Genomic DNA, 56,396 nt, shown 5'->3' on the forward strand with positions numbered 1-56,396 from the left:
GTGTCACCGTTCCCAACTCCATGATCACCGCGCAGCGGGTCCGGCGGGAGGGCCGGCGGGCGGGCGGGCGGGAGGGCGGGGTCAGGGCAGGGTGCGGAGCCAGTCGGCGATCGCGCGGCCCATGTCGTCCGGGGAGTCCTCCGGGACGAAGTGGCTGCCGGGGACCGTGACCTCGGTCAGCGCCGGCCACCGGCGGACGGTCTCGCGCTGGCGGCCGACCAGGATCGAACCGGGGTCGGCGTTGACGAACAGCTTGGGGACGTCGGAGTGCGCCAGCCACTGGCCGTAGTGGTCCACGACGTCGTGCACGTCCGGCGGCACGTGCTCGATCGGGATCTGCCGCGGCCACTCCAGGGTGGGCCAGCGGTCCTCGCGCTCGCGGAAGGGCGCCCGGTAGCGCTCGTGCGCCTCCGGGGACAGCCCGCGCAGCACCGAGCCCGGCAGGATGCGCTCGACGAAGGTGTTGCGGTCCAGCACCAGGTCCTCGCCCCTGTCCGAGCGCATGCCCTGGAAGACGCCCTTGGCGTCCCGCGGCCAGTCCGCCCACAGCAGCGGCGTCACGATGGCCTCGGTGAAGGCGATCGCACGGACCCGGTCGGCGTGCCGGGCCGCCCAGTGGAAGCCCAGCGCCGAGCCCCAGTCGTGCAGCACGAGGGTGACCCGGTCGCCGATCTGGACCTCCTCGAGGAGGTCGTCCAGGTACCCGGCGTGGGTCTGGAAGGAGTAGGTGCCGCGCTCGGGGTCGGGCAGCTTGGCCGACTCGCCCATGCCGATCAGGTCCGGGGCGACGCAGCGGCCCAGCCCGGACAGGTGCGGGATGACGTTGCGCCACAGGTAGGACGACGTGGGGTTGCCGTGCAGGAAGAGGACCGTGTCCCCCTCGCCGGTGTCGACGTAGGCCATCTCCTGCTCCCGGACGCGCACGCGCGAGCGGGGGAACGGGTCGTCCGCAGAGGGGAACACGTCCCCGATCCTCACCCCGGTGGACGGGATCCGCGAGAGGGCTTGACCCTGACGCGGCGTCAGGCGGTTGCATCGTCGTCGTCGGAGGAGGAGAGGCATGAGCCACACGGTGGGAGAGCTGGCCCGGCTGGCCGGCGTCACGGTGCGCACGCTGCACCACTACGACCGGATCGGACTGCTCACGCCGTCCGGACGGACGGCGGCGGGCTACCGGGTCTACGACGTCACCGACGTCGACCGGCTCCAGCAGAAAGAGGACCCGCCTGCCCCCCACGACTCGCAAGCTCGCCGCGGGACCCTGCAGGCGGGCCGGCACGGCCTCGTCCCGGGGCCCGCCGCGAGCTTGCTCGTGGTGGGGAGGACGAGGTCCTCTTACAGGTGGTGGCGGCCGTCGAGAAGGAGATGGAGGCACGGCAGATGGGGATCCCGCTGACCCCGCAGGAGCGCTTCGAGGTGTTCGGGGACTGGTTGCCCGAGCAGTACGAGGCCGAGGCGCAGGAGCGCTGGGGCGACACCGACGCCTGGGCGCAGTCGAAGACCCGGCAGCAGTCGATGACCAAGCAGGACTGGCTCGACGTCAAGGCCGAGACCGACGACCTGGAGTCCCGGTTCGCCGCGGCCCTGGCCGACGGCGCCCCGGCCGACGGCGGGCGGGCGATGGACCTGGCCGAGGAGCACCGCGACCAGATCACCCGGCGCTGGTACGACTGCCCGCCCGAGCTGCACGCCGGCCTGGGCGCGATGTACGTCGAGGACGAGCGGTTCACCGCGTACTACGAGCGGATCGCGCCGGGCCTGGCCCAGTACGTGAGCGCGGCCGTCGTCGCCAACGCCGACCGGCAGGGCTGAGCACCAGGGCTGAGCGGGCAGGGCTGAGCCTCACCGCCCGACCCGGGTGAGAGGGTCGGGCGGTGAGCCGTCTCGGGGAGGTGCTGGTCCCGCGGCGGCTGGGCACCCGGTTCCGCTGGCTGCTGGCGTCGTCCTGGTCGTCCAACCTGGGCGACGGGATCGCGCTGGCCGCCGGGCCGTTGCTGGTGGCCTCGCTGACCGAGGACGCGTTGCTGGTCGCGCTGGCGGCGACCGTGCAGTGGCTGCCGCCGCTGCTGTTCGGGCTGCTGGCCGGGGCGGTCACCGACCGGCTGGACCGGCGGCTGATCGTGGTGACCGTCGACCTGGCCCGGGCCGTGGTGCTCACCGTGCTGACCCTGGCGCTGACCACCGACGCCGTCCCGATCGCCGCCGTCCTGGGCGTGCTCCTCCTGCTGGGGACGGCGGAGGTCTTCGCCGACAACAGCTCGTCCACGCTGCTGCCGATGCTGGTGGACCGGGACGACCTGGCGGTGGCCAACGCACGGCTGCAGACCGGGTTCATCACGGTCAACCAGCTGGCCGGGCCGCCGTTGGGCGCCGCGCTGTTCGCCGTGGGCGCCGCCTGGGCGTTCGGCGTGCAGGCCGTCGTGGTGGCGCTCGGCGCGGTGCTGGTGTCCCGGGTGGTGGTGCCCCGGACGCCGCGGGAGGGGCCGCCGTCCCGGCTGCGGGCCGACATCGCCGAGGGTGCCCGCTGGGTCCGGCACCACGCCGCCGTCCGCACGCTGGTGCTGACCATCACCGTGTTCAACCTGACCTTCGGCGCGGCCTGGTCGGTGCTGGTCCTCTACGCCACCGAGCAGTTGCGGTTGGGTCCGATCGGCTTCGGGCTGGTCACCGCGGTCAGCGCAGCGGGCGGCCTGGTCGGCGTGCTGGCCTACGGGTGGATCACCCGTCGGGTCCGGCTGGGCGACCTGCTGCGGGTCGGCCTGGTGGTCGAGACCCTCACCCACCTGGCGCTCGCGCTGACCCGCAGCCCCGCCGTCGCGCTGCCGGTGTTCTTCGTCTTCGGCGTGCACGCCTTCGTCTGGGGGACGACGTCGGTGACCGTGCGGCAGCGCGCCGTCCCCCAGCCGCTGCAGGGCCGGGTGGGCAGCGTGAACCTGGTCGGCACGTTCGGCGGGCTGGTGGTCGGCTCGGGCATCGGCGGCCTGCTGGCCCGGGAGTGGGGCGTCACCGCACCGTTCTGGTTCGCCTTCGCCGGGTCCGCGGTGTTCGTGGTGCTGATCTGGTCCCAGCTGCGGCACGTCGCGCACGCCGACGAACAGCCGGCTTGACCGGGCCGGGCGGTCAGACGCGCAGGGGGCCGGCCACGGTGAGCCGGTCGTGCTCGACCAGCCAGCGCACCGACTCCAGCACCGCCCCTGCCGGGCCGTGGGCCGGCGCGTAGCCCAGCCGGGCCCGGGACTTCTCGATGCTCAGCACGTGGCTGCGGTGCAGGTGGCCCCAGCTGGCCTCCGCCGCCTCGGGGGTGGTCCCGGCGCGGAACTCCTCCCAGGTGACCTGCTCCAGGACGGCCTGCCGGCCGAACCACCCGGCGGCCAGCTCGGCGTAGCCCCGCACGGTGAGGGCGGTGGCGGCCACCGCGTGGAAGTCCTCACCGGCGGCGGCGTCACGCTGGGCCAGGGCGAGCTCGAAGAGCTGGGCGACGTCGTCGGCGTGCACGTGGTGCATCGCCTCCGCACCGCTGCCGGGCACCCGCAGCGGGCGCCCCTGGGACAGCGCCAGCCAGACGTCGGGGTCCAGGTTGCCCAGCGGCCCGATCGGCGCCCAGCCCGGGCCCACGATGTGCCCGGGGTGGATCGAGGTGGTCGGCAGCCCACCGGCGGCCGTCTCCGCCCGCAGCAGCTGGGCGATCGCCTCCTTGGCGATGCCGTACTCGTCGCTGGGCACCGTGCCCGCGCCCTCCACTATCGGCAGCTCGAGGCTGGGCCCGTAGCGCCACAGCGACCCGCAGTGCAGCAGGTGCGCCACCCGGCCGCGCAGGGCATCGACCAGCGCGTGCGCGGACTCGACGGTGAAGCACACCAGGTCGACCACCGCGTCGGGGCGCTGCGCGAGCACGGTGGCCCCGAACACCCCGGCGGCGTCCTGCTGCTCACGGTCGGCGACGACCCGCTCGACCGAGGCCCACTCGGGAGCGTCCTGGTAGGTGCTGCCGGTGCCCCGGCTGATGCTCACCACCTCGTGCCCGGCCCGGACCAGCCGGGGCACCAGGTGGGTGCCGATGTGACCGGTCCCGCCGACGACGACGACGCGCACAGGGTGCCTGCTCTCCGGAGACGGGGGACGACGGGGCCACGGTAGGCGTGACCCCCGGCGGCTGCGCCCCCCGCCGGGGGAACGCCGCTGGCGGCGCTGCATCCTGGGCCGGTGAGGCGGGTGGTGGGCCTGCTGCGCCGGCCGTGGGTGCAGCGTGGCGTCCGGGCAGCGGTGGCAGCGGGGCTGGCCTGGCAGATCGCGGTGCTGCTGCCCCCGACGCTGTCGGACTACGCCTACTACGCCCCGCTCGGCGCCGTCATCGCCGTGCACCCCACGGTCGCGGACTCCGCGTCCGCGGCCTGGCGCACGGTCGCCGCGATGTTCCTGGGCTTCGGGCTGGCCGTCGGCGTCTACGAGGTCACCCGGGGCGTGCCGAACGCCCTGACCATCGCGCTGATCGTCGCGATCGCGATCGCCGTCGAGCAGTGGCGGCTGCTGCGCGAGCAGGCCAGCTGGGTCAGCTTCGCCGCCGTCCTGATGATCACCGTGGGCACCGACGACCCGGCGTCCTACGTGCTGCGCTACGGCGGGCTGACCCTGCTGGGCGCCGCGGTCGGGGTCGCCGTCACCACGGTGCTCTTCCCGCCGATGCTGCTCACCCGGGCCGTCGAGCAGCTGGTCGTCACCCGGGCGCTGGTCGCCGCGCACCTGGAGGACGTCGCCGCGGCCCTGCGGCTGGGCGGCACCCCCGAACCGGCCGAGTGGGAGCGACGCGGGGAGGCCCTCGACGTCGCACTGGACCGGCTGCGCCGGGAGGAGCAGCAGGTCGAGCGGGCCCGCAAGGCCAACCCGCGGGCGCGCCGCTGGCAGGGCCGGGCGACCAGCATCCGGGAGCAGTCCCGTGCACTGGACCGGGTCGCCGTCCTCATCGACGACCTGACCACGCTGGTGGTGGAGTTCCAACCGCACCGCCGCGGCCTGGACCGGGTCGACGACGGCACCGGATGGGTGCTGGCCGACGCCCTCGAGGGCCTGGCCGGCGTCGTCCGGACGCCCTACCACCGGGGCGCGGAGCACGACGCCCGGGACGACGCCATCGCCGCCGCCCTCGGCGCGCTGGACCGGCTCACCCACCTGCTGCGCGCCTCCGCCGTGCCCGACGACGAGGGCTTCTTCGCCCTCGGCGCGGTGACCGTCGGGGTGCGGCGCTCGCTGCAGGCCCTCGAGGCCCGGGTGCGGCACCCCCCGGCGGGGGCATCATCGGTGGGGTGACCACCGTGCAGAGCCCCGGCATGACCATCGGCGAGGCCGCCGCCCGGCTGGGGCTGACCACGCACACGCTGCGCTACTACGAGTCCGAGCAGCTGCTGCTGGGCTCACCGGGACGCACCGCGGCCGGCCGGCGGCGCTACGACGAGGACGACGTGCGCTGGATCGAGATGGTGCAGCGGCTGCGGGCCACCGGGATGCCGGTCCGGGCGATCCGGGCCTACGCCGAGCTGTGCCGGGCCGGAGCCGGCAACGAGGACCAGCGGCTGGCCGTCCTGGAGGCCCACCGGGACGAGGTCCGGCGGCACCTGGCCGAGGTCACCGACCACCTGGACGCCATCAACCACAAGATCGCCGGGTACCGCACCGTCTGGGGCTGACCGCCCCGGCTTGACGTCGAGTGCACTCGAAGTCCGACGCTGGACCCATGACCGACTTCCCCACCCGCACCCTCGGCACCGCCGACGCCGCCCTGACCGTGTCCGCCCTGGGCCTGGGCTGCATGGGCATGAGCGAGTTCTACGGCGCCGGCGACGAGCAGGAGTCCCTGGCCACCATCGCGGCCGCCCTGGACTCCGGCGTCACCTTCCTGGACACCGCTGACATGTACGGCCCCTTCACCAACGAGCAGCTCGTCGGGCGGGCGATCGCCGGCCGTCGCGACGAGGTGCAGCTGGCGACCAAGTTCGGCAACGAGCGCCGTCCCGACGGCACCCGCGGCATCAACGGGCGCCCCGACTACGTGCGCTCCGCCTGCGACGCCAGCCTCGCCCGGCTGGGCGTGGACCACATCGACCTCTACTACCAGCACCGGGTCGACACCACGGTCCCCGTCGAGGACACCTGGGGCGCCATGGCCGAGCTGGTGGCCGCCGGCAAGGTGCGCCACCTGGGCATCAGCGAGGCCGCCCCGGACACCATCCGCACGGCGCACGCCGTGCACCCGGTCACCGCCCTGCAGACCGAGTGGTCGTTGTGGACCCGCGACGTCGAGGAGGACGGCGTGCTGGCCACCGTCCGCGAGCTGGGCATCGGCTTCGTGCCCTACTCCCCGCTGGGCCGCGGCTTCCTCTCCGGGGCGATCCGCAGCGTCGACGACCTGGCGCCCGACGACTTCCGCCGGGCCAACCCGCGCTTCCAGGGCGAGGCGTTCACCGCGAACCTCGAGCTCGTCGACCGGGTCCGCGAGCTGGCGGAGGTCAAGCAGGTCACCGCCGGTCAGGTGGCGCTGGCCTGGCTGCTGGCCCAGGGCGAGGACGTCGTCCCGATCCCGGGCACCAAGCGGCGCTCCTACCTGGCCGAGAACTCCGCCGCGGTGCAGGTCGAGCTCACGCCCGAGGAGCTGACCACCCTGGAGCAGGTGCTCCCGGTCGGCGCCTCGGTCGGCGACCGCTACCCCGACATGTCCTCGGTCCGCCGCTGACCCACGGGTCCCGGGGCCGCGTGGCCCCGGGACCCCGGTCACACCCGGACCAGCAGCTCCCCGTGCAGCATGCCCAGCCAGCCGTCGTCGGCCGCGGCCCAGCGCAGCCACGCCGCCGCGACGTCGTCCAGCTCGGCCGGGGTGGCCAGGCCGTAGGCCACCGCCTGCTCCGCGAACGCGGACGCGGTCGCCCGGCCGGCCCACGAGGTGCCCCACCACTCCCGCTCGGCGTCCGAGGCGTAGCAGTAGGTGGACGCCGAGGCGGCGACGTCGCGCAGCCCGGCCGCGTGCGCCCAGGCGCGCAGCCGCCGGCCGGCGTCGGGCTCGGCGCCGTTGCGGCGGGCCACCCGGCGGTAGAGGTCCAGCCAGCGGTCCAGGCCCTCGTCGGCCGGGAACCAGGTGGTCGCGGCGTAGTCGACCTCCCGGACGGCGACCAGCCCGCCGGGCCGGGCCACCCGGGCCATCTCGCGCAGCGCGGCGACCGGGTCGGTGAGGTGCTGCAGCACCTGGTGGGCGTGCACCACGTCGACGGAGTCGTCGGGCAGGTCCAGGGCGTAGACGTCGCCGACGGCGAAGGTGACGTCCTCGCCGTCGACCAGCGCCCGGGCCTCGTCCAGCGGCGCCTCGGCGACGTCGAGGCCCAGCACGCGACCGGGGGCGACCCGGCGGGCCAGGTCGACGGTGATCGTGCCCGGCCCGCAGCCGACGTCGAGGACGCCGAGCCCGGGCCGCAGGTGCGGCAGCAGGTACCCGGCGGAGTTCTCCACGGTGCGCCAGCGGTGGGACTGCAGGACGGCGTCGGCATGGCCGTGGGTGTAGGTGTCCACGCCGACAGCCTGCACCGCCGTCCCATTCTGTGAAACACCTGTCTCACTGTGCGGGAAGCAGCACCGTCCGCAGCTCGTGTGCGCCGTCGGCCCGGGTGGCCTCGTAGAACCAGCGCTGGGTCCCGTCGGCCAGCACCACGACGTCGGCGTAGCGCAGCCCGTGCGGGGCGTGCGGGCTCTGCAGCAACGGCTCGGCGCCGACCGCGGTCCACCCGGCCCCGCCCACCTGCGCCAGACCGGTGCGCTCCTCCCAGTTCTCCGCGGCACTCGCCCGGCCGTCGTACAGCGCCCAGGTCCGGCCACCCTCGACCCACACCGTCGCCGGGCGCACCCCGCGGGCGTCCCAGAGACCGGGACGCCCGGCCAGCGCCGTGCCCTGCCAGGTCCAGTCGACGCCATCGGGGCTGGTGGCGTGCTCGACGGTCATCCGGTCGGTGGCGTCGGGGTCGTCGAGCGGGTGCACCGAGGCCCACAGGTGCCAGCGGACCCCGTCGTGCCGCACGACGGGGTCCTTGACGGCCGAGCCGGCGTCGCCGGGCAGCACGGTCCGGGACGGCGCGGTGGCCAGGCCCACCACCGTGTCGGCCTCCACCAGGTCGACCCGCCAGTGCTTCGTGCCCGGGGTCGCGCAGCTGACGTAGGCCCGCCACCGGCCCTCCGGGGTGTGCACCAGGCAGGGCCGCTCCAGCGACTCCGCGCCGAAGGCGTCCTTGCCCAGCGCGGCGACCGGCTCGAAGCGCACGCCGTCCGCCGACCGGGACAGGACGTTGGCGAACCCGCGCCCCTCCCCCACCGGGCGACGGAGCCGGGAGGCCAGCCACCACACGCCGTCCACGTGCTGGACCGAGGGGCCGCCGGCCCACGACCCCGGCCGCGGGTCCTCGGGCACGGCCACCACCTGCGCCTCGCCCCAGAAGCGGTCCAGCCGGTCAGGGGTCCAGCTCGTCATGCCCGCGAGCCTGTCAGCCGGGCTCACGGGGTCGCCGTGCGGGACCGGAAGTCCCCGCGTCCGGTGTCACCCCGCCAGTCCTCGAAGGACTCCCCCAGCAGCTCCTCCAGCAGCGCGATGTCGGGCAGCAGCGGCGCCAGCACCGCCCGCCGGACGTCGACCGGCAGCGGCGGTCGCGGGGTGCGGCCGGCGTGCAGCGCGGCCAGCAGCGGCCGGGAGGCCTGCCGCCAGACCTGCGGCGGGAGGCCGGCGCCCAGTGCGGCCCCGGTCCGGGCGACCCGGGACAGCGCCCGGTGGCGCCGGGAGTCGGCGACGTGCGGCTTGACGTTCTCCGCCGGCACCGCGTGGGCCAGCCCCGGCGCCACCCCGAGGAAGTCGGCCACCAGGTCCAGGGTGTCGGCCGGGGCCGACACGACCTGGCGGTACCGCAGCACCAGCACCTGCTCCCGCGGCAGCAGGGTGAGCAGGTCGCGCAGCTGCTCCCCGTAGCGACCGAGCCCGCGGTAGTGCCAGAAGGGGGCCCAGCCGGCCGCGACCCGCTGCTGCTCCAGCTCGACCGCCCGCCCGAAGTCCGGCTCAGGCTCCAGGCCGTCCGCGCGCAGGTGCACCCAGTTGGAGTACGCCCGGTCGACCGGGTCCCGGACGACCGCGACCACCCGCACCCCGGGGACGTCGGCCACCAGGCGCCGCTGTGCCGCCCGGTCGTGGAGGTAGAACGGGGTGCTCTCGCCCCGGACCGCGCCGGCGGGTGCACCGTCGAAGAGCGCGAGGTACCGGTCGCGGCGCCAGACCCACTCCTGCGCGCTGTGCGCGTCGCCGGGGCCGCGCTGCCCGGACCGCGGCGGCGGGCGCCCGTCGGTCAGGTAGAACTTCGGCTCCTTGACCGGGGACAGGAACAGCCCCGGGTGGGTGGCCAGCGCGGCGTGCAGGGCCGTCGTCCCGGCCTTCGGGGCGCCGGCGATGACGAAGTCGGGCAGCCGGTCGGCGTCGGGGCGTCGGGGGGCACGTGCCGGGTCGTCCACGCCGGTGTTCCTACCAGCCGCCGGATCTCGCCTCCGCACCAACCCGATCAGAGTGGTGAGGATTGCCCCACGACGGGATCCGCGGCCGGCTCCACGACCGGGGCACCCGAGCGGCGGTCGCCGTCGACCCGCACCGAGGCACGGTCCCGTCCGGCCCGCTTGGCGTCGTACAGCGCCGCGTCCGCCGCGGCGTACAGCTCGACGCGGCCACCCCGGTCGGTCGCCGCCGCACCGATGCTCAGGGTCAGCCCGACCAGCAGGCCCTCGCCGGTCCGCAGCGGGGACGCGCGCAGCTGACGGACCAGCGCGTCGGCCCGTTCCGCCGCCACCTCGGCGGTGCAGTCGACGAGCAGCACCCCGAGCTCGTCACCACCCAGCCTGCCCACGACCCCACCGGACCGCCGGACGCCGGCCGACACCAGCTCGGCGACGTGCCGGAGCGCGGCATCCCCGACGGGGTGGCCGTGGGTGTCGTTGACGGCCTTGAAGTGGTCCACGTCCACCAGCAGCAGTCCGGTCGGCCCGGCCGTCCCGAGCAGCGCACGGTCCACGCCGTCCTCGAAGGCCTGCCGGGCCAGCACCCCGGTGAGCCCGTCGTACCGGGCCTCGCGCTCCAGCCGGGACACCAGCAGCTCCTGGGCGTCGGCCCCCCGGACCAGGAGGCCGTGGACCAGGACCAGCACGCCACCGACGAACAGCACGTCGACCACGCTCAGCGCGACATCGCCGTGCAGCTGCCAGGCGACCCACACGGCGACCAGGACGGCCTGCGCGGTCACCAACCGGGCGACGCCCGCCCCCAGCGCGTGGGAGGAGAACACCACGAGCAGGAACAGCAACGGGACGGCCAGCAGGACGACCTGCGGGTAGAAGGGCGGGAGCAGCCCGATCACCGGGGTGACGACGAGGACCAGCCCGGCCCACGTGCCCGACGGCAGGCGCACCGACCAGCGGGCGACCGCGGCGCAGGTGGCCACCTGCGCCGCCAGGGCCACGAGCTGGACGGTGGCGTTGGACCGCGCGGGACCCAGGGCGACCAGCAGGCCGACGTGCAGCGCGACGCCGGCCAGCAGCAACGCCAGGCCCAGCCGGGTCGCCGCCGGGGCGTCCCGGGGCGCCCAGCCGCTGCGTGCGGCCTCTCGTCGTCCCATGGCGGTTGCCTCGGCAGTCGACCCCCCGGTCCTGAGACCCGCGGACGCGGCCCTCACCCCGGCGGGTGGCACGTAGACGCAGCTCACGCGTGGGGTCGCTTCCGTTCCGGCTCTCCCATGGGACAGTGTCCGCGCACGCTTAAAGCTGTAACCCCGCAGTCGAGAAGCCGGCTGCTCGAGAGGAGAACCGTGTCCGTGTACCTGGAGGAGGACCTCGACCGCCAGCCGGTCGACGCACCGACCACCCGCCCGCGCAGCCCCGGGCGCCCGCTGGACCCGGTGCTGACCGACCGGCTCCGGGAGCGGGCGGCCACCCTGCTGATCGAGCGCGGGTCGGCGGGTCTCACCGCCAACCTGCTCGCCGCGCACACCCGCGCGGGCAAGGCCGGCATCTACCGGCGCTGGCCGGACATGCGGGCCCTGGAGGCCGAGCTCATGGAGCGGGCCGAGCTCCTCCCCCGGCCCGACACCGACACCCCGCCACCGCTCGCCGTCCGCGCCCTGGCCGAGTCCTGGACCCAGCCGCCGACCCGCTCGGCCCAGGTCGCCGCCGCACTGCTGGGCCGCGCCTCCCTGGACCCCACGCTGCGGCGGGCCCTGCACGGCCACCTGCACGACGACCTGGACGCGTGGTGGACGGGCCTGGGCGGCGTCCCGGCCGAGGACGCCACGGTGCTCCACCTGGCCCGCGCGCTGCTGGTGGCGCACTGGGTCTCCGGCCCGCTGGACCGCGAGGTCACCGCGACGTTCGTGCACCTGGCGCTGCGCGCCCTCGAGGACCGCGGACGGGTGACCGGCGTGGCCGCCGACCCGTCCCGATGACCCGACTCGTGCCGGCACCCGACGGGTTGGCGGCAGCCGGCTCCGGCGCCGACGACCTCGCCGGGGCGCTCGCGCGCCTGCAGCAGGCACGGGGCCGGGGCGAGCAGCTGGTCCACGTCACCGTCGAGGGGCGGGCCGGGGACCTCGGCCCCCGGGTCGCCCGGCTGCGTCAGGACCTGCTGCAGCTGGGCCACCGGACCGCCGACGCCGCAGTCGTCGACGACGTCGCCGTGCTCACCGTGCAGCCGGCCGACACGCGACCGGCGCGCTGGCCGCTCTAGGCGCCGCCCGCTGCGCCGGGGGTCACGTCGACCCCCGGCGCACGACCTCCAGCGTGTCGGTGCCCGGAGGGTCCAGGTGCAGCGGAGCCCCCTCGACGGCGGCGACGAGGGCGGCCGCGATGGGCTCCACCCGGGCGGCGACGTCGACGCGCACCGTGGACAGCGTCGGCCGCGACATCCTGCCCACCGCGTGGTCGTAGGCGCCGATGACGGCCAGACGCTCAGGGACGGCCACCCCCAGCCGCGCCGCGGCCGCCACCAGGGCGAAGGCGACCTCGTCGTTCCAGGCGGCGACGGCGGTCATGTCCGGCTCGTCCGCCAACCAGGCCGCGAGTGCGGCGTCGGGGTCCTCGGGGTCGAGAGACCGCAGCGAGGACCCGCCGCCGGCCGCGGTGGCCCGCGAGTGCAGCGCCTCGACCCGTCCACCGGAGACCGCCTCGACCCGCGGGTCGGCAGGCAGGGCCAGTCCCAGGCACCGGTGCCCCAGGCCCAGGAGGTGCTCGGCCTGGGCGTGTCCGATGGACTGGTCGCCGATCCCCACCTCCCAGGGGCCACGGGGGGCCACCGGGCTCAGTGCGAGAGCGACCTGGATGCCGGCGGCCCGCATCGCCGTGACGTCCTCGTCGCCGAGGGGGCCGAAGGCCAGCACGGCGTCGGGGGTCAGCGTCCGCCACACCTCGCGCAGGGGGAGCGTGCCCGGGTCCAGCGGGTGCACCACCAGCGTCCGGCCCCGCCGGCCCAGCGCGATGCCCAGTTCGGCGAAGAAGGTGGCGTACATGTGGCTGTACCGCACGGCGGGCAGGACCCCGAGGACCACGTCGGACCGCCCGGTGCGGAGCGCGCGTGCGGCCGGTGACGCCCGGTAGCTCAGCGCTGCGGCGGCCTCCATCACCCGGCGGCGGGTCACCTCCGGGATGGTCTGGTGCGGGACGTCGTTGAGCACGTAGCTCACCGTGGCCCGGGAGACCCCGGCCAGGCGGGCCACGTCGGAGCTGGTCGCCCGGCGGGGGCGCTCGGGTACTCGCGTCGTCACGACCCAAGATTTCCACATCCGGCGAGCATCGGGGCCGCAATGGGCCCGCGCCACGACACGGATCACCCGGCACCATTCTTTACGGGACCGTCCGGGGCCCCTCCTCGACCTGGGTCAACGTCGTTTGCTCACAGCATTCACTGACACGTTTCGGCTCAATCGAGCTGTCGGTCCGCCGAAGCCATCCGTGCACGGCATCGATGCCACGCCCGCACGACCTCGTCGAACCCCCGGCGATCCACCCGAGGAGCACCCGTGTCCGCCGTCCGTCCCCGTGCGCTCCCCACCACCGACGCCGGCAGCACCGTCGTCGACGGGACCCGGACCGTCACCGGTGGCGTCCGCACCGGACCGGTCGCGGTCACCCGCGCCATCCTCGCCTGACCGTGTCCACCGGAGACGTGCTCGCACGCCCCGACCCCGAGGCGTCGACGGGGGCCGGAGGCGTGCCGCCCCGGCCCGCAGGGACCGCGCGGGCGCGGTCCCTGCTGACCCTCACGGGTGGGGCGCTGGCCGGCCGGCTGCTCCTGGCCGGCACGTCCGCCCCCGACGCCGCCTGGTGGTGGGCGGTGGACTCGCTGCTCGTCGGTGCGGTCGTCGTCGGCAGCGCGCTGGCGGCGGTCTCCCCCGGGCCCGGGCACTCCCGACCCGGACCGGTCCGTACCGGCACGACCACGGCGCTGCTGCTGCTGGGGATCGCCGTCGTCCTGGGCCGCCCCGGCCCCTCGGGTGACCGGGGCGAACTGCCGGTCAGCTGCTGGCTGCACGTCGCGGGCCTGGCCGTCCTGGTCGTCGTCACCGCAGCGATCGCGCGGGCGGCCGTCGGCCACGGTGCCCGGGCGCGGGCGTCCCTCGCCGTCGACGTCCTCGGGGCCGCGGTGCTGGTCGCGGTCGCGGGGACACCCGTCGCCGCGAACGCCGCCGCGCTCGGGACGCCGGCCCTCTGGTCGGCCCGCGTCCCCGCCGTGGCCACCGCAACCCTCCTGCTGGCCCTCGTCATCGCCGCGGGCGCGGCCACGCGCGCGGACCGCCGACACCCGTTGACGGCGCTCGTGGTCGCCGCCGCGCTGACCTGGCTCGCGGGCCTGCTGCACCTGCTGCCCGACGCGGTACCCGCGGTGCTGACCTCCACCGTCCAGCTCGCGGCACTGCCGGCGCTGGCCGTCGCGGCGGCTCGGTTGCACCTCCCGGCCCCCCAGCCCGCGCGGCCGGACCGCCCCACGGGCCTGCGGTCGACCGTGCTCCCGCTGCTGGGTGCCGCGGCGGCCGTGGTGGGGGTGGTCGCCGTCGACCCGGCCCTGCTGCCGGAAGGGTCGGACGTCGTCTTCGTCGCGCTGGGCCTGACCTGTCTGCTGGCCACCGGCTGGCGCGTGCACGCCGCCCTCCACGCCCCCGACCGCCGGCCCGAGCGGGTGGACGCCACTCTGACCGACCACCTCACCGGTCTCCCGGACCGCCGCGGGCTGCGGGCCCACCTGGACGCACTCACCGGGGAGGCCACCGTCCTCGCCGTCGACCTGGACGGCTTCCGCCGGATCAACGAGGAGGCCGGTCACGAGGTCGGCGACCGGGTGCTGGTCACGGTCGCGGGGCACCTGGTCCGGCTGGCCGGGACCGACGGCACCGCCGCCCGCATCGACGGGGACGACTTCGCCCTCGTCGTCCCCGGCACCGACCTCGAGGACGCCTGGGAGCTGGCCGCCCGGGTGCGCCACACCCTCGGCCAGCCCGTCGACGTGGCCGGACACCGGTTCCACCTCAGCGCCAACGTGGGCATCCTGCTGGGCCACGACGCCCGGCCGGACCCCGGCACCGGCCTGACCGAGTCCCGGACCGACCGGCTGCTGCGGTGCTCGGACCTGGCCCTGCGCGCAGCCCAGTCCAGCGCCACGGGGTTCGCCGTCCACGACGACGAGGCCTGCCGCGCCGGCTCCGACGACCCGCTGCTCGAGGTCGTGGCCGAACTGCACGCCGCGCTGGCCTCGGACACCCAGCTCGTCGTCCACCTGCAGCCCCAGCACCGGCTCGACGGCCCGGGCCCGCTGTCGGCGGCCACGCTGCTGGGCTGCGAGGCGCTGCTGCGCTGGCAGCACCCCGAGCGCGGCCTCGTCGGCCCGGCCACCGTGCTCCGCGCCGCTCGCTCCGGGCACCTCGGGCCGGCCCTGACCGCCCGGGTGCTGGACCTGGCGCTGACGGCCGCGGCCGGCTGGTGGACGACCCGACCGGTGCCGGTCTCGGTCAACCTGACCACCGAGGACCTCGACGACGAGTCCCTCCCCCACCGCATCGCCGCCGCACTCGCCCACCACGGCCTGCCCGCCGCAGCGCTCACCGTCGAGGTCGTCGAGGACAGCCTCATGCTCGACCCCCGGCGCGCCGTCCGGACCCTCACCGCGCTGCGCGCCATCGGGCTCACCATCGCCGTCGACGACTACGGCACCGGCTACAGCTCGCTGGCCTACCTGCACCGCCTGCCCATCGACGAGGTCAAGTTCGACCGCTCCCTCACCGCCGGCATCGCCGACGACCACGCAGCCACCGCCATCGTCAAGCACAGCGTGCGACTGGCCCACGACCTCGGCCTCACCGTCGTCGCCGAGGGCGTGGAACGCCCGCAGGACCTCGAACGCCTCCGCGAGCTGGGCTGCGACGCCGTCCAGGGGTACCTCACCGGCCGGCCCGTGCCGCTGGCCGAGTGGAGGGAGCTGCTGGGCTGAGCCGCCCGGTCCACCGCGGGGCCGGGGACCCGCCGGGTCAGCTCCGCGGGGCCGGGGACCCGCCGTTCAGCCCAGCGGGGCCGGGGACCCGCCGGGTCAGCCCAGGTGCGTCCACACCTCGGCGACGCCCTGCTCGGTCCGGTGCGTCCGCAGCGGCACCGACCGGCCGTAGACCCCGAACCACCGCGGCCCGTCGTAGACCAGGAACCGGTCGCCCAGGCCCTCGGGCAGCCGGTCGACCTGGCCGGCACGCGGGCCGCCCTCGTGCGCGACCAGCGCCGCCGGCAGCGCCCGCGGCGGGACGCGGCGCGCGGTCCCGGCGGTGGAGCGGGCCGACCGGCGGGGACCGGCCGGACCGGTGCCCCGGGACGGCGTCCGGAACGGCGTCCGCACGTGACTGGCCCGCAACGCCTCCCGGACCACGGGACGATGACCACCCCGCAGGGTCAGCTCCACCCCGGCCTCGTCCGCCCGGCGGCGGGCGTCGAAGAGGACGCCGACGCCCTCGGCGTCCAGCGCGGTCACCCGCAGGACGTCGACGGCGACCTCACCCCCCGCGCCGCCCTCCCGGGCGCGGGCCAGCGCCCGTTCCAGGCAGGACTCGAGGGGCACGAGCAAGCCGCGGACGACCCGTCCGGCGACGGCCACGGTGAGGGGACGACGACCAGGGACGGCCGGGTAGAGGTCGACGGCGAGGGGGCGTTCGCTGGTCCGCGTGGCGGCAGCGCTGTGCGTGGTCATCGGACACCTCGGGACACGAGGGGCGCCGGATCCGCACACGGCAGGCCGGGCCCCGGAGGGTCGACAGCCTGGTCTGAGCTGATCCCGAACGTACGGCGCCCCGCGACGCCCCGCACCCGGAGCCTCAGGCCTCGGCGAGCACCCGCTCGGCGACGTCCCGGGCCGCCGCCCGGTCGGCCGGGACGAGCCCCACCCGGGTGCGCCGGTCCAGCAGGTCGGCCACCGAGCGCGCCCCCTCCGCCCGGACGGCGAACCGCAGCTCCCCCACCGTCTCGACCCGTCCCGGCGCCACCGGGTCGCCGCCCAGGGCGTGCACCGCGGGGGCCTCGGTGCCGTACCGCCCGACCAGCCGGGACGGCGCGTCGACCCGGTCCAGCGCCCGCCGGGGCGCCGCGCCGACCAGCGGCAGGCCGGCCGTCGGCGAGCGGCGGGCACCGCGCCCCAGCCGCTCCACCACCGCGTCCACGGTCTCCTCGGCCATCGCCCGGTACGTGGTGAGCTTCCCGCCGACGACGGTGAGCACCCCGCCCGACCGGTGCAGCAGGTGCCGGCGGGACAGGTCGGCCGTGGCGTCCCCGGGCCCGGTCCCGGCCGACGCCGGGAGCACCAGCGGGCGCAGCCCGGCGTGCGCGCCGACGACGTCCGCGGGGGTCAACGGGTCGGCGAGCACCCGGTTGACCGTGGCCAGCAGCTGGGCGACCTCGGCGGCGGAGGGGACGGGGTCCGCGTCGGGCACCGGGCCCTCCACCGGCTCGTCGGTGATCCCCAGGTGCACGTACCCGGTGGCCTGCGGCAGCGCGAAGACGTACCGGGAGCGGGACCCCGGCAGCGGCACGGTCAGCGCGGCGGTCGGCGAGCCCAGCCGGTCGGCCCGCAGCACCAGGTGCGACCCGCGCGAGGGCACCAGCCGGACGCCGTCGTCCAGGGCGGCCGACCACACCCCTGCCGCGACGACCACGACCCCGGCCTCCACCGCGACGCGCCCGCCCTCGACCTCCACGGTGACCACCGACCCGGCCCGGCCGGGGTCCACGCCCACGACCCGCGCACCGGTGAGCACCGACGCGCCGCGCCCGGCCGCCGTGCGCGCCAGGGCGACGACCAGCCGGGCGTCGTCGACGAGGCGGCCGTCCCAGAACGCCACCCCGCCCCGCCCGGGGCGCACCGCCGGGGTCCACGCGGCCACCTCGGCCCGGGAGACCCGGCGGCTGCGCGGCAGCGACCCCCGGCCGCCGGCCACCGAGGAGCGGACGGCGTCCCCGAGCACCCCGCCCAGGCCGGCGACGGCGCTGACGTCCCGGCCGGCGACGTCGGGGACCAGGAAGGCCAGCGGCGACACCAGGTGCGGCGCGGTGGTGCCCATCAGCACCGCGCGCTCGCGGGCGGACTCCCGGGCCAGACCCACCTCGCCGTGCGCCAGGTAGCGCAACCCGCCGTGCACCAGCTTGGAGGACCAGCGGCTGGTGCCCGACGCCAGGTCGTCGCGCTCGCACAGCAGCACCGACAACCCACGCGACGCCGCGTCCAACGCCACGCCCGCCCCGGTCACCCCGCCCCCGACGACCAGCACGTCGACCCGGCTGCCCAGCCGCTCCAGGTCGCGCGACCGACGGACGTCGTCGAGCAGCGTCGCGTCCACGTCCCCACCCTCCCAGGCAGGCAGACTGTCCCGGTGAGCGCACAGCCGGAACTGACCATCCAGGGCTGGGGCCCCGCCGGCTCCCGCGTCGCGCACGTGGCCGACGGCGGCGACCGGCTGGAGCTGACCGCGGACGCCTCGCTCAAGCAGGCGCTGCCCAAGGCCGCCCGCAAGCACCTGGCCCGCGAGCTGGGCTGGACGCCGCGGCACACCCCGCCGGTCCCGGTCGCCGACATCGCGCTGGCGGCGTCCCGGCTGCCGGAGGACGTGCGGGTCGCGCTGGTCGGTCTGCTGGGCGCGGAGAACGTCCGCGACGACCGGGAGTCCCGGCTGCGGCGCACCGGCGGCAAGAGCTACCTGGACCTGGTCCGTCGCCGCTCCGGCGACGCCTCCGACGCCCCCGACGCCGTCCTCACCCCGGCGGACACCGAGCAGACCGCCGCCGTGCTCGCCCTGTGCAGCGCCCACGGCGTCGTCGTGGTGCCCTTCGGCGGGGGGACCAGCGTGGTCGGTGGGCTGTCCGGCGCGGACGCCGACGACCGCCCCGTCGTCGTGGTCGACCTGGGCCGGATGTCGGCGGTCAAGGCCCTGGACGTGCCCTCCTCGCTGGTCACCGTCGGCCCGGGCATGCGGGGACCGGCCCTGGAGGAGGCGCTGAGCACCGACGGGCTGACCCTGGGCCACCTTCCGCAGAGCTGGGAGTTCGCCACCCTCGGCGGGTACGCCGCCACCCGCTCGGCCGGCCAGTCCTCGACCGGCGTGGGCCGGTTCGACGACCTGGTGGCCGGGCTCACCCTGGCCACCCCGGTGGGCGTGCTCGAGCTGGGCAGCCCGCCCGCCTCGGCCGCCGGCCCCGACCTGCTGGGCCTGGCGCTGGGCTCCGAGGGCTCCCTGGGCGTCATCACCGAGCTGCGCCTGCGGGTCCGGCCCACCCCGCGCACCACCGAGTACGAGGGCTGGTCCACCCGCAGCTGGGCCGCCGGGCTCGCCGCCCTGCAGCGGCTGGCCCGGCACGACCTGCTGCCCGACGTCGTCCGGCTCAGCGACCCCGACGAGACCCGCGCCAACCTGCTGCTGTCCTCCTCGGCCGGCGCCCGCGCGCTGCGCGGCGCGCTGCGGGCCCGCCGGCACGGCGAGGGCTGCCTGCTGGTGCTGGGCTGGGAGGGGCTGCCCACCATCGTGGCGGCCCGGAAGCGGGCGGCGTCGTCCCTGCTGCGCGAGGACGGTGCCTCGCGGCTGGGCACCCGGGTCGGCGAGGCGTGGCGGGCCGGCCGCTTCTCCGCCCCCTACCTGCGCGACCAGCTGCTCGACCACGGCCTGCTGGTCGAGACCCTGGAGACGGCGGCGACCTGGTCGGCGCTGCCCACGGTCTACGACGCGGTCCGGCGGGCACTGCGGGACTCCCTGGGCGGCCGGGAATCCCGGCCGCTGGTGATGACCCACCTCTCGCACGGCTACGCCACCGGCGCCTCGCTCTACGTGACCGTGCTCGCCGACCGGGACGACGCCCTCCCGCTGCAGCAGTGGCTGGGCGCCAAGCGGGCCGCCACCGACGCGCTGCTGGCCGCCGGCGGCACGCTGACCCACCACCACGCCGTCGGCGCCGACCACCGGCCGTGGATGGAGCAGGAGGTGGGCGCGCTGGGCGTCGACGTGCTGCGTGCGGTCAAGGACCGGTTGGACCCCCGCGGCATCTGCAACCCGGGCGTGCTGCTGCCCGGGTGACCGCCCACCACCCGCCGGTGGGGACCCACACACCCACGGTGACCTGCACCGACCCGGCGGGACCGGGGGTTTGGGCGGGGCCCGCTGGGTGTACACAGACGGGCATGACCGAGCCTGCTGAGAACGTCGAGTCCACGGCTCCCGAGCACGGTTCCATCACGCTGTCGGAGGACGGGTCGCTGATCGTCGTCACCGGCGAGATCGACAAGGACGTCGTCCGGCACTTCCGGGTGACCGTCCGCCCGTCGCAGTGGCCGGCCCGGGTCGACGCCCGCGGGGTCACCTTCATGAGCTCGGCGGGCCTGGAGCTGATGGTCCACCTGGCCCGCAAGCAGAAGCGTGCCGGCGGCGAGCTGGAGCTGATCGACCCGCCGACGTCGCTGCGCCTGCTGCTGAACCAGACCGGCCTCAACCGGGTGTTCCGCTCGGTGCCGGCCCCCGCCGCGCCGGCCTGACCCCGCACCCGGCCCCACCGGCCGGGTCAGTCCCGGCGGGACACCGGCGGGAGCAACGCCGCGACGGTGCGGGCGGCGAACCCACCGACCACGGCCGACAGCAGGGCGATCACCAGCACGAACCCGCCCCCGACCTGGTCGGCACCCAGCGCCTGCAGGGCGAAGAAGCACAGCGCGGCGACCAGCACCGCCAGCCCCAGTCCCAGCACGACGACGAACCAGGTGGGCTGCCCGGACGAGGGCTCGGCGGGGACGCGCGGGTCGGTCACCGGGACAGTCTCCCCCGGCTGGACCGCGGGGGGGTGCAGCCGCCAGGCTCTCTCCCCATGAGCGCACCCCTCCCCCAGGTCACCAGCGAGGTGGGCCGGCTGCGCACCGTCGTGCTGCACCGCCCGGGCGCCGAGCTGCGCCGGCTCACCCCGCGCAACAACGACCAGCTGCTCTTCGACGGCGTGCCCTGGGTGGCCCGCGCCCAGGAGGAGCACGACGCGTTCGCCGAGGCCCTGCGCACCCGCGACGTCGAGGTGCTGCACCTGGACCGGCTGCTGGCCGACGTCATGGCCGTGCCGACGGCCCGCGAGGAGCTCATCGCCTCCGCCGTCGACGACCCCCGGCTGGGCGCGACCCTGCGGCACGTCACCGTCGACCACCTCGCGGGCCTGGCCCCCGACGACCTGGCCGCCGTCCTCATCGCGGGCCTGGCGCACGACGAGCTGCCCGGTGGCCGCGGGCTGGCCTTCGAGCTGATGACCCGCGGGGACTTCGTCGTCCCGCCGCTGCCCAACCTGCTCTTCACCCGGGACTCCTCGGTGTGGGTCGGCGGTCAGGTCGCCGTCACCTCGCTGGCCATGCCGGCCCGGCACCGGGAGTCCACGATCACCCGGGCCGTCTACAGCCACCACCCGCGCTTCGCCGGCGCCGAGCAGCTCTACGACTCCTCGCTCGAGCACCTCGAGGGCGGTGACGTCCTCGCGCTGGCCCCGGGCGTGCTGGCCGTGGGCGTCGGTGAGCGGACCACCGCCGGCGGTGCCGAGCGGCTGGCCCGGCGCGCGTTCGCCCGCGGCCTGGCGCACACCGTGCTGGTCGTCCCGGTGCCGCAGGAGCGGGCCACCATGCACCTGGACACGATCTGCACGATGGTCGACGTCGACGCGGTGGTCATGTACCCCGCCCTCGCCGACCACCTGGTCGCCTGGACCGTCACCGCCGGCGAGCAGCTCCCCGACGACGCCGACAGCACCGAGCTGCGGGTCACCGGGCCCGAGCCGCTGCTGACCGCCGCGGCGACCTCGATGGGGATCGAGCGACTGCGGGTGATCGACACCGGCCTGGACCCGGTGACCGCCGAGCGGGAGCAGTGGGACGACGGCAACAACACCCTGGCCCTGGCACCGCGCCTGGCGGTGGCCTACGAGCGGAACACCGTCACCAACGCGGCCCTGGAGGCTGCCGGCATCGAGGTCGTCCGGATCGCCGGGTCCGAGCTGGGCAGCGGCCGTGGCGGTCCGCGCTGCATGAGCTGCCCGGTCGTCCGGGACCCGCTGCCGGCGGCCCCCTGACCCCGCACCCCCCGCCCGCCGGCCGCCACCGCCGGTCGGTATCGAGTGGCACGTGAGCGTGGACGTGACGAGCCGACGTCCACGCTGACGTGTCACTCGCGTCGGACGACGCGGCGAGTGGTACGACCGTACCGGTTTGGTACGGTCGTACCACTCGGGTGGCCGAGCGTCGGGGCACCCGACCGGCCGCCGACCGAGCACGACCCCCTGGAGGAACCCCGTGGCCTGGGCACTCGTCATCGTCGCCGGCGCGTTCGAGACGGCGTTCGCCGTCTCGCTGAAGAACTCCGAGGGGTTCAGCCGGCTCTGGTGGACCGTCTCCTTCGTCGTCTGCGCCGGGATCAGCTTCACGCTGCTGACCATCGCGCTGCGCACGCTCCCGGTCGGGAGCGCCTACGCGGTGTGGACCGGCATCGGTGCCGCCGGCACCGCGGTCGTCGGGATGGCCGTGCTCGGCGACCCGGTGGGCACGGTGCGGATCCTGTCCATCCTGCTGATCATCGCCGGCGTCGTCGGGCTGAACCTGGCGCCCTCCGCGGCGCACTGAGCCGTGCGCACCCCGAGGGCCACACCCCAGGCCACCCCCAAGGGCGGTGCGCGGCGGGCAGCCATCGTCACCGCGGCCGCCGACCTGGTCGCGGACGAGGGCCCGGACGCCGTCTCCCACCGCCGGGTCGCGGCGGCGGCCGGCGTGCCGCTGGCGGCCACCACGTACTACTCCCGCGACCTCGGGGAGCTGCTGGTGGCGGCGTTCACCGAGCTGGGCGAGCGGGAGACCCGGCGCACCACGGCCCTGGTCCAGGAGCTCACCCGCGAGCCCCGGTCGGCCACCTCGACGGCGGCCCTGGTCGGCGACGTGCTGCTGGGCCCCGACCGGCGCACCGACGCGGACGTGCTGGCTTTCTACCAGCGGTTCCTGGCCAGCGGGCGACACCCCGGGGTCCGCCCCGTGCTCGCCGCGACCCGTCGACGCCTGGACGAGCTGGTGGCCGAGGCGCTCGACCGCAGCGCGGCCCCGGCGGTGCCCCTGGCCCGCCTGGTGGCGGTGTTCGACGGCAGCGCGGTCTCCGCTCTGGTCGAAGGCGACGGCGACGGCGACGCCCGCGCGACGGCCGAGGCGGCGGTGGCCGACCTGCTGCGCGACCACGGTCACCCGGACGTGGCGCCCCCAACGGCGTAAGCGGCGGTTACCGACGGTGTGAGACGGGTAGTCGGCGCGGGACGTTCAGACCTCGAGCGCAGAAGGGCCTCGCGCCATGAGCACCAAGGACCGTTCCACCCGCACCCCCGCCCCTCCGGCGTCGGTCGACCCGCAGCGACCCGACCAGAGCGGCGCCACCCGGTACGCCGACGAGGACCGCGCCGACACCCCCACCGCCCGCAAGGTCAAGGTCGTGCACCGGGTCGGCGCCTTCGCCGTCGCCGCCGTGCTGGCGGTGTTCGGCCTGCTGGGCCTGATCGGCGGCCTGGACTACTTCTCCACCGACGGCGGCAACGTCGTCGGCCTGTCCAGCAACGGCCTGCTGTCCACCATCTCGCTGCTCACCGCCGCCGTGCTCATCGCCTCGGCTCTGCGCGGCGGGCGCCAGGCCGGAGTGGTGATGATCGGCTTCGGTGCCGCGTTCCTGCTGTCGGCGTTCTGGCACCTCTTCGTGCTGAACAGCTCGTTGAACGTGCTCGCCTTCTCGATGGCCAACGTCATCTTCTCGATCGTCGCCGGCATCGTGCTGCTCACCCTGGGCCTCTACGGACGGGTCAGCGGCAACCTCCCGGCCGACAACCCGTACCACCTGCACACCGCGGGCAGCCGGGAGGGCGACGCCGACGAGGAGCCCGAGCTCCCGCCGGCGACCCCGGCCGAGCGCCGGGCCGAGCGGGAGATGCGGGAGGCCGAGCTGGCCGTGACCGAGCACCGGGCCACCCCTGAGCAGACCCGTCGGGTCCAGGCCATGGGCCGGGTGCGCACCAAGACCGAGCGTCGTCGGGTCTGGATGGCGGACTCCGGGCGCTAGCCCCAGCACAGCGCACGGGGCGGGCCGGTCATCCGGCCCGCCCCGTGGCGTCTGTGGGTGGCGCTGCGGCCTAGATGCCGTTCGCCAGCCGGTGGTAGGCCGCCGACCAGCGCAGCTCCTGCGCCAGGCTGCGGCGGGTGGTCGCCTCGTCGATGACCACCAGCTCGGTGCTGAAGGCCTCGGCCAGCACGGTGAGCTCGTCGGTCGTCACCTGGGTGGACAGCACCGTGTGGTGCGGGGCCCCGGCGGTCAGCCAGCCCTCGGTCGACGTCGAGAAGTCCGGCTTGGGCTCCCAGACCGCGTGCGCGACCGGCAGGTTCGGCAGGGGCGCGGAGGGCGCGACGACGTCGATCTCGTTGGCCACCCAGCGGAACCGGTCGCCCAGGTCCGCCCAGCCGACGACGACACCGGGCGCGGACGCCGCGGTGAAGACCAGCCGGGCCGGGTCCTCGCGGCCGCCGATGCCCAGCGGGTGGACCTCCAGGCGGGGCTGCTCCCCCGAGATCGAGGGGCACACCTCCAGCATGTGGGCGCCCAGGATCTTCGGCGTCTCCGAGGACAGGTCGTAGGTGTAGTCCTCCATGAAGGACGTGCCACCGGGCCGGTCACCGCCGACGACCTTGAGGATGCGCAGCAGCGCGGAGGTCTTCCAGTCGCCCTCGCCGCCGAAGCCGTACCCCTCGGCCATCAGCCGCTGGACGGCCAGGCCGGGGAGCTGGCGCAGCCCGCCGAGGTCCTCGAAGTTCGACGTGAAGGCCTTGAAGCCACCGTCGACGAGGAAGGAGCGCAGACCGGCCTCGATGCGGGCGGCCTCGCGGACGCTGTCGTGCCGGTCCCCGCCGGGGCGCAGGTCCTCGGCGACGACGTAGGAGTCCAGGTACTCGGCGACCAGCGCGTCGATCTGCGCGTCGGTCACCTGCCCGACGACGTCGACCAGGTCGTTGACCCCGTAGGTGTTCACCGAGACGCCGACCCGCAGCTCGGCCTCGACCTTGTCGCCCTCGGTGACGGCGACGTTGCGCATGTTGTCCCCGAAGCGGGCCAGCCGCAGCGTCCGGGCCTCGGCGATGCCGAGCGCGGCGCGGGCCCAGCCACCGACCCGGGTCTGCACGGCCGGGTTCGAGGCGTGCCCGGACACCGTGGTGCGCGGGACCTTGAGGCGGGTGAGGGCGAACCCGAACTCCCGGTCGCCGTGGGCGGCCTGGTTGAGGTTCATGAAGTCCATGTCGATCGTGCCCCAGGGCAGGGCGGCGTCGGCCTGGGTGTGCAGGTGCAGCAGCGGCTTGCGCAGCGCGTCCAGGCCGGCGATCCACATCTTGGCCGGGGAGAACGTGTGCATCCAGGTGACGACACCGATGCAGGAGGGGTCCTCGTTGGCCGCGCCCATCGCCTGGCGGATGGCGGCCGAGTCCTTGAGGACCGGCTTCCACACGACCGGCACCGGGACGGCGGTGGCGCCGTCGAGGGTGGCGGCGACGCGCTGGGACTGCTCGGCGACCTGCTGGAGGGTCTCCTCGCCGTACAGGTCCTGACTGCCGGTGAGGAACCAGATCGAAGGGGTGCTCATCTCGCTCACTTCTGTCCGTAGACGTTCTGGTAGCGCTCGTAGAGCGCGTCGATGTCGGCCTGGGGGATCGGGACCGGCTCGCCGAGCTGCCGGGAGATGTGCACGGTGCGGGCGACGTCCTCGGCCATGACGGCGGCCTTGACCGCCGCCTTGGCGCTCTTCCCGATGGTGAACACCCCGTGGTTCTGCATGAAGACGGCCTTGGAGCGGTGGCCGGCGAGGGTGTCGACGATGCCGCGGCCGATCGAGTCGTCGCCGATCAGCGCGAAGGGCCCGATCGGGATGGGCCCGCCGAACTCGTCGGCCATCGCGGTCAGCACGCAGGGCACCGGCTCGGCGCGGGCGGCCCACGCGGCGGCGTAGGTGCTGTGGGTGTGCACCTGGCCGTTGACCTCGGGCATGGCGCGGTAGACGTAGGCGTGCGCGTCGGTGTCGCTGGAGGGGGCCCGGACGCCGTCGACGGTCTTCCCGTCCAGGTCGCAGACCGTGATGCCCTCCCAGGTCAGCTCGTCGTACTCGACGCCGCTGCCCTTGATGACGAAGAGGTCCTCACCGGGGACCCGCTCGCTGACGTTGCCGGCGGTCCAGGTGACCAGGGCGTTGGTGACCAGCAGGTCGTGCAGGGCCGCCACGTGCTCGCGCTGGGCACGGTGGGTGCCCTGCTCGGAGCGGGCCGCCGCACGGACGGTCAGCCGGGTGGGCGTCGCGCCCTCGACCGGATCGGTCGCGGGGGTGTCACACGCTGAACACATCGGGACGCTCCTCCATCGCGGGGGTCTCGGGCTCGGTGACGGCGGCGGCCGGGCGGGCGGACGCCGCCCGGCGGATGGCCCGCAGCCGGTGCAGCACGTCGTTGCCACCGCGACCGAAGTGGTCGTGCAGCAGCGTGTACTCGGCGAACAGGGCGTCGTAGGCGTCGGCCCGCTCGGGGTCGGGCGTGTAGACCCCGCGCAGCACCTTGCCCATGACGGCGGCGGCGGCCGGCACGTCGGGGTGGGCCCCGGCGGCGACGGCGGCGTGGATGGCCGAGCCCAGTGCCGGGCCCTGCTCGGAGTCGATGACCGACAGCGGGCGGCGGCAGACGTCGGCGTAGGTCTGCATGAGGAAGGCGTTCTTCAGCAGGCCGCCGGCGACCACGAGCTCGGTGACCGGCACGCCGCTGGACTCGAAGGACTCGATGATCGTGCGGGTGCCGAAGGCGGTGGCCTCCAGCAGCGCGCGGTAGGTGTCCTCGGGACGGGTGGCCAGCGTCTGGCCGACGACGACCCCGGAGAGCTCGGCGTCGACCAGGACGGAGCGGTTGCCGCCGTGCCAGTCCAGCGCGATGAGCCCGTGCTCGCCGACCTGCTGCTCCTGGGCCAGCTCGGTGAGGTGCTGGTGCACCGAGATGCCGCGCTCGGCGGCGGCCTGCACGTAGGCCGGCGGGACGGCGGTGTCGACGAACCAGCCGAAGATGTCCCCGACGCCGCTCTGGCCGGCCTCGTAGCCGTAGAGCCCGGCGATGATGCCGCCGTCGACGACGCCGCACATGCCCGGCACGTCGGCCAGGGTGTCCCCGTTCATGACGTGGCAGGTCGAGGTGCCCATGACCGCGAGCATCTGGCCGGGCTCGGTGGCCCGGGCGGCCGGTGCGGTGACGTGCGCGTCGACGTTGCCGACGGCGACCGCGATGCCCTCGGGCAGGCCGGTCCAGCGGGCGGCCTCGGCGGTCAGGCCGCCGGCCCGCTCGCCCAGCTGGCCGATGGGCTGGTCCAGCTTGTCGGCGACGAAGTCGGCGAAGTCGGGGTTCAGCGCGGCCAGGAACTCCCGCGAGGGGTACTCGCCGTCCTGGCGGATGCCCTTGTAGCCGGCGGTGCAGGCGTTGCGGACGTAGGTGCCGCACAGCTGCCAGACGATCCAGTCGGCGGCCTCGACCCAGCGGGCGGTGGCCGCGTAGACCTCCGGGTCCTCCTCCAGCAGCTGCAGGCCCTTGGCGAACTCCCACTCGCTGGAGATGAGACCGCCGTAGCGGGGCAGCCAGGCCTCCCCGCGCTCGGCGGCCAGGGCGTTGATCCGGTCGGCGTGCGGCTGGGCGGCGTGGTGCTTCCACAGCTTCACGAAGGCGTGCTTGCGGTCGGCGAACTCGGGGACCTCGCACAGCGGGGTGCCGTCGGCGAGCGTGGGCACCATCGTGCAGGCGGTGAAGTCGGTGGCGATGCCGATGACCGACGCGGGGTCGACGCCGCTGGCGGCCAGCGCCTGGGGCACCGCCGTCTTCAGCACGTCGACGTAGTCCGCGGGGACCTGCAGCGCCCAGTCCGGCGGCAGCTTCTCCCCGGTGCCGGGGAGGGTGCGCTCGAGGACGGCGTGCGGGTAAGGGTGCGTCGCGCTGGCCAGCTCGGCCCCGTCGGACACCCGGACGACGACAGCGCGTCCCGAGAGGGTGCCGTAGTCGACTCCGACGACGTGCTGGTCAGCCATCTGTCCTCCTGTGTGCGGGTGCGGTCCGACGTCCACGTCGTCCTGCAGTCGACGCATGTTAGCGCTAACACAAGTGCGGTGGGCCACACCCCTGCGGGGGAGTCCCGCTCAGCCCCGGACGGGACCGGTCGAGCCACGCACCACGAGCACCGGTGGGACCTGGTCGGGCAGGGTGTCGCGACCGGCCAGCTTGGCCAGCACCAGCTCGACCCCGCGGCGTCCCAGCTCGGCGAAGTCCTGGCGCACCGTGGTCAGCGGCGGGCTGAAGTAGGGCGCCTCGGGCACGTCGTCGAAGCCGACCACGGACACGTCGCCGGGCACGTCGAGGCCCTCCTCGTGCAGGGCGACCATCAGCCCCAGGGCCATCTGGTCGTTGCCCACGAAGACGGCTGTGACGTCCTCGCCGTCCCGGATGCGCTGGGCCAGCAGCCGCCCCGTGCGGTGGCCGGACCCCGGCCACCAGTCCCCGTGCAGCAGCTCGGGGACCGGCGCACCGGCAGCCAGCAGCTCGCACCGCCAGCCCTGCACCCGCCGCTGGGCCTCCAGCGAGTAGGCCGGCCCGGCCAGGTGGTGCACGGTGCCGTGGCCCAGTCCGAGCAGGTGGGCCACCGCCAGCCGGGCACCGGCCTCCTGCCCGACGGTGACGGTCGGGCGGACCTCCTCGGCCCCCATCTGCACGGCGACCAGGGGCACCGGGGGGTCCAGCTCCCGCAGCGCCTCGACCGCCTGGAAGCTCGCGGTGTGCACGACGACGGCGTCCACGGACTGGGCGACGAAGCGGTCGACCGCGTCCCGCATGTCGGCGAACTCCCCGGCGTCCAGGATCGCCACCGAGAGGGAGTAGCCCGCCGCGCGGGCGGCCTCCTCCAACCCGATGAGGGTCTGTGCCGGGCCGTACTGGTTCACGTTGATCGTGACCAGCCCGATCGTCCGGGAGGACCCGGTGACGAGTGCGCGGGCCGCGGTGTTGGGCCGGTAGCCCAGCTCCGCGATCGCCCGCTGCACCCGTTCCCGGGTCATCGCCGCGACGTTGGGGTGGCCGTTGACCACCCGCGAGACGGTCTGGTGGGAGACCCCCGCACGGGCCGCGACGTCGGACATGACCAGTGCCCGTGTCGCGTGCCCCGCGGGAGCGGTCCCGGCTGTCTCCGTCGACACCCTGGCTCCCCGTCCGGTCCGCCCCGTCAGCTCCCGGTCAGCGTGCGGAGCCGGCGCGGCGCTTGTTGTAGACGTCGAAGGCGACGGCCAGCAGCAGGACCATGCCCTTGACCATCGACTGGATCGACTGGTCCACGCCCATGAGCTGCATGCCGTTGCTCATGACACCGACGAGCAGACCACCGACCATGGCGCCCACGACCGTGCCCACACCGCCGGTGACGGCGGCGCCACCGATGAAGGCCGCGGCGATGGCGTCCAGCTCGAAGCTGTTGCCGGCGCCGGGCTGGGCACCGTTGGACCGGGACGAGAACACGACCCCGGCCACGGCGGCCAGGAAGCCCATGTTGACGAAGATCCAGAAGTTGACGGCCTTGACCTTGACGCCCGAGAGCGTCGCGGCGGCCAGGTTGCCGCCGATCGCGTAGACCTGGCGGCCGAAGACGGTCCGCTTGGTGACGACGCCGTAGACCATGATCAGCGCGGCCAGGATGATCAGCACGATCGGCAGACCGCGGGCGGTGGCCAGCTGGTAGGCGAAGGCCATGACGACCGCGGCGACGATGACGATCTGGGCCACGAAGAGCGGGAACGACGGCACGGTCTGGCCGTAGCGGACCCGGGCGATGCGGGTGCGGTACTGGCTGACCGCGTAGGCCGCCACGGCGACGCCGAAGACCAGCAGCGTGAAGGCGTCGAAGCCGTTGCCGCCGAGCAGGCCGTTGAGGAAGCCGGAGGCGATCTTGCTGTACTCCGAGGTGAAGGGGGACAGCGAGACGTTGTCCAGCACCTGCAGGGTCAGACCGCGGAACAGCAGCATGCCGGCGAGGGTCACGATGAACGCCGGGATGCCGACGTAGGCGACCCAGAACCCGTGCCAGGCACCGATCAGCAGGCCGGTGGCCAGGGCGGCGAGGACGCCGACCCACCAGGGCTGGTCCTGGCGGATGACCAGCACGGCCGACACGGCCCCGGTGACCGCCACGACGGACCCGACCGAGAGGTCGATGTGCCCGGCGATGATCACGATGACCATCCCGATCGCGAGGATCAGGATGTAGGAGTACTGCAGGACGATGTTCGTGATGTTGCCCGGGGACAGCGAGGTGCCCCCGGTCAGGATCGCGAAGAGCGCGACCACCACGACGAACGCGATGTAGATGCCGCTGGTCCGGAGGTTCCGGGTCAGCAGGGCGCGGACGTCGCTGGTGCCGACGCCCAACGCTGCGGCAGGGGCGACGTCCTTGGCCTGCGTGGCCGACGAGGCCTCGGGCTCCGACGTCGGACCGACGGTCTGGGTCATCCGACGAGCTCCTTCTCCTGGGTCATGAGGGTCATGAGGCGTTCCTGGGTGGCTTCGGCCACGGGCATCTGCCCGGTGATGCGGCCGGCCGAGAGGGTGTAGACGCGGTCACAGATGCCGAGCAGCTCGGGCAGCTCGGAGGAGATGACCACCACGGCCTTCCCGGCGGCGACCAGCTTGTTGATGATCGTGTAGATCTCGTACTTGGCGCCGACGTCGATGCCGCGGGTGGGCTCGTCGAGGATCAGCACGTCGGGGTCGGTGAGCAGCCACTTGGACAGCACGACCTTCTGCTGGTTGCCACCGGAGAGCTTGCCGACGATCGACTTCACCGTGGGCGCCTTGATGTTCATCGACCGGCGCCCCTCCTCGGCCGCCTTGGCCTCCTCGTTGGCGTCCACGAAGCCCCGGGTGGACAGCTTGTCCAGGGCGGCGGCCGAGTTGTTGCGGGCGATGTCGTCGATGAGGTTGAGGCCGTACTTCTTCCGGTCCTCGGTGGCGTAGGCGATGCCGGCGTCGATGGCCTCGGCGACGTTGCGCGCCTTGACCTCCTTGCCGTACATGAAGACCCGGCCGTCGACGTAGGTGCCGTAGGAGCGGCCGAAGACGCTCATCGCCAGCTCGGTGCGCCCGGCGCCCATGAGCCCGGCGATGCCGACGACCTCGCCGGCCCGCACGTCGAAGCTGGCGTGGTCGACGACGAGGCGGTCCTGGCTGGGGTGCTTGACCGTCCAGTCCTCGACCCGCAGGACCTCCTCGCCCGGGTGCGACTCGCGCTCGGGGTAGTAGGAGTCCAGGGCGCGACCGACCATCAGCCGGATGATCCGGTCGACGTCGACGGTGGGGTCGGCCATGTCCAGGGTCTCGACCGTCTGGCCGTCCCGGATGATCGTGGTGTGGTCGGCGATCGCGTCGATCTCGTTGAGCTTGTGCGAGATGATGATCGAGGTGATCCCGCGGTCCTTGAGGCCGCGGATCAGCCCGAGCAGGTGCGCGGAGTCGGTGTCGTTCAGCGCAGCGGTGGGCTCGTCCAGGATGAGCAGCTTCACGTCCTTGGACAGCGCCTTGGCGATCTCCACCAGCTGCTGCTTGCCGACCCCGAGCGTGCCGACCGGGGTGGTGGGGCTCTCGTCGAGGCCGACCTCGCGCAGCAGCTTGCCCGCCTCGGCGTTGGCCAGGTTCCAGTCGATGAGACCGAACCGGCCGCGCTTCTCGCTGCCCAGGAAGATGTTCTCGGCGATCGAGAGGTAGGGCACCAGGGCGAGCTCCTGGTGGATGATCACGATGCCCGCGTGCTCGGAGTCGCGGATGCCGCTGAACGAGCAGACCTGCCCGTCGAAGACGATCTCGCCCTCGTACTCACCCGCCGGGTAGACCCCGGACAGGACCTTCATCAGCGTCGACTTGCCGGCGCCGTTCTCCCCGCAGATGGCGTGGACCTCGCCGCGCGACACCGCCAGGGTGACGTCGGAGAGGGCCTTGACCCCGGGGAACGTCTTGGTGATGGAGCGCATCTCGAGGATGTGGTCGGCCATGGACTCCGTCGTCTCACTCGGTGGTGCCGGACTGCTGCTGTGCTCGTGCAGAGGGCGCCCCCTGGGGGACGCCGGGTGGTGCCCGTCGCGGCCACCCGGGGGTGACCGCGACGGTGCCGCGTGGTGCCGGTCGGGTCCGGCAGCCTGCGCTGCCGGACCCGACCGGGTCTGCGGGGTGGGTCAGTCGGCCTGGCCGGCCTCGACCTCGGCCTCGGTGTAGTAACCCGAGTCCACCAGGACCGACGCGATGTCGTCGGCGTAGACCGTCTCGACGGGCAGCAGGTAGGACGGGACCACCTTGACGCCGTTGTCGTAGGTCTCGGTGTCGTTGGCCTCCGGCTCGCCGTCCTCGAGGAACGCGGTCGCCGCAGCCACGGCCTGCTCGGCCAGGTTGCGGGTGTCCTTGAAGATGGTCGAGCTCTGCACACCGTCGTTGATCAGCTTGACCGAGGCGATCTCGGCGTCCTGACCGGTGACCACGGGGAGCGGACGCGGCGTGGAGGCCAGGTCCGGGCCGTAGCCGGTGTTCTGCAGGGCGGTGATGATGCCGCGCGAGATGCCGTCGTAGGGCGACAGGACGCCGTTGAGCACGGTGCCGTCGTTGTACGTGCCGGTCAGCAGGGTGTCCATGCGCGCCTGGGCGGTGGCCTGGTCCCAACGGAGGGTGGCGGCCTGCTCGATCGACGTCTGACCCGAGGGGACGACGAGCGTGCCGTCGTCGATCAGCGGCTGCAGGATCGACATCGCACCGTCGAAGAAGAAGGTGGCGTTGTTGTCGTCCAGCGAGCCGGCGAACAGCTCGACGTTGAACGGGCCGGTCGCGGTGCCGGCGCCGCCGTCGGCGGTCTGCAGGCCGAGGCCGGTCAGCAGGGCATTGGCCTGGGCCACGCCGACGGAGAAGTTGTCGAACGTGACGTAGAAGTCGACGTTCTCGCTGTCGCGGATGAGGCGGTCGTAGGCGATGACCTCGATGCCCTCGGCGGCGGCGTTCTCCAGCTGCGGCGCCAGCGCGGTGCCGTCGACGGCCGCGATGATCAGGACGTCGACGCCCTCGGTGATCATCTGGTCGACCTGCTGGGACTGGGTGGGGATGTCGTCGTTGGCGTACTGCAGCTCGACGTTGTAGCCGGCGTCCTCGAGCTGGGACTTCACGTTGTCGCCGTCGGCGATCCAACGCTCGGAGGTCTGGGTCGGCATCGAGACGCCGATCGTGAGGTCGCCGGCGTCGGCGTCAGCCGTGTCGTCGCCGCCACCGCCGGCGCCACCGCCGCCGCACGCGGTCAGGCCGAACGCCAGTGCGGCGCCCAGGGCGGTCAACCGGAGCTTGTTGCTCACTCGTGTCTCCTCTTCGAGAACTTCTGCCCGCCGTTGATCAGGCGCTCAGGCCCGCTGTGCGAGCGCTCACATTGTGAGCGTTAACAAGCGGGTCCCGTCAAGAGGCGGACCGCAGCAAAGCGTCACGTTCTCGTAACGATGGAGACGGCCGCCTGTAACCCGACGGCGGGGCGAACGGGCTGATCCGGGCGCCGTCGCCCTGGGTGTTCGCAGCGGAACGCAGACAGACGGTTGTGTTCGGGATCACTCGGGCCACACCCCGCCGACGGACCCCACTCACCCCGACGGGGGTCCCGGACCCGGCCCGGCTGCAGGACCGTCGGGGACCGGTCGAACCACCTGCTGACGACGTACACCGGTCAAACCACGGCCGTGCCGCCCCCCACGAGGAGAGACCCGCGCCGTGGCCCACCGGAAGCCCACCCTGCCCACCCGGGCCGCGCTGCGCCGCGGCACCGGCGCGCGGGACCCCCTGCTCGCCGCCCGCACCGCGACCGCCGTGCTGGTGGCCGCCGCGGTGGTCCTGGCCGTCTTCTCCGTCACCGACCCCGCCACCGACACCCCGGCCGAGCGCAACGGCACCTGGGCCGTCGTCGTCGTGCTGTCGATCGCCGCCGCACTGCTGCGCCGGGCCGACCCCGTCGCCGTCGACCGCTCCGGGCTGTTCACCATCGTCCCCACCGGCGGCGCGCTGCTGGTCTGCGGGCTCAACGCGTTCACCGCGGACACCTCCGCGGCGGCGCAGGTCTTCGTCGTCCTGCCCACGCTGTGGGCGGCCTCGCAGCTGCGCGGGGTGGGCGCCTGGACCGTCGGGGTCGTCGCTGCGGTCGCCCACACCGCCGTGGTCACCTCGCTGGAACCGCTGGGCCGGGCCGTGCCCGACGTCGTCTTCGTCGCCTGCACCCTGGGCCTGGCCACCGCGCTGCTCGTGCACGCCGGGGACCGGCAGGAGGAGCTCGTGGGCGCCCTGCGCCGGCAGGCCGCCGTCGACCCGCTCACCGGACTGGTCACCCGCCGGGTCCTCGACGACGCGCTGGCCAGCGCCCTGTCCGCCGTCGCCGGACAGGGCACGGCCCTGGTGCTCGTCGACGTCGACTCCTTCAAGTCGGTCAACGACCGGCTGGGCCACCCGGTCGGCGACGACGCGCTGCGCCACCTCGGGGAGGTCCTGCGCAGCGCGGTCCGCGACAGCGACGCCGTGGTCAGCCGGATGGGCGGCGACGAGCTCGCCGTCCTGCTGCCCGGCTGCCCGCCCGAGGTCGCCGAACGTCGTGCCCACGAGCTGCTGACCGCCGTCCGGGCGGCCCCGCTGCCCCTGGCCGACGGCGCCCTCCTGCCGCTCACCGTCAGCATCGGGGTCGCGCACTCCCCCGGGCACGCCGCCGGCCTGCGGCCGCTCTACGCCGCCGCCGACGCCGCCCTCTACGAGGCCAAGCGCGGGGGCCGCGACCGGGTCGGGGTCGCGGGCCCCCGGGGCGTCGCCGTCAGCGGAGGGTGACCTGCCGGGACAGCAGCCCGGCGCGCGACCGGCGCTCGTCGGTGGTCAGCGGGTCGGTGACGGCCAGCGCCGCCTCCAGCCGGGTCTGCAGCTGCGCAGCCGGCTCGGCCCAGTCGGCGGCCGGCGTCTCGGCCGGCACGTCCCACACCGGGACGACGAGGCCGTGCGCGCGGAAGGCCCCGGCGTACTTGGTGCCCTCCCCCAGCGACAGCTGCTCGGCGGCGCCGAGACGGGCCAGCGCGTCCAGCAGCTGCTCCTCGGGCTCGGGGCGCACCCAGCGCACGTGCGCCCGGTCGGTGGCCGGCCGGCACCAGTAGGCGGCCTCGAGCCCCTCGAGCCGCACGGTCGGGATGATCGCCTCGTTGGCGCGTTCGAGCCCGGCCAGCGCGGCGGCGTTGGCGCCGGTGCCCTCGAGCCAGAAGCCGAAGTCCTCGCGGACGGTGACCTCCAGCGGGGCGGCCGGGTCCAGCAGCTCCTGCAGCCGGGGACCGGCCGAGCCCTCCGCGCCGATCGGGCCCGGGTCGACCGGGTTGCCGGCCGGCGCGTCGAGCGCGGCCGCCAGTGCGGTGCCCAGGTCGCGGCTGACGTCGTCGGAGGAGGCGGCCAGCTGGACGCCGATCATCACCTCGCCGTTGGCCCGCACCAGGCCCGGGGAGCCTCCGGGCAGCACGCTGGCCAGGGTGGCCGTGCGGCCGTCCGTGGTGGTCAGCACGGCGGTGGCGGCGGGCACCAGCTCGCGCAGCGCCACCCAGTCGCACTCCCCGGCCAGACCCTCGAAGGGGCGGGCGACGACGGGGGCGTAGGCCGATCCGTGGCAGTGCTTGTACTTGCGTCCCGACCCGCAGGGGCACGGCGCCTTGGGGTTGACCGCCCCGTCGGCGGCGGGGGCGGTGGAGCCGGCGGGGGCGGCGGGACGACGACGGGGTGCGGTGCGGGCCATGCGCCCGACCCTATGCGGGACCGGGGGCCGACCGGCCGGACCCCGACCGGGCAGGTGCACACTCGCCGGGTGCTCGACCTGACCGATCCCGCGTTCGTCGACGACCCCTATCCCGCGTTCGCCGCAGCCCGCGCGGTGGCGCCGGTGCAGTGGGACGAGGGCCTGGGCATGTGGCTGGCCTACGGGCACGCCGAGGCCAACGCGGTGCTGCGGACCCGCGCGCTGGGCCGGATCTGGACCGACCGGGAGCCCGCCGAGCGGTTCGGCCAGTTCAACCTGGTGCACCGCAACGCGATCCTGGAGATGGAGCCGCCGGACCACACCCGGCTGCGCCGGCTGATCAGCACCGCCTTCGCCCGCGGCCACGTCGAGCGGCTGCGCCCGTGGGTCGAGGAGCTGGCCGGGCGGCTGGTGGACGGGATGGTCGAGGAGTCCGCGGGCAGCGCGCCGGTGGACCTGTTCACCGGGATGGCCGAGCAGCTGCCGGTCGCCGTCATCGCCGAGCTGCTGGGCGTGCCCGAGGCCGACCGGCACCTGCTCCGGCCCTGGTCCAACGCGATCGTGAAGATGTACGAGTACGGCCGCACCACCGAGGTCGAGGACGCCGCGGAGACCGCGGCCGCCGAGTTCGTCGAGTACCTGCGCGGGCTGGCCGCCGAGCGGCGCCGCGTCCCCGGCGACGACCTGCTCACCCACCTGGTCACCGCCCGGGACGCCGACGGCGACCGGCTGACCGAGGACGAGCTGGTCACCACCTGCGTGCTGCTGCTCAACGCCGGGCACGAGGCCACCGTCAACGTCACCGGCAACGGCCTGCTGGCCCTGCTGCAGCACCCCGGCGAGCTGGCCCGGCTGCGGGCGGACCCGGCGCTGCTGCCGACGGCGATCGAGGAGCTGATGCGCTTCGACTCCCCGCTGCAGCTCTTCGAGCGCACCGCCACCGCCGACGTCGAGATCGGCGGGGTCACCGTGCAGCGGGGGCAGAAGATCGCGGCGCTGCTGGGCAGCGGCAACCACGACCCGGCGGTCTTCGCCGAGCCCGACCGGCTCGACGTCGGCCGGACGGAGAACCCGCACATCTCCTTCGGCGCCGGCGTGCACTTCTGCATCGGCGCCCCGCTGGCCCGGGTGGAGCTGCAGGCCTCCTTCAGCGCGCTGCTGGACCGGACCTCGCGGATCGAGCTGCCCGCACCGCCGCGGCGCCGTCCCGAGTTCGTGATCCGCGGGCTGGCCGAGCTGCCGATCGTGCTGCACCGCTGATCAGAGAGCTACCCACCAGTAGATGGTGAGCGCGCTCACTGGCACGATGCGGCCCATGGACGGCCTCATGCAGCAGACGCCCCTGACGATCGACTCCATCTTCCGGTACGTGGAGCGCCACCACGGGCACAAGCCGATCGTCACGAACTCCCCCACCGGCCCGGTCCGGACGACGTACGCCGAGTGGGCGGTGCGCACCCGCAAGCTCGGCGGGGTCCTGGACACCCTGGGCATCAGCGCGGACGGCCGGGTGGGCACCTTCGCCTGGAACTCCGCGCGGCACCTCGAGCTGTACTTCGCCGTCCCGAGCACCGGGCGCGTGCTGCACACGCTGAACATCCGGCTGTTCCCCGAGCAGCTGACCTACATCGCCAACCACGCCGAGGACGAGGCAGTCTTCGTCGACCGCACCGTCCTGCCGCTGTTCTGGCCGCTGGTGGACACCATGACCACCGTCCGGCACGTCGTGGTCATGGACGACGGCGGGGACAACGAGATCCCCGACGACCCCCGGGTCTCCCTCTACGAGGACCTGATCGCCGCCGCCGAGCCGATCGACTTCCGGGTCGAGGACGAGAACCGCGCGGCCAGCATGTGCTACACGTCGGGCACCACCGGGAACCCCAAGGGGGTCCTCTACAGCCACCGCTCGACCGTGCTGCACACCATGGCGGTGGTGCAGCCCAACGTGTTCTCGATGGGCGAGACCGACGTGGTCATGCCGGTCGTGCCGATGTTCCACGCCAACGCCTGGGGCCTGGCGCAGGCCGGCCCGTCGGTGGGTGCGGCGATGGTCTTCCCCGGCCCGATGATGCAGCCCAAGGCGCTCGCGGACCTGATCGTGGACGAGGGCGTCACCTTCACCGCCGGCGTCCCGACGATCTGGCAGGGCGTGCTGCCCGAGCTGGCCGGCCGCGAGCACCGGCTGCGCGACATCGGCTGCGGCGGGTCCGCGGTGCCCAAGGCGCTGTCAGAGGCCTACCGGGAGCAGATCGGGCTGCCGATCCTGCAGGCCTGGGGCATGACCGAGACCCACCCGGTGGCGACGGCCTCCCGGCTGCCGCGCGACCTCTTCGACGGCAGCGACGAGGACAAGGCGACCTGGCGGGCCCGGGCGGGCGTGCCGTTCATGGGCGTCGAGGTGCGCATCGTGGAGGCCGGCACCACCGACGAGCTGCCCTGGGACGACGTCGCCACCGGCGAGCTGCAGGTCCGCGGCTCGACCACGGCGGAGGACTACTACCGGCCCGACGCCGGGGTGGAGCTGTCCACCTCCGACGGCTGGATGAAGACCGGCGACGTGGCCGCGATCGACGCCCGCGGGTCGGTCCGCATCGCCGACCGCACCAAGGACCTGATCAAGTCCGGTGGTGAGTGGATCAGCTCGGTGGACCTGGAGAACGCGATCATGGCCCACCCGGCGGTCAAGGAGGCCGCCGTCATCGGCATCCCGGACCCCAAGTGGGACGAGCGGCCGCTGGCCTGCGTCGTCGTCCGGGAGGGCGAGACGCTGACCGCCGAGCAGGTCATCGAGCACCTGACCCCGCTGGTGGCCAAGTGGTGGCTCCCCTCGGCGGTGGAGTTCATCGACGAGGTGCCCAAGACCAGCGTCGGCAAGTTCTCCAAGAAGGACCTGCGCAGCCGGTTCGCGGACTACCAGCCCTCCTGACGGGACCGTGCGGGGGCGCAGGTCACAGCGCCCCCGCACGCCGGACCCCCGTCCTCCCCCGGGAGACCGCGGCGCCGCTGCCTGCCGTTCACCTCGTGCTGGTCCGCTGCCGGGGTGGACGACGAACGCCTGCTGGTGCTGCTGCCCACCTACGACGAACGCGAGTCGCTGCCACGGGTGGTGCGCCGCATCCGGGACGCCGTCCCGGGCGCCGACGTCCTCGTGGTCGACGACGCGTCCCCCGACGGGACCGGGGCGGTCGCCGACGGGCTGGCCCGCTTCGACCCCCGCGTGCACGTCCTGCACCGCGGCGCGAAGGCCGGCCTGGGCGCCGCCTACCTGGCCGGCTTCGCGTGGGGTCTGCAGCGGGGCTACGACGTCCTGGTCGAGATGGACGCCGACGGCTCCCACCAGCCCGAGGAGCTGCCCCGCCTCCTGGACGGGCTGACCGGTGCCGACGTGGTGCTGGGTTCGCGCTGGGTGCCCGGCGGCCGGGTGGTGGACTGGCCGCTGCACCGCCGGCTGCTGTCCCGGGGCGGCAGCGCCTACGCGCGGTGGGCGCTGGGCCTGCAGCTGCGCGACGTGACGGGCGGCTACCGGGCGTTCCGGCGGGAGGTGCTCGAGGAGCTGGACCTGACCCGGGTGGCCTCCCAGGGGTACTGCTTCCAGATCGACCTGGCGTGGCGGGCGCTGCGGGCGGGCTGCCGGGTGGCGGAGGTGCCGATCACCTTCGTCGAGCGCACCAGCGGCGCCTCCAAGATGAGCGGCTCGATCGTCGGTGAGTCCCTGGTCCGGGTGACCGGCTGGGCCGTGGCCGAGCGGACCGCCCAGCTGGCCCGGGTGCTGCGGGGCGAGCCGACGCGGGTCCGGCCGGTCCCGGTCCGGCACCGCCGGGCGGACCGGCTCGAGTTGGACGGCGCGGCCTGACCGCGGCCCCGGCCCGGGCCGCGCGGCGCCCGCGGGCGGCTGTCGGCACCGGCCCGCTGCTGCTGGCGGGCTGTCTCCTGCTGCCGTGGGTCGTCGCGCTGTCCTGCGCCCAGGCCGGCCTCACCCAGCTGGTGGACCTCCCGGACTGGTGGGGCGCCTGGCCGGTGCGCGCGCCCGGCGACCAGCTGGGCTGGCGGGTGACCGGGGTGCTGGCGACCACGGCCTGGACGGGCTGCTGGGGGGCGCTGCTGCTGCGCCTGGTGCGGGCCCGCCGCACCGGACGGGGTCCGGGCACCCGGGCCCTGCTCGCGCTGGCCGCCGGCTCGGCCGCGCCCTTCCTCACCGGCGGTCCGGTGGGCAGCCTGGACGTCAACAGCTACGCCGCGGTCGGCCGGCTGGCCCACCTGGGGCTGGACCCCTACCGGGTCTTCCCGATCGCCCTGGACGACGCGTTCGGCGCGGCGGTCGACCCGCTCTGGCGGCAGACACCGACGCCCTACGGACCGCTGCAGGTGGCCCTGTTCCGCGGGGTCGCCGAGCTGGCCGGCACCGACCAGCGACTGGCCGTGCTGCTGGTGCGCGCGGTGGCCGTGCTGGCACTGGTGGCGGCGGTCGCGCTGGTGGTGCGGGTCGCCGACCCCCGCGACCGGGCGCTGGCCGTCGCCCTGACCGCGGCCAACCCGCTGGTCGTGGTGCACGTCGTCGCCGGGGCCCACGTCGACGTGCTGATCGGGCTGGGTGCGGTCGCGGTCGTGCTGCTGGCCGGCCGCGGGTGGGTGGCCCCGGCGATGGCGGTCGCGGTGCTGCTCGCCTTCGTCAAGCTCCCCGGGGCCGTGCTGGCCGGGTACGTGCTGCTGCGCGTCGTGCGCACCCGGGGCCCCGTCGTCCCGACGGTCGTGTCCGCGCTGCTGACGACCGGGCTGGTGCTGGTGCTGCTCCCGCACCCGCTGGGCTGGGTGGAGGCCCTCGGCGTGCCCGGGCAGGTCCGCAACGGGACGGCGCCGAGCACCTGGCTGGCCTACGGACTGGCCGAGGTGGTGCCCCCCCTCGGGCTGGACGGCGCCCTGGGTGCAGCACGTCTGGTCGTCGCCGTGGTCGGGGTCGTCCTGGCCACCCTGGTGCTGTGGCGGGCGGCGGGCGCAGGCACCCGGCAGGCCACGGGTCTGGTCGGGGTGGCGCTGGTGCTCGTCGCGCTGAGCGGGCCCGCGCTCTACCCCTGGTACCTGGCCTGGGGCGCGCTGGCGGTCGCCGCGGGCGGCAGCACCCGGGCGCGCTGGGCGCTGGTCGCCCTCTCCGCGTACCTGACGCTGGCCGGCACCCTGACCGAGGGCCCGGTGGCGCAGCTGGTCTGTGCTGCCGCCGCCGCCGCTCTCGCCGCCGGCGCGGTCCGGTACACCCGCCCGGGGGTGCCGGCAGCGGTGCGGGCCTGACCCGATCGGGCCAGGTCGGGGCGTTCGGCTGGAGCGTGCGCCCCGGGCGGCCGACGACGAGGTCGTGACAGCGCTCGACAGCACACCCGGGACCGTCCGGGACCCGGACTGGCCGGCCGAGCTGGACCGGCTCGCCGCCCGACCGGAGACCCTGCAGCTGGTCTTCCAGCCCATCGTCGACGTCGCCCGCGGGGTGGTCGCCGGCTACGAGACCCTGGCCCGGTTCCAGGACGCCGACGGCGGTCCCAGCCCGGCCACCCCGGACCGCTGGTTCGCCGCGGCCGACGCCGCGGGGGTGGGGGCCCGGGTGGAGGCGCTCGTCGTCCGACGGTGCCTGGACCTGCGTGCGGACCTGCCGCCCAACTGCTTCCTCACCGTCAACGTCAGCCCGCACCTGCTCACCGAGCCCGAGCTGGCCGACCTGCTGCTGTCCGCCGGGGACCTGGCACCCCTGGTCCTGGAGCTCACCGAGCACCAGGACGTCGCCGACCTGCGGCCGCTGCTGGACGTGCAGGACCGGCTGCGCGACCGGGGCGCGCTGGTCGCCCTGGACGACGCCGGCTCCGGGTACTCGGGCCTCCAGCAGCTCACCGCCGTCCGCCCGCAGCTGATCAAGCTGGACCGGGCCCTGGTCGACGGCGCCGACCGCGACCCGGTGAAGCTGGCACTGGCCCAGCTGCTGGGCGAGTTCGGTGCCCGGATCGACGCCTGGCTGCTCGCCGAGGGCGTGGAGACGTGGGGCGAGATGGAGGCCTTCTCCCGGCTCGGTGTGCCGCTGGCCCAGGGGTACCTGCTGGGCCGCCCGGCGCCGCCGTGGTCCTCGCTGGACCCCGCGGTGGCCGCCCGGCTGCGCGAGGTGCACGTGCGTGGACGGCTGCGGGAGAACGTCGTCAGCCTCGTGGAGCCGGTCGAGCTGGTGCCGGTCGAGGGGGCTCCCACCGGCCGCGGCACCGCCGTCCGGGTCGACGCCCACGGCCACCCGGTCGCCCTGCTGCTCCCGTGGCGCCGCGACCAGGACCCCGGCGGGCACCGGTCGGCGCCGGTGTCGCTGCGGGTGCCGGCCTCCACCGGGACCGCCGAGCTGGCCCGCCGGGTCGCCACCCGACCCGAGGAGACCCGCTTCGACCCCGTCGTCTGCGTGGACGACGTCGGCGCGGTGGTCGGCCTGGTCCGCGTCGAGCACCTGCTCGCCCGGCTGGCCGAACAGCACGACGGCGACCCCGCCTGACCCCTGCACCGCCTGACCCAGACCCCCTCGTGGAGCCCACGCGAGACCAGCACGACCCGAGCACCGCGCCGCGGTGCCGACCCGAGGAGAACACCGTGAAGAGCTTCGCCTGTGGGGACGTCGTCCCCGGTTGCGGCCGTACGTTCAGCGCCGCCGACGAGGACGGCATCCTGGCCCAGGTCGCCGCGCACGCCGGCGCCGACCACGGCCTGACCGAGGTCCCGCCGGCCCTGGTCGCCCAGGTCCGGTCGCGGATCACCGTCGCCGGCTGAGTGGAGGGCGGGGGCGCAGGAGACCTGCGCCCCCGCCCTCCGCTCAGACCACGCGCGGGGCGTTGCCGGTCTCGCTGACCATCGGGCGGCCGGCGTCCTGCCACTCGCCCATGCCGCCGCCCACGTTGACGGCCTCGTAGCCGTTCTGGTTCAGCCAGGCGGCGACCGGGGCCGACCGGCCGCCACCACGGCAGGTCACGTACAGCGGGTCGCCCTCGGGCAGCTCGTCGAGCCGGGCCGGGACGTCGCCCATCGGGATGTGGGTGGCCCCGTCGATGTGCCCGGCGACCCACTCGTCGTCCTCGCGGACGTCGAGCACGACGGCGTCGGCGGGGACCTCGGCGGCGGGCACGGTCGGGACCTGCTGCGGCATCGTCACGCTCTCCATCGTGGCACGCGCCACCGACTGGGAGGATGGCCCACGATGACCCAGCTGCCGCCCGACCGGCCCGCGCCACCCGCCCCGCCCACCGCGGCGGCCCGGCTGCCGGCGTGGTCGCTGTCCCGCGACGCGATCGCGCTGTGGACCGTCGAGGGCGTGCTCGGGACCCTGTTCTGGGTCGCCGTGGTGACGGCGCTGGAGGTCCTCGCGCCCCTGCCCACCTGGCTGCGCGTGCTGCTGCCGGTGCTGGTGGCCGTCGACGCGGTGGTGATGATCGGGGTGCGCCCGCGGCTGCGGTACCGGGTGCACCGCTGGGAGGTCACCGACGAGGCGGTCTACACCCTCACCGGCTGGCTGTCCCGGACCTGGACGCTGGTGCCGGTCTCCCGGATCCAGACCGTCGACGTGACCCGCGGGGTGGTGCAGCAGCTGTTCGGGCTGGCCACCGTGGCGGTGATGACGGCGTCGTCCCAGGGCACCGTGCGGGTGCTGCACCTGGAGGCCGACGTGGCCACCCGGGTGGCCGACGACCTGGCCAGGCGGGCGGAGCGGGTGCGGGACGAGGCCACGTGAGCGGTCCCTGGGGTCAGCCGCAGCCGCAGCCGCACTCGCCGCAGGCGGACCCGGCGCACCCGCCGGCCGGCCGGCGCACGTCGTGGCGGGTCGTGCTGGTGCACACCGCGACCTTCCGGCAGGCCCGGTCGTTCGTCCCGGCCCTGCTGGGGCTGGGCGCCGTCGTCGGCACCCGGCTGGACGCCGGGCCGTGGACCGTCGTGGCCCTCGTGGTCGGGGTGACGCTGGCGTCCCTGGGGTTCGCCGCGCTGTCGTGGTGGCGGTTCAGCTACGCCGACGGCGAGACGGCGATGGTGGTGACCCGCGGCCTGCTGTCCCGCTCGGTGCGCACGGTGCCCAACGACCGGGTGCGCGGCGTGGAGGTCGAGGCGCCCGCGCTGCACCGGGTCTTCGGGCTGGTCCGGGTGCGGGTGGACGCGGCCGCCGGTGCGGTCTCCAACGACGAGGAGGAGCTGGTCGTCGACGGGCTGACCCCCGCCGAGGCCGACCGGCTGCGCACCCACCTGCTCACCCGGCGGGCGCCGGACGTGCCGGCCGAGGCGTTCGAGCCCGAGCCGGTGGAGGAGGAGTTCGCCCGCTTCGACAACCGCTGGCTGCTCTACGCCCCGCTGGTGGGGAGCTACCTGGCCGTGCCGCTGGCCGCCGTCGGCGCGCTGTTCCGGCTGACCGACGAGCTGCCCGACCGGTGGCGGCCGGAGCTGGACCGGCCCGACCTCGCCGACGGCACGGTCGTCGTCCTGGTGGTCGTGGCGGCGGCCCTGCTGCTGGTCGTCGGGGCCGTGGTGGGCAGCGCGCTGGTGAACTGGCGGTTCCGGCTGGTCCGCCGCGGCGGGTCGCTGGTCGCCGTCCGCGGCCTGGTGACCCGGCGGCACACCGAGCTGGAGGTCGACCGGATCCGCGGGGCGGCGGTGTCCGAGGGCCTGGGCATGCGGTGCGTGCGGGCCGCTCGGGCCACGGCCCTGGTCACCGGACTGGGCGATGCGACCCGGCGCGGTCAGCTGCTGCCGCTGGGCCCCCGCGAGGAGGCCTGGGCGCTGGCCCTGCGCCTGGTCGAGGACCCCGGCCCGCTGCGCGCGCACCCGCCGGCCGCGCGCCGGCGCCGGGTGGTGCGGGCGGTCGCCGGCGGGGTCGTGGTCACCGCGGGCGGGGTGCTGCTGCTGGCGCTGACCGGGCAGTGGTGGCTGCTGGCCGTCGGGGTCGTGCTGGCCGTGCTCGGCGTCCCGCTGGGCCTGGGGCGGTACGCGGCCCTGGGGCACGCGGCCGGGCCCCGGTCGTTCACCGTGCGCTCGGGCTGGCTGGTGCGTGAGCAGGTGGTGCTGCAGCGGCGGGCCGTCGTCGGCTGGCAGGTCCGGCAGTCGTTCTTCCAGCGGCGGCAGGGGCTGGCCACCGTGGTGGCGGCGGTCGGCGCCGGCAGCGGTGGCTACCAGGCGCTGGACGTCGCCGCCGCCGACGCCGCGCCCTTCGCGGCCGCGGCATCGGGCCGCTGGGCCGCGACGCTCAGCGACCCCGGCTGAACGACCGCTGCACCGGCACCGCGACGGCGGCCACGAGCACGCCGGCCGAGGGGCCGCCCGAGGTGGGGCGCGGCAGCCACTTCAGGAGGCGTCGAGGACCTCGCGCAGGTGGGCCATCGGGTCGCCCTCGACCGCCCCGTCGACCAGGTCGTCCAGCCACACCCGGAAGGCCGCGGTGCTGCGGGCCACGGTGAGCCGCACCCGCCAGTCGACGGTGCCCCCGGTGCGGTCCACCAGCGCTGCGGCGACCACGCGCTCCCGGTCTCCCAGGCGCATCAGCGGGTGCGCCCGGGCCGCCGGGGCCTGCCGCAGCACCCGGAACAGCCCGGCCGCCCGCTGGTCGTCGGCCACCAGCTCGGCGCCCACCACCAGCAGGGCCGCGTGCAGGGCCGCGGTGTCCGAGACCCCGGCCGGGGTCGCCGCGAGCTCGGCCTGCACCCGGTCGGCGAGAACCCGGGCCGGCTCGGTGAGCACGTCGTCCTTGGTCGGGAAGTAGCGGAAGAACGTGCGCGGGGCGATGCCCGCGGCGGTGCAGACCTCGGCCACCGTCACCTCGTCGTAGCCGCGCTCGGCGAACAGGCCGAAGGCCACGTCGACCACCCGGGCCCGACTGTCGGCCCGCTTGCGCTCCCGCAGCCCGTCCACGTCGTCCTCTCTCCGCTGTGGTGCACCCGACCCGGTGTACGGGACGACGAAGTGGCACACTCTGCCTCGTGGCACAGTCTGCCACTTCCTGTCCTGGCCAGTACACCGTCGTGCCGCGGGACCACGATCCGTTGGAGGACCCCGTGTCCGGAGCCACCCGCACCGCCGCAGCGCCCGCCGCTGCCGCCGAGCCCGACGAGGGCTGGACGGCGCCACAGGTCACGGCGCTGTCCGTCGTCGCCGTCCTGGGCGTCATCGTCGCACTCACCACCTCACTGCTGGTCCCCGTGCTGCCCCAGCTGTCCGCGCAACTGGGGCCCGACACGCCCTGGCTGCTGACCGTCACGCTGCTGGTCGGCGCCGTCGCCGTCCCCGTGTTCGGCCGGCTGGCCGACCTCTACGGCAAGCGGCTGATGCTGGTCGTCGCCGCCGTCGCGCTGACCGTGGGCTCGGTGGTCTGCGCCCTGTCGGACACCCTGGCCTGGCTGATCGTCGGCCGCGGCATCACCGGCCTGGCCACCGCGGCCATCCCGCTGGGCATCAGCCTGATCGGCACCGTGCTGCCGCCGAAGCGGGCCGGCACCGGGATCGCCCTGGTCAGCGCGACGCTGGGCATCGGCGGCGCGCTGGGCCTGCCGCTGGCCGCCTTCATCGCCGAGCACACCGACTACCACGTGCTCTTCTGGATCTGCGCCGTCGGCGGGCTGGTCGCGGTCGTCGGCATCCTGACCGTGCTGCGCGAGGTCCGCACCGAGACGCGCGGCCGGATGGACCTGCCGGGCTCGGTCCTGCTGGCCGCCGCCCTGGTGTCCCTGCTGCTGCCGCTGGCCCAGGCCTCCCGCTGGGGCTGGTCGGACCCGAAGACGATCGGGCTGCTGGTGCTGGCCGCCGTCCTGCTGGTGGTCTTCGTCCTGGTCGAGCGACGGACGGCGTCCCCGCTGGTGGACATGGTCACCAACGCCCGCCCGGCGCTGCTGCTGACCAACGTCGCCTCGGTCTGCGTGGGCTTCGCGCTGTTCGCCAGCCTCATCGGGACGGCGTCCTACGTGCAGGCACCGGAGGCCTCGGGGTACGGCTTCGGCTCCTCGGTGCTGGTCAGCGGCCTGTGCCTGCTGCCCAGCGGCATCGCGATGATCCTGCTGTCCCCGGTGTCGGCGAAGCTGTCGGTGCGGTTCGGCCCCAAGGTCACCCTGGCGCTGGGCTCGGGCGTCATCGCGGTCGGCTTCCTGGGCCGCATCCTGTTCACCGGCTCGTTGTGGGAGGTCGTGGTCTTCACGACCGTCGCCGGTGCCGGCACCGGCATCGCCTACGCCGCCATGCCCAGCCTGGTGCTGCGGGCGGCGCCGAGCTCCGAGTTGGCCGCCGCCAACGGGCTGAACACGCTGGCCCGGTCGGTGGGCAGCTCGCTGGCCAGCGCCATCGGCGGCACCCTGCTGGCCGCCTCCACCCTCACCCTCGGGACGACGGTGCTGCCCTCGCTGACCGCCTACCGGGTGTTGTTCGCCGCCTGCGCGGGCGCCGCGGTGCTCGGTGCGGTCATCGCACTGCTCATCCCGGCGGCGACCCCGGCGGAGCGGGAGGCCGCGCCCGCCTGAGCCGGGGTCAGGCCAGCCGGGAGACCAGTCCGCGGGCGGCGGCGGGGTGGTCCCCGGCGAGGAGGCCGGCGGCGGCCAGCACGTACCGGTCGTCGACGGCGACCTCGGTGCCGGTGAGGACGCCGCCGGCGCCGCCGCGGTCCCCGGCCAGCCGGGCCACGACGGCGTTCCGGGCGGTGCGGTCGGCGTGCCGGAAGACGCCGCCGGACAGCACCACCAGACCCACCCCGCGGGCACTGGCACCGCCCGGGCCGTAGGCGGCCTCGGCCCGCAGGTGCCGGCGCAGCGCGACGGTGGCCGCCGCCTCGCCCAGGGCCAGCGCGCCGTCGGCCAGCGGCGGCAGGCCCTCGGCCCGGGCGGCGGCGCGCAGGTCGGCGACGGCGTGGTGCACGCCGAGGTCGCCCTCGACGGTCCGCCGGTGCGCGGGGACGCCGACGGCCTCCCGGCGCAGCGCGGCCTGCTCGGGGTCCAGGTCGGGCACGCAGTAGACGTCGGTGGTGGCCCCACCGACGTCGAGCACCACCACCCCGGGGACGTCGGCCTCGGCACGCAGCCCGGCCAGCACGACGACGCCGTCGAGCACCGCGTCGGGGGTGACGGCGCGGACCCACTGGCGCAGGCGCGGGTCGGTGGACAGCCGGTCCCCGCCGATGACGTGCTCGAGGAAGACCGCCCGGATGCCGGCTCGGGCCTCGTCGGGCGCGAGCTCGCCGATGTCGGGCAGCACGTTGGCGCAGACCGTCACCGGGTGGCCGCCGGCGCGCAGCACCGCGGCCACCTCGGCCGCGACGTGCGCGTTCCCGGCCAGCACGACCGGTACGGACCCGTCCGCTCCGGCCAGCGCGCCGGCGTTGTGGGTGAGCACCGCGGTGTCGCCGCCGTCGGTGCCCCCCACCAGCAGCACCACGTCGGGACGGGCCGCGGCGAGGGCGGCGAGCGCGGCGTCGTCCAGCCGCCCCGCGGCGACGTGCACGACCCGTGCGCCGGCGGACAGCGCGGCGCGGTGCCCGGCCTCGGCGCTGATGAGCTGCTCGTAGCCGACGACGGCCAGCCGCAGCCCGCCCCCGGCGCTGGAGCAGGCCCGCACCGGCACACCGCCGAACCCGGCGGTCGCCGCCAGCACCCCGCGGACGACGTCGTCGAGCGTGGTGGGCGCCTGCGCGGTCGCCAGCAGCTCCCCGGTGGCGACGTCGACCAGCGCGGCCTTGGTGTACGTCGAGCCGATGTCGACGCAGGCCACGGTGCTCACCCCCGGAACCCAACCAGCCCCGCCCTCCGACCGGAGGACGGGGCAGGTGAGGCGCTGGAACGGCCCCGGTGCAGGGACCCGCGACGTGCGGAGCGCGTCGTGGGGCACCGGGGCCCTTCTTCAGTGCGGGGTGGCCTTCTCGGCGCCGATCCCGGTCAGGGAGCGGACCTCGAGCTCGGCGTACTTGTCGACGTCCGGCTTCTCCTTGCTGAGCATCGTGCCCAGCCAGCCCAGGAAGAAGGCCAGCGGGATCGAGACCAGGCCCGGGTTGTTCAGCGGGAACCAGGAGAAGTCGACGTCCTGGACGAGCGACGTGGACTTGCCCGTGGCGGGGTTGATCGCGCCGCCGGAGACGACCGGGGAGAAGAGGATCGTCACCAGGCAGGAGATCAGCCCGCCGTAGATCGACCACAGCGCGCCCTGGGTGGTGAAGCGCTTCCAGAACAGCGTGTAGAGGATCGTCGGCAGGTTCGCCGAGGCGGCGACGGCGAAGGCCAGCGCCACCAGGAAGGCGATGTTGAGCCCGGCCTGCAGCGCCAGGATGCCCAGCCCGATGGCGACCGCACCGATGACCACCGAGGTGATCCGGGCGACCCGGACCTCCTGCTTGCCGTCGGCCGCGCCCTTCTTGATCACCGAGTTGTAGACGTCGTGGGCGAAGGACGCCGACGCGGTGATCGTGAGCCCGGCGACGACGGCCAGGATCGTGGCGAAGGCGACGCCGGCGATGATGCCCAGCAGCACGGTGCCGCCGAGCTCGAAGGCCAGCAGCGGTGCCGCGGAGTTGACCGCGCCGGGGGCGGCGAGGATCTCGTCGGCCCCGACCAGGGCACCGGCGCCGTAGCCGATGACCAGGCTGAACAGGTAGAAGAACCCGATCAGCCAGATCGCCCAGACCACGGACTTCCGGGCGTCCTTGGCGGTGGGCACCGTGTAGAAGCGCATCAGGACGTGCGGCAGGCCGGCCGTGCCGAGCACCAGGGCCAGGCCCAGGGACACGAAGTCCAGCTTGGAGGTGCCGGTGGCGCCGTACTGGCCCATCGGGGAGAGCACGTCGCGCGGGGTGGCCTGCTGGGCCGCGGTGTCGGCGGCCCCGCCGAGCAGCGAGGACAGGTTGAACCCGTACTTCCCGAGCACCCACACGGTCATCACGAACGCGCCGATGATCAGCAGGGTTGCCTTGATCAGCTGCACGTAGGTGGTGCCGCGCATGCCGCCGACGAGCACGTAGAAGATCATCAACGCGCCGACGACGACGACGGTGAGGGCCTGGGCGGCCTCGCCGCTGACCCCCAGCAGCAGGGTGACCAGTCCGCCGGCGCCGGCCATCTGGGCGAGCAGGTAGAACAGCGAGACGGTCAGCGTGGACAGCGCCGCCGCCGTCCGGACCGGGCCCTGCCGCATCCGGAAGGCCAGGACGTCGGCCATGGTGAACCGGGCGGTGTTGCGCAGCAGCTCGGCGACCAGCAGCAGCGCGACGAGCCACGCCACCAGGAACCCGATGGAGTAGAGGAAGCCGTCGTAGCCGTAGACGGCGATGGCGCCGGCGATGCCCAGGAACGACGCGGCGGACAGGTAGTCACCGGCGATGGCCAGGCCGTTCTGGGTGCCGGAGATGTTGCGCCCGGCGGCGTAGAAGTCGGCGGCGCTGGCGTTGGTGCGGCTGGCCCGGAAGGTGATGACCAACGTGATCAGGACGAAGACGCCGAAGATCGAGATGTTGATGACGGGGTTGCCGATGGTCACTGCTGCTCCCCCGGGAGGAACTGGTGGGCCTCGAGCCGCTCGCGCATCTCGTCGGCCACCGGGTCGGTCTGGCGGGCCGAGTAGGCGACGTAGAGCTGGGTGATGAGGAAGGTCGTCACGAACTGGCCCAGGCCCAGCAGGATGCCGAGGTTGACGTTGCCGAACACGTGGGTGTTCATCAGGTCGACCGCGTAGGTGCTCAGCAGCACGTAGGCCAGGTACCAGGTCAGGAAGGCCACGGTCATCGGGACCGCGAAGCGGCGGAAGCGCCGCTTGAGCTCGGTGAACTCCGGGGAGTCCTGGGCCTGCCGGTACTCCTCGGGGGTGAGCAGCCGGCGTTCGGGTTCGGTCACGGGGTGGCACCTCGCTGTGGGTCCGCTGTGTGGGTGCGCTCACACTAAGGGGTGCCGGTGACGTTCCGGAGTGACCCGGCCCCCGGCGCACCGCAGACGTCACCCGGTGGCAACGCGGGAGGAACGCGGCGGCGGTTGCATGGCTCATGGCCCCGTCCAGGACTGCCCCCTCCCCCGGCTCCACCGGCTGGTTCCCGGTCGCCCGCGCGGCCGACGTCGGCTCCGCACCGCGCGCGGTGGGTGCCGGCGGCCGGCCCTTCGTCGTCGTCCGGTTGCGGCCCGGCGCCGAGGTGACCGCGCTGTCGGCCCGCTGCCCGCACCGCCTGGTGCCGCTCACCACCGGCACCGTCGTCGACGGGCGGCTGCAGTGCGCCTCGCACGGCTGGCAGTTCAACGCCGAGGGCCGCTGCGTGGACATCCCCTCGCTGGGCGCCGAGGGCACCCCACCGCCCCGGGCCGACCTGTCCACCCCGTGGGCGGTGGAGGAGCGGGACGGCTGGGTGTGGATCGCCCCGGAGCGGACGCTGCACCACCGGCCGCCGCGCGCGGTCGCGGGGACGTCGGCCGAGCCGGTGCCCGCCCTCCCGGAGCCGGCCGGCCCGGTGCTGGACAACCTGGACCCGGCCCTGGAGCACGCCTGGCACCCGGTCGCGCTGTCCGACGAGCTCCGGGACGGCGGCTGGCTCGCCGTCCGACTGCTGGGGCGGACCCGGACCCTGGAGCGCCGGGGCGGGGTGCTGACGGTCGACCCGCCCGCGTGGGGGGTGCGCGAGCGGCACGGCGTCGTCCAGGTCGCCCCGCAGGAGCCCCGGGGCGCCGACCTGGAGGTGCCCGGCGAGGACGCCCGATCGCGCTCGGCCTGGCTCCCCCCGGTCCGCACCAGCGCGCCGGCCGCGCCGCTGCTCGACGTCCTGCTCGACGCCGCCCACGCCCCGTTCGCGCACGGCGCCGGGGCCCGCGAGGTCGCCGTCGCCGAGGTCCGGGTCGAGCACGGCGGCTTCTCCGGGGTGCGGGACGACGGGGTGGACCGGTGCACGGTCGTCCTGCGCCCGCCGTTCCAGCTGCTGGTGCGCCGCGTGGCCCCCGACGGTGCGACGACGACGCTGCTGGTGCTGCTGACGCCCGAGGACGCCGACTCCACCCGGGTGTGGACCCGGGTGCTGCTGGGCGGCCCGCAGCGGCCGACCCGCACCGCGGTGGCCACGGAGGCAGCGCGACAGCAGACGCTGCTGGCCGAGGACCTGGCCCTGCTGGAGCTCTCCGGCAGCCCGGGGCTGCCCCTGACCCCACGCGACGAGCTGCACGTGCCCGCGGACCGGCTCGGCGTCGCCCTGCGGCGGGCGTTGGGCGACTTCGTGGTGGCCGCCCGCGCCCCGCTCCGGGAGGAGGGCCGGGAGGAGGGCCGGGAGGAGGGCGACGTGGCCGCCTGAGACCGACCGTCGGGGCCGGGTGCACGATCGGGGACGTGAGCGACGTCTTCGAGCGGGGCACCGACGGGCCCAAGGTCATCGTGGTGGGCGTCGACGGGTCCGACACCTCGCTGCGGGCGGCCAGCTACGCGGCCGGGCTGGCCCGCCGCCAGCACTCCCGGCTGGTGGTCGTGCACGTGCGCACCGGCTTCCCGCCGATGGCCGGGTTGGTGCCCGGGTCGGCCGCGGTGGCCGCCGAGACGGCGACCGAGGTGTCCGCGGAGCTGGAGCGGATGGTCGTGGACGGGGCCGCGCACATCGGCATCCCGGTCGAGTTCCACTCGGTGCGCGGGGACCCGTTCGCCGAGCTGACCCGGCTCGCGGACTCCCTGCTCGCCGACGCCGTCGTCGTGGGCGCCTCGGAGCAGGCCGGGCACCGGCTGGTCGGCTCGATCGCCGTCCGCCTGGTGCGGTCGGGCCGGTGGCCGGTGACCGTCGTCCCCTGAGCCGGGGGCACCGGGCCGTCACCGGCCGGCAGGCCGCTGGCCACCGCCCCGTCCCCGGCGGGTGGGAGGATCGGTCGCGTGCAACGGACCACGCCCAGACCCGGCGCCTTCCTCGAGCTCGACCAGCTCGCCGACCGGACCTTCGACGGCGTCCTCCTGGACATGGACGGGACGCTGATCGACTCCATGGGCGGGTCGATGCGCGCCTGGCGCACGTGGGCCGCCGAGCACGACGTGGACCCGGCGGCGCTGACCGCGCTGGGCGGCCGCCCGGCCAGCCAGATCGTCGCCTCGCTGCTGCCCGCCGACCGGGTGGCGGCCGGGCTGGCGCGCATCCACGAGCTGGAGGTCGCCGAGGCCCTCGCCGGCATCGCCGTGCTGCCCGGGGTGCTGGAGGCCTTCACCGCGCTCCCGGCGAACCGGGTCGCGATCGTGACCTCCTGCACCGGTCCGCTGCTGGAGGCGCGACTGACCGGGTCCGGGCTGCGCCGCCCGCGCGAGGTGGTCTGCGTGGACGACCTGACCAACGGCAAGCCCGCGCCCGACCCGTTCCTGCTGGGCGCGCACCGCATCGGCGTCGACCCGCACCGGTGCCTCGTCGTCGAGGACGCCCCGGCCGGACTGGCCGCCGGGCGGGCCGCCGGCTGCGCCACCCTGGCCGTGGGCGACACCCACCACCACAGCGAGCTCGAGGCGGACGGCTACGCCCCGGACCTGGGCCACGTCCGGTTCGGCAGCACGCCGGCGGGGATCACCGTCACCGCTCGCTGATCCCCACGCGGGGCGTCGACGAGAAGGTCACCGGCCATTCGGTGTCGACACGTCACCATGGCGACAGGAATGGTCGATGACCATTCCTGGGATCCTTTCCAGGAATTGTTCGACTCGAGTGGATTACTCGTGTCAGCAGTCGTAACCAGGGGCGTCGCTGCAGGTCAGGGCGGCGCGACCCCTCCCCTCGCGGCGTGCGGGTCGCTCATCCCCCGCGTTCCCCGCTCCGAGGAGTCCCCCGTGTCCGACAACCAGAAGCCCTCCGTTCTCACCGGTTGGTTCGCCGACCGGCCCGTCCGCACCAAGGTCCTCGGGGCGGTGGGGGTGGCCGCGGTGGCCGCGACCGCGATCGGGGTCCTCGGACTCGTGGCGCTGTCCTCGAACGCCGAGCGGAGCGAGACGGTGATCACCGAGAACGTCGCCAAGCTGGAGCAGCTGAGCACCATCCGCGACGACCTGCGCGAGCTGCGGATCGCCGTCCGGGACTCCCTCATCGCCCCCGACGCCGCCGCCCGCGAGACCGCGCTGTCCACGATCGACGACAGGCTGGCCACCGCGCGGACCGACATCGGTGTCTACGCCGCCGGGACCGGCGGTCAGCAGGCCACCCTGGTGCAGGACCTGGGCGCGAAGGTCGACGAGTGGGAGGCCTTCCACACCTCGACCCTGCTGCCCCTGGAGCGCACCTCGGACAACGCCGCCTGGGTCGCCGCCAACGACAGCCAGCGGCTGCTCCCCGAGGCCATGGAGATCGCCGTCTCGCTGGGCGACCTCGACGAGGCCGCCAGCAACGCCGCCATCGCCGACATGCAGTCCTCGGCCGCCACCGCCCGCACCACCTCGATCGCCGTGCTCGTCGGCGGGCTGGCCGCGGCCCTGGCGATCGCCTGGTTCGTGGCCGGTGGCATCGCCGGCGGGGTCCGGAAGGTGCAGGTCATGGCCCAGGCCCTCGCCGACGGCGACCTGACCAAGACCACCGGGCTCACCAGCGCCGACGAGATCGGCCAGATGGGCCGCGCGCTGGACGGCGCCGTCGCCGACCTGCGCACCCTGATGGCCTCCGTCGTCTCCTCCGCCGACGCGGTCGCTGCCTCCAGCGAGGAGCTGTCGGCGTCCTCGGCGCAGATCTCGGCGTCGGCGGAGGAGACCGCGGTCCAGTCCGGCGTCGTGTCCGGAGCGGCCGACGAGGTGTCCCGCAGCGTGGCCACCGTCGCCGCCGGTGCCGAGGAGATGAGCGCGTCGATCCGGGAGATCGCGCAGAGCGCCAACGAGGCGGTCCGGGTCGCCGGCACCGCGGTGACCGAGGCCGAGGCCACGAACGCCACCATCACCAAGCTGGGGCTGTCGTCGAAGGAGATCGGCGACGTCGTCAAGGTCATCACCTCCATCGCCGAGCAGACCAACCTGCTGGCCCTCAACGCCACCATCGAGGCCGCCCGCGCCGGCGAGGCAGGCAAGGGCTTCGCCGTGGTCGCCAACGAGGTCAAGGAACTGGCCCAGGAGACCGCTCGCGCCACCGAGGACATCGCCCGCCGGGTGGAGGCCATCCAGGCCGACACCGGAGGCGCCGTCGCCGCGATCGGCCGGATCGGTGAGGTCATCGGCCAGATCAACGACTACCAGATGACCATCGCCTCAGCCGTGGAGGAGCAGACCGCCACGACCAACGAGATGTCCCGCAGCGTGGCCGAGGCGGCGGGCGGCACCACCGAGATCGCCGCCAACATCACCGGTGTCTCCACCGCGGCCGGCACCACCACCGAGGCACTGGGCCAGACCCGGGTGGCCGTGGACGAGCTGTCCCGGATGGCCGCCGACCTGCGCACCACCGTCGGCCGCTTCACCTACTGACCCCGGAGGGGGCCCGGCAGCTCGTGGCACGCACCGGCCGCACGTGCCAACCTGGACGCGTGGTCGTGTTGTCAGAGCTGCCGGGCCGCCCCTGCCCCATCGCCGCGGCCCTCGAGGTGGTCGGGGACCGGTGGGCGCTGCTGGCGGTGCGCGAGGTGCACCTGGGCGCACACCGCTTCTCCGACGTCCTGGCCGGCACCGGCGCACCGCGCGACCGGCTCGCCGCCCGGCTCAAGGACCTGGTGGCCGCCGGGGTGCTGGAACGCCGGCCCTACCAGGACTCCCCGCCACGCTCGGACTACCACCTGACCGAGGCCGGGCAGGACCTCGTGCCGGTGCTGGGCGCCCTCAAGGCGTGGGGACGGCGGTGGGCCGTGGACGAGCCCGCCGCCGAGGAGGAGCTCAGCCCTCGTTGACCCGCAGCCGGTCGAGCAGACCGGTGACCTCCAACGGGCCGGTGACCACCCGGTGCGTGGCGACGATGCGCAGCTGCTTGCCCGCCGCGTCCGCGGCCTTGCTCACCTCGACCAGCGCGGTGATCCCGGCCGACCCGAAGAAGTCCACGTCGTCGAGGTCGACGGTGAGCCGCGCCGGGGCGTCGCCGAGCGCGGTCAGCAGCTGGCGGGGTAACCGCGGGTTGGAGTAGTTGTCCAGCACCCCGGAGACCGCGACGCGCAGGTCGCCCGCGGTGTCGGGCTCCCCGACGGTCAGCTGGAACGGCCGTCGGCCCTCGTCGGCGGGGTCGGTCGTCGTGCTGTTGATGATGTCCTCGTTCCAGCGCTGGTCAGGCCTCGGAGAGCGTGACACCGGTCGTGGCGGTCCGCACCCGCAGACCTCCCCCCGGGGGCGGACCCCACCTCGTCCCGGGGGACGACGACAGGGCCCGCCGGGCTGCCTAGGGTCGGGGCGTGGAGCGGCAGCCGGTGGTGGAGCGCGTCTCGCGCCGACTGCGCGCGCACCCCTTCGCGGTCGACGCGGTCGTCGCCGGGCTGCTGGTCCTCGTCTGCCTGGCCCTGGAGACCTCCACCTACCCCTCCCAGCCCGGGACGGCGGTACTGGTCTCCCTGGCGTTGCTGGTCCCGCTGGCCTGGCGCCGCACGTCGACGGTGCGCGCGGCCGTCGCGGTGCTGGGCGCGGGCCTGGTCGAGGTGGTCCTGGTCAGCGACTTCCTGCTGGCGAACGTGGCTGTCCCGGTCATGGTCCACGCCCTGGCCGCCTACGCCCCGCGACCCTGGCGCAAGGCGGGCCTGGTGCTCGGACTGCTCGGCGCACTGCTGGCCGCCTTCCGCTACTTCGGCGGCGTCTACATCGGCAGCAGCACCGACCTGATCCGGGGGACGGTGTTCTCCGCCGTGGCGATCGGGGTGCTGGTGCTGGCCACCTGGGCGCTCGGCGACCTCAAGCGGTCCCGGCTGCAGCGCGAGCAGGCCCTGCGCGAGCGGGCCGACCTGCTGGAGCTGGAGCGCGACCAGGAGATGCGCCTGGCCGCCGGGGCCGAGCGGGCCCGGATCGCCCGGGAGATGCACGACGTCGTCGCGCACTCGCTGTCGGTGGTCATCGCCC

Annotated in this window: 56 protein-coding genes (1 of these 56 running past the window's edge); 32 read left to right on the forward strand and 24 right to left on the reverse strand. The window is 75.0% G+C overall.

The window, feature by feature from the left end; translation table 11 throughout:
- Positions 1-81: 81 nt before the first annotated feature.
- Positions 82-963 (reverse strand): haloalkane dehalogenase, encoded by an 882-nt coding sequence (locus tag AC0IVP_RS13825; RefSeq protein ID WP_471757239.1) that lies wholly within the window; start codon positions 961-963, stop codon positions 82-84.
- Between the two features lie 97 nt (positions 964-1,060).
- Between AC0IVP_RS13825 and AC0IVP_RS13830 the strand changes: the two genes are divergently transcribed.
- From AC0IVP_RS13830 to AC0IVP_RS13840, 3 genes are all read left to right on the forward strand, one after another.
- A complete protein-coding gene (locus tag AC0IVP_RS13830; RefSeq protein ID WP_471757242.1) occupies positions 1,061-1,396 on the forward strand; it encodes a MerR family transcriptional regulator in 336 nt (111 codons plus the stop codon).
- On the forward strand, positions 1,345-1,812 hold the full coding sequence (locus tag AC0IVP_RS13835) for a TipAS antibiotic-recognition domain-containing protein (protein ID WP_471757244.1): 468 nt from the start codon (positions 1,345-1,347) through the stop codon (positions 1,810-1,812). The genes AC0IVP_RS13830 and AC0IVP_RS13835 overlap by 52 nt, the downstream gene beginning before the upstream one ends.
- Before the next feature lie 62 nt (positions 1,813-1,874).
- Entirely contained in the window at positions 1,875-3,107 is a 1,233-nt protein-coding gene (locus AC0IVP_RS13840; RefSeq protein WP_471757246.1) for an MFS transporter, read from the forward strand.
- 13 nt (positions 3,108-3,120) lie between these two features.
- Here AC0IVP_RS13840 and AC0IVP_RS13845 read toward each other — a convergent pair whose 3' ends face one another.
- Complete coding sequence (locus tag AC0IVP_RS13845) at positions 3,121-4,092, reverse strand: NAD-dependent epimerase/dehydratase family protein (RefSeq protein ID WP_471757248.1); 972 nt, start codon at positions 4,090-4,092, stop codon at positions 3,121-3,123.
- 111 nt (positions 4,093-4,203) lie between these two features.
- Here AC0IVP_RS13845 and AC0IVP_RS13850 point away from each other — a divergent pair, with 111 nt between their 5' ends.
- From AC0IVP_RS13850 to AC0IVP_RS13860, 3 genes are read left to right on the forward strand one after another with little or no spacing between them, the layout of a single operon-like run.
- Entirely contained in the window at positions 4,204-5,304 is a 1,101-nt protein-coding gene (locus tag AC0IVP_RS13850) for an FUSC family protein (RefSeq protein ID WP_082556628.1), read from the forward strand.
- Positions 5,301-5,681 carry a MerR family transcriptional regulator gene (locus tag AC0IVP_RS13855; RefSeq protein WP_200938747.1) on the forward strand — a complete coding sequence of 127 codons (381 nt, stop codon included), beginning with the start codon at positions 5,301-5,303 and terminating at the stop codon, positions 5,679-5,681. Before AC0IVP_RS13850 ends, AC0IVP_RS13855 begins: the two co-directional genes overlap by 4 nt.
- 47 nt (positions 5,682-5,728) lie before the next feature.
- Positions 5,729-6,724 (forward strand): aldo/keto reductase, encoded by a 996-nt coding sequence (locus AC0IVP_RS13860; protein WP_471757250.1) that lies wholly within the window; start codon positions 5,729-5,731, stop codon positions 6,722-6,724.
- Positions 6,725-6,762: 38 nt separating this feature from the next.
- On the opposite strand, the gene AC0IVP_RS13865 is transcribed toward AC0IVP_RS13860, so the two are convergent.
- The 4 genes from AC0IVP_RS13865 to AC0IVP_RS13880 are packed head-to-tail and all read right to left on the reverse strand — an operon-like array spanning position 6,763 to position 10,673.
- Positions 6,763-7,551 carry a methyltransferase domain-containing protein gene (locus tag AC0IVP_RS13865; protein ID WP_471757252.1) on the reverse strand — a complete coding sequence of 263 codons (789 nt, stop codon included), beginning with the start codon at positions 7,549-7,551 and terminating at the stop codon, positions 6,763-6,765.
- A 43-nt stretch (positions 7,552-7,594) separates the two neighbouring features.
- Positions 7,595-8,500, reverse strand: a complete 906-nt coding sequence (locus AC0IVP_RS13870) for a hypothetical protein (RefSeq protein ID WP_471757254.1) — start codon at positions 8,498-8,500, stop codon at positions 7,595-7,597.
- Between the two features lie 23 nt (positions 8,501-8,523).
- A complete protein-coding gene (locus AC0IVP_RS13875; RefSeq protein WP_471757256.1) occupies positions 8,524-9,522 on the reverse strand; it encodes a sulfotransferase in 999 nt (332 codons plus the stop codon).
- 47 nt (positions 9,523-9,569) lie between these two features.
- A complete protein-coding gene (locus AC0IVP_RS13880; protein WP_471757258.1) occupies positions 9,570-10,673 on the reverse strand; it encodes a GGDEF domain-containing protein in 1,104 nt (367 codons plus the stop codon).
- A 189-nt stretch (positions 10,674-10,862) separates the two neighbouring features.
- Here AC0IVP_RS13880 and AC0IVP_RS13885 point away from each other — a divergent pair, with 189 nt between their 5' ends.
- Positions 10,863-11,495: a TetR/AcrR family transcriptional regulator gene (locus tag AC0IVP_RS13885; protein WP_056291267.1), complete on the forward strand. Its 633-nt coding sequence runs from the start codon at positions 10,863-10,865 to the stop codon at positions 11,493-11,495.
- 8 nt (positions 11,496-11,503) lie between these two features.
- Positions 11,504-11,776: a hypothetical protein gene (locus tag AC0IVP_RS13890; protein WP_471757260.1), complete on the forward strand. Its 273-nt coding sequence runs from the start codon at positions 11,504-11,506 to the stop codon at positions 11,774-11,776.
- Positions 11,777-11,798: 22 nt separating this feature from the next.
- Here AC0IVP_RS13890 and AC0IVP_RS13895 read toward each other — a convergent pair whose 3' ends face one another.
- Entirely contained in the window at positions 11,799-12,809 is a 1,011-nt protein-coding gene (locus AC0IVP_RS13895) for a LacI family DNA-binding transcriptional regulator (protein ID WP_162245533.1), read from the reverse strand.
- A gap of 255 nt (positions 12,810-13,064) precedes the next feature.
- Between AC0IVP_RS13895 and AC0IVP_RS13900 the strand changes: the two genes are divergently transcribed.
- Both AC0IVP_RS13900 and AC0IVP_RS13905 read left to right on the forward strand, forming a co-directional pair.
- Positions 13,065-13,193 carry a hypothetical protein gene (locus AC0IVP_RS13900; RefSeq protein WP_471757262.1) on the forward strand — a complete coding sequence of 43 codons (129 nt, stop codon included), beginning with the start codon at positions 13,065-13,067 and terminating at the stop codon, positions 13,191-13,193.
- Positions 13,194-13,195: 2 nt separating this feature from the next.
- The gene (locus tag AC0IVP_RS13905; RefSeq protein WP_471757264.1) at positions 13,196-15,526 is read left to right on the forward strand and encodes a putative bifunctional diguanylate cyclase/phosphodiesterase; all 2,331 of its coding nucleotides are present in this window, start codon (positions 13,196-13,198) and stop codon (positions 15,524-15,526) included.
- Between the two features lie 96 nt (positions 15,527-15,622).
- Here AC0IVP_RS13905 and AC0IVP_RS13910 read toward each other — a convergent pair whose 3' ends face one another.
- Both AC0IVP_RS13910 and AC0IVP_RS13915 read right to left on the reverse strand, forming a co-directional pair.
- On the reverse strand, positions 15,623-16,267 hold the full coding sequence (locus AC0IVP_RS13910) for an STAS domain-containing protein (RefSeq protein ID WP_056290687.1): 645 nt from the start codon (positions 16,265-16,267) through the stop codon (positions 15,623-15,625).
- Between the two features lie 124 nt (positions 16,268-16,391).
- A complete protein-coding gene (locus tag AC0IVP_RS13915) occupies positions 16,392-17,906 on the reverse strand; it encodes a glycerol-3-phosphate dehydrogenase/oxidase (RefSeq protein WP_471757266.1) in 1,515 nt (504 codons plus the stop codon).
- Positions 17,907-17,939: 33 nt separating this feature from the next.
- On the opposite strand from AC0IVP_RS13915, the gene AC0IVP_RS13920 reads away from it, so the two are divergent.
- Positions 17,940-19,631: an FAD-binding oxidoreductase gene (locus AC0IVP_RS13920; RefSeq protein WP_471757268.1), complete on the forward strand. Its 1,692-nt coding sequence runs from the start codon at positions 17,940-17,942 to the stop codon at positions 19,629-19,631.
- Positions 19,632-19,735: 104 nt separating this feature from the next.
- Entirely contained in the window at positions 19,736-20,086 is a 351-nt protein-coding gene (locus AC0IVP_RS13925) for an STAS domain-containing protein (RefSeq protein WP_056290695.1), read from the forward strand.
- Positions 20,087-20,112: 26 nt separating this feature from the next.
- Here the strand turns inward: AC0IVP_RS13925 and AC0IVP_RS13930 are convergent, their stop codons facing one another.
- Positions 20,113-20,355 (reverse strand): hypothetical protein, encoded by a 243-nt coding sequence (locus AC0IVP_RS13930; RefSeq protein WP_471757270.1) that lies wholly within the window; start codon positions 20,353-20,355, stop codon positions 20,113-20,115.
- Positions 20,356-20,412: 57 nt separating this feature from the next.
- Between AC0IVP_RS13930 and AC0IVP_RS13935 the strand changes: the two genes are divergently transcribed.
- The 4 genes from AC0IVP_RS13935 (at position 20,413) to AC0IVP_RS13950 (ending at position 23,657) form a co-directional block, all read left to right on the forward strand.
- Complete coding sequence (locus AC0IVP_RS13935; RefSeq protein ID WP_471757272.1) at positions 20,413-21,645, forward strand: arginine deiminase; 1,233 nt, start codon at positions 20,413-20,415, stop codon at positions 21,643-21,645.
- Positions 21,646-21,865: 220 nt separating this feature from the next.
- On the forward strand, positions 21,866-22,192 hold the full coding sequence (locus AC0IVP_RS13940; RefSeq protein ID WP_056290705.1) for a DMT family transporter: 327 nt from the start codon (positions 21,866-21,868) through the stop codon (positions 22,190-22,192).
- Positions 22,193-22,195: 3 nt separating this feature from the next.
- Positions 22,196-22,825, forward strand: a complete 630-nt coding sequence (locus AC0IVP_RS13945; RefSeq protein WP_471757274.1) for a TetR/AcrR family transcriptional regulator — start codon at positions 22,196-22,198, stop codon at positions 22,823-22,825.
- A 76-nt stretch (positions 22,826-22,901) separates the two neighbouring features.
- Positions 22,902-23,657 (forward strand): DUF4383 domain-containing protein, encoded by a 756-nt coding sequence (locus AC0IVP_RS13950; protein WP_082556571.1) that lies wholly within the window; start codon positions 22,902-22,904, stop codon positions 23,655-23,657.
- Between the two features lie 70 nt (positions 23,658-23,727).
- Here AC0IVP_RS13950 and araA read toward each other — a convergent pair whose 3' ends face one another.
- The 7 genes from araA to chvE all read right to left on the reverse strand — a co-directional run bounded on the left by araA (position 23,728) and on the right by chvE (position 33,015).
- Positions 23,728-25,224 carry an L-arabinose isomerase gene (gene araA / locus AC0IVP_RS13955; protein ID WP_471757276.1) on the reverse strand — a complete coding sequence of 499 codons (1,497 nt, stop codon included), beginning with the start codon at positions 25,222-25,224 and terminating at the stop codon, positions 23,728-23,730.
- Between the two features lie 5 nt (positions 25,225-25,229).
- The gene (locus tag AC0IVP_RS13960) at positions 25,230-25,976 is read right to left on the reverse strand and encodes an L-ribulose-5-phosphate 4-epimerase (RefSeq protein ID WP_082556572.1); all 747 of its coding nucleotides are present in this window, start codon (positions 25,974-25,976) and stop codon (positions 25,230-25,232) included.
- On the reverse strand, positions 25,960-27,684 hold the full coding sequence (gene araB / locus AC0IVP_RS13965) for a ribulokinase (RefSeq protein ID WP_471757278.1): 1,725 nt from the start codon (positions 27,682-27,684) through the stop codon (positions 25,960-25,962). Before araB ends, AC0IVP_RS13960 begins: the two co-directional genes overlap by 17 nt.
- Positions 27,685-27,792: 108 nt before the next feature.
- The gene (locus tag AC0IVP_RS13970) at positions 27,793-28,785 is read right to left on the reverse strand and encodes a LacI family DNA-binding transcriptional regulator (protein WP_471757280.1); all 993 of its coding nucleotides are present in this window, start codon (positions 28,783-28,785) and stop codon (positions 27,793-27,795) included.
- 94 nt (positions 28,786-28,879) lie between these two features.
- Positions 28,880-30,145, reverse strand: a complete 1,266-nt coding sequence (mmsB, locus tag AC0IVP_RS13975) for a multiple monosaccharide ABC transporter permease (protein ID WP_056290717.1) — start codon at positions 30,143-30,145, stop codon at positions 28,880-28,882.
- Positions 30,142-31,680 carry a multiple monosaccharide ABC transporter ATP-binding protein gene (gene mmsA / locus AC0IVP_RS13980; protein ID WP_056290720.1) on the reverse strand — a complete coding sequence of 513 codons (1,539 nt, stop codon included), beginning with the start codon at positions 31,678-31,680 and terminating at the stop codon, positions 30,142-30,144. Before mmsA ends, mmsB begins: the two co-directional genes overlap by 4 nt.
- Positions 31,681-31,860: 180 nt before the next feature.
- On the reverse strand, positions 31,861-33,015 hold the full coding sequence (gene chvE, locus AC0IVP_RS13985; RefSeq protein WP_056290723.1) for a multiple monosaccharide ABC transporter substrate-binding protein: 1,155 nt from the start codon (positions 33,013-33,015) through the stop codon (positions 31,861-31,863).
- A 403-nt stretch (positions 33,016-33,418) separates the two neighbouring features.
- On the opposite strand from chvE, the gene AC0IVP_RS13990 reads away from it, so the two are divergent.
- Complete coding sequence (locus AC0IVP_RS13990; RefSeq protein ID WP_235564477.1) at positions 33,419-34,513, forward strand: GGDEF domain-containing protein; 1,095 nt, start codon at positions 33,419-33,421, stop codon at positions 34,511-34,513.
- On the opposite strand, the gene AC0IVP_RS13995 is transcribed toward AC0IVP_RS13990, so the two are convergent.
- The gene (locus AC0IVP_RS13995; RefSeq protein ID WP_056290727.1) at positions 34,500-35,453 is read right to left on the reverse strand and encodes a DUF5926 family protein; all 954 of its coding nucleotides are present in this window, start codon (positions 35,451-35,453) and stop codon (positions 34,500-34,502) included. The two genes, AC0IVP_RS13990 and AC0IVP_RS13995, sit on opposite strands and share 14 nt — an antisense overlap.
- Before the next feature lie 69 nt (positions 35,454-35,522).
- Here AC0IVP_RS13995 and AC0IVP_RS14000 point away from each other — a divergent pair, with 69 nt between their 5' ends.
- From AC0IVP_RS14000 to AC0IVP_RS14025, 6 genes are all read left to right on the forward strand, one after another.
- Positions 35,523-36,713, forward strand: coding sequence for a cytochrome P450 (locus AC0IVP_RS14000; protein ID WP_471757282.1), 1,191 nt, complete (start codon positions 35,523-35,525; stop codon positions 36,711-36,713).
- 67 nt (positions 36,714-36,780) lie between these two features.
- Positions 36,781-38,382 (forward strand): long-chain fatty acid--CoA ligase, encoded by a 1,602-nt coding sequence (locus AC0IVP_RS14005; protein ID WP_471757284.1) that lies wholly within the window; start codon positions 36,781-36,783, stop codon positions 38,380-38,382.
- Positions 38,383-38,496: 114 nt separating this feature from the next.
- On the forward strand, positions 38,497-39,309 hold the full coding sequence (locus tag AC0IVP_RS14010) for a polyprenol monophosphomannose synthase (RefSeq protein ID WP_471757286.1): 813 nt from the start codon (positions 38,497-38,499) through the stop codon (positions 39,307-39,309).
- Positions 39,310-39,440: 131 nt separating this feature from the next.
- Positions 39,441-40,739, forward strand: coding sequence for a polyprenol phosphomannose-dependent alpha 1,6 mannosyltransferase MptB (gene mptB, locus AC0IVP_RS14015; protein WP_471757288.1), 1,299 nt, complete (start codon positions 39,441-39,443; stop codon positions 40,737-40,739).
- A gap of 64 nt (positions 40,740-40,803) precedes the next feature.
- Complete coding sequence (locus AC0IVP_RS14020) at positions 40,804-41,967, forward strand: EAL domain-containing protein (RefSeq protein ID WP_471757290.1); 1,164 nt, start codon at positions 40,804-40,806, stop codon at positions 41,965-41,967.
- Positions 41,968-42,062: 95 nt separating this feature from the next.
- On the forward strand, positions 42,063-42,239 hold the full coding sequence (locus AC0IVP_RS14025; RefSeq protein ID WP_082556574.1) for a DUF1059 domain-containing protein: 177 nt from the start codon (positions 42,063-42,065) through the stop codon (positions 42,237-42,239).
- Between the two features lie 43 nt (positions 42,240-42,282).
- Here the strand turns inward: AC0IVP_RS14025 and AC0IVP_RS14030 are convergent, their stop codons facing one another.
- Complete coding sequence (locus AC0IVP_RS14030; protein ID WP_471757320.1) at positions 42,283-42,612, reverse strand: rhodanese-like domain-containing protein; 330 nt, start codon at positions 42,610-42,612, stop codon at positions 42,283-42,285.
- Between the two features lie 51 nt (positions 42,613-42,663).
- On the opposite strand from AC0IVP_RS14030, the gene AC0IVP_RS14035 reads away from it, so the two are divergent.
- Both AC0IVP_RS14035 and AC0IVP_RS14040 read left to right on the forward strand, forming a co-directional pair.
- Positions 42,664-43,194: a PH domain-containing protein gene (locus AC0IVP_RS14035; RefSeq protein ID WP_471757292.1), complete on the forward strand. Its 531-nt coding sequence runs from the start codon at positions 42,664-42,666 to the stop codon at positions 43,192-43,194.
- Positions 43,191-44,708 (forward strand): PH domain-containing protein, encoded by a 1,518-nt coding sequence (locus tag AC0IVP_RS14040; protein ID WP_471757294.1) that lies wholly within the window; start codon positions 43,191-43,193, stop codon positions 44,706-44,708. The genes AC0IVP_RS14035 and AC0IVP_RS14040 overlap by 4 nt, the downstream gene beginning before the upstream one ends.
- An 81-nt stretch (positions 44,709-44,789) precedes the next feature.
- On the opposite strand, the gene AC0IVP_RS14045 is transcribed toward AC0IVP_RS14040, so the two are convergent.
- Positions 44,790-45,353: a TetR family transcriptional regulator gene (locus AC0IVP_RS14045; protein ID WP_471757296.1), complete on the reverse strand. Its 564-nt coding sequence runs from the start codon at positions 45,351-45,353 to the stop codon at positions 44,790-44,792.
- A gap of 143 nt (positions 45,354-45,496) precedes the next feature.
- Here AC0IVP_RS14045 and AC0IVP_RS14050 point away from each other — a divergent pair, with 143 nt between their 5' ends.
- A complete protein-coding gene (locus AC0IVP_RS14050; RefSeq protein ID WP_471757298.1) occupies positions 45,497-46,948 on the forward strand; it encodes an MFS transporter in 1,452 nt (483 codons plus the stop codon).
- A gap of 7 nt (positions 46,949-46,955) precedes the next feature.
- Here AC0IVP_RS14050 and AC0IVP_RS14055 read toward each other — a convergent pair whose 3' ends face one another.
- The 3 genes from AC0IVP_RS14055 to AC0IVP_RS14065 all read right to left on the reverse strand — a co-directional run bounded on the left by AC0IVP_RS14055 (position 46,956) and on the right by AC0IVP_RS14065 (position 50,296).
- Entirely contained in the window at positions 46,956-48,197 is a 1,242-nt protein-coding gene (locus tag AC0IVP_RS14055) for a glutamate mutase L (RefSeq protein ID WP_471757300.1), read from the reverse strand.
- A gap of 120 nt (positions 48,198-48,317) precedes the next feature.
- The gene (locus AC0IVP_RS14060; RefSeq protein WP_471757302.1) at positions 48,318-49,943 is read right to left on the reverse strand and encodes a solute symporter family protein; all 1,626 of its coding nucleotides are present in this window, start codon (positions 49,941-49,943) and stop codon (positions 48,318-48,320) included.
- Positions 49,940-50,296 (reverse strand): DUF485 domain-containing protein, encoded by a 357-nt coding sequence (locus AC0IVP_RS14065; RefSeq protein ID WP_056290762.1) that lies wholly within the window; start codon positions 50,294-50,296, stop codon positions 49,940-49,942. The genes AC0IVP_RS14060 and AC0IVP_RS14065 overlap by 4 nt, the downstream gene beginning before the upstream one ends.
- A gap of 146 nt (positions 50,297-50,442) precedes the next feature.
- On the opposite strand from AC0IVP_RS14065, the gene AC0IVP_RS14070 reads away from it, so the two are divergent.
- From AC0IVP_RS14070 to AC0IVP_RS14090, 5 genes are all read left to right on the forward strand, one after another.
- Positions 50,443-51,726: a Rieske 2Fe-2S domain-containing protein gene (locus AC0IVP_RS14070; RefSeq protein WP_471757304.1), complete on the forward strand. Its 1,284-nt coding sequence runs from the start codon at positions 50,443-50,445 to the stop codon at positions 51,724-51,726.
- A gap of 35 nt (positions 51,727-51,761) precedes the next feature.
- A complete protein-coding gene (locus tag AC0IVP_RS14075) occupies positions 51,762-52,211 on the forward strand; it encodes a universal stress protein (RefSeq protein WP_200938729.1) in 450 nt (149 codons plus the stop codon).
- 78 nt (positions 52,212-52,289) lie between these two features.
- Positions 52,290-52,982, forward strand: a complete 693-nt coding sequence (locus AC0IVP_RS14080; RefSeq protein ID WP_471757306.1) for an HAD-IA family hydrolase — start codon at positions 52,290-52,292, stop codon at positions 52,980-52,982.
- Positions 52,983-53,222: 240 nt separating this feature from the next.
- Complete coding sequence (locus AC0IVP_RS14085; RefSeq protein WP_471757308.1) at positions 53,223-54,833, forward strand: methyl-accepting chemotaxis protein; 1,611 nt, start codon at positions 53,223-53,225, stop codon at positions 54,831-54,833.
- A gap of 59 nt (positions 54,834-54,892) precedes the next feature.
- Positions 54,893-55,249 carry a winged helix-turn-helix transcriptional regulator gene (locus AC0IVP_RS14090; RefSeq protein WP_082556578.1) on the forward strand — a complete coding sequence of 119 codons (357 nt, stop codon included), beginning with the start codon at positions 54,893-54,895 and terminating at the stop codon, positions 55,247-55,249.
- Here AC0IVP_RS14090 and AC0IVP_RS14095 read toward each other — a convergent pair.
- Positions 55,236-55,640, reverse strand: a complete 405-nt coding sequence (locus tag AC0IVP_RS14095) for an STAS domain-containing protein (protein WP_082556579.1) — start codon at positions 55,638-55,640, stop codon at positions 55,236-55,238. The genes AC0IVP_RS14090 and AC0IVP_RS14095 overlap by 14 nt on opposite strands.
- Before the next feature lie 101 nt (positions 55,641-55,741).
- Between AC0IVP_RS14095 and AC0IVP_RS14100 the strand changes: the two genes are divergently transcribed.
- Positions 55,742-56,396 carry the 5' portion of a sensor histidine kinase gene (locus tag AC0IVP_RS14100; protein ID WP_471757310.1) on the forward strand. It continues 545 nt past the right edge of the window, so only the first 655 of its 1,200 coding nucleotides appear in the window; it begins with the start codon at positions 55,742-55,744; the stop codon falls past the right edge of the window.

It is taken from the genome of Klenkia sp. AC732, assembly GCF_979256525.1.

What these genes read in the sequence shown, in the direction of transcription:
- AC0IVP_RS13830 (WP_471757242.1), top strand. Translation starts at nt 1,061, where the DNA reads ATGAGCCACACGGTGGGAGAGCTGGCCCGGCTGGCCGGCGTCACGGTG.
- AC0IVP_RS13860 (WP_471757250.1), top strand. Translation starts at nt 5,729, where the DNA reads ATGACCGACTTCCCCACCCGCACCCTCGGCACCGCCGACGCCGCCCTG.
- AC0IVP_RS13870 (WP_471757254.1), bottom strand. Translation starts at nt 8,500, where the DNA reads ATGACGAGCTGGACCCCTGACCGGCTGGACCGCTTCTGGGGCGAGGCG.
- AC0IVP_RS13880 (WP_471757258.1), bottom strand. Translation starts at nt 10,673, where the DNA reads ATGGGACGACGAGAGGCCGCACGCAGCGGCTGGGCGCCCCGGGACGCC.
- AC0IVP_RS13910 (WP_056290687.1), bottom strand. Translation starts at nt 16,267, where the DNA reads ATGACCACGCACAGCGCTGCCGCCACGCGGACCAGCGAACGCCCCCTC.
- AC0IVP_RS13925 (WP_056290695.1), top strand. Translation starts at nt 19,736, where the DNA reads ATGACCGAGCCTGCTGAGAACGTCGAGTCCACGGCTCCCGAGCACGGT.
- AC0IVP_RS13935 (WP_471757272.1), top strand. Translation starts at nt 20,413, where the DNA reads ATGAGCGCACCCCTCCCCCAGGTCACCAGCGAGGTGGGCCGGCTGCGC.
- AC0IVP_RS13950 (WP_082556571.1), top strand. Translation starts at nt 22,902, where the DNA reads ATGAGCACCAAGGACCGTTCCACCCGCACCCCCGCCCCTCCGGCGTCG.
- araA (WP_471757276.1), bottom strand. Translation starts at nt 25,224, where the DNA reads ATGAGCACCCCTTCGATCTGGTTCCTCACCGGCAGTCAGGACCTGTAC.
- AC0IVP_RS13960 (WP_082556572.1), bottom strand. Translation starts at nt 25,976, where the DNA reads ATGTGTTCAGCGTGTGACACCCCCGCGACCGATCCGGTCGAGGGCGCG.
- araB (WP_471757278.1), bottom strand. Translation starts at nt 27,684, where the DNA reads ATGGCTGACCAGCACGTCGTCGGAGTCGACTACGGCACCCTCTCGGGA.
- AC0IVP_RS13970 (WP_471757280.1), bottom strand. Translation starts at nt 28,785, where the DNA reads ATGTCCGACGTCGCGGCCCGTGCGGGGGTCTCCCACCAGACCGTCTCG.
- mmsB (WP_056290717.1), bottom strand. Translation starts at nt 30,145, where the DNA reads ATGACCCAGACCGTCGGTCCGACGTCGGAGCCCGAGGCCTCGTCGGCC.
- mmsA (WP_056290720.1), bottom strand. Translation starts at nt 31,680, where the DNA reads ATGGCCGACCACATCCTCGAGATGCGCTCCATCACCAAGACGTTCCCC.
- AC0IVP_RS13995 (WP_056290727.1), bottom strand. Translation starts at nt 35,453, where the DNA reads ATGGCCCGCACCGCACCCCGTCGTCGTCCCGCCGCCCCCGCCGGCTCC.
- AC0IVP_RS14005 (WP_471757284.1), top strand. Translation starts at nt 36,781, where the DNA reads ATGCAGCAGACGCCCCTGACGATCGACTCCATCTTCCGGTACGTGGAG.
- AC0IVP_RS14030 (WP_471757320.1), bottom strand. Translation starts at nt 42,612, where the DNA reads ATGCCGCAGCAGGTCCCGACCGTGCCCGCCGCCGAGGTCCCCGCCGAC.
- AC0IVP_RS14035 (WP_471757292.1), top strand. Translation starts at nt 42,664, where the DNA reads ATGACCCAGCTGCCGCCCGACCGGCCCGCGCCACCCGCCCCGCCCACC.
- AC0IVP_RS14070 (WP_471757304.1), top strand. Translation starts at nt 50,443, where the DNA reads ATGGCCCCGTCCAGGACTGCCCCCTCCCCCGGCTCCACCGGCTGGTTC.